The following is a 57046-nucleotide window of genomic DNA, read 5'->3' on the forward strand; positions in this document are numbered from 1 at the left end:
GTGTTCGCAAAACGTGCTGCTTCTCCTATAGACTGGAAAATGGGGAGCAGTATCGTTGTAAAACGTGTCCGCAAACCTGTCGAGTGAAAAGGACATAGTTCAATATTCACAAGGAGGTTTAAGATAATGAAAGAATTTCCCGAACAATTTGATGCATTGATCGAAAAGTACACTGAACTATTAGTAGGTGAGACCGATTCGGACAAGAAAGAAATGGTCACCCGATACGCTCTTTACTCATTCATTGCGAAAAATATGCCTGCACTCGTGAAGCATTGGAATTCGTTATATCCTGAAGGCAAGGATGAGATGAAACGGATCGTTGGCGAGATCAAAGAAATGAATGAAGCTCATCGCGCAGAAATGAATGAGAAAAAGAAGGAAGAATAAGAGGTTTTTATGAGTAAAGTGCCCTTTTAGAGAGGGTGCTTTTTTTATTGGATTTTGTCTGAAGTCGGGATTCAGAGGACGCATCACAAAACAAAAAAAGGCAGACCAGCGTCTGCCTTCTGACATTATTGAACCTGACCGCCATATCCATAAGGAAATTGGGAAGAATACTGCTGGTGCTGCTGATAGGATTGTTGAATCTTTTGACTGTCGGCAGCCTCAAGCTTATACCAGCCTTTGCGGAACATTTCATTGTATAGCTCGCGTTGAGCATTTTGTGTTTCATTAAAAATCGTGAGTAGATCCTGGTATAGCGCTTGATGGCTCGCTTCGTTCAGAGCTGTACAGTAAGAAGCAGTCATGTATTTCTCGTGAGACAGCACATCCGTGATAAAGTCTCGATCATTCATCTGTGGTGTTTCGGGTACTTGTGATTGAGGGTTCTGGATTTTTTGCTGATTCTGATGATTCATGTAAGATGACTCCTTTCTACATCATGTTTTGGTTTTGGTTAGTCGTATTCAAATGTGCTAAAAGTTGTTGGTAGTGACGTTGGTGCATCTGTCCGCATTTATCCAACTCAGCTTTAATCTCGGTATCCTGACAGTGAGCTGCTGCAAAATGGCACTTCTTCATGGCATTAAGGTTCCAAGCAAGCATGTCATTTAAATATAAAGAATCCTTTGTTGTAAGCATCTGCGGTGGTTCCGTATAGGCTTGGGGCTGGCTTCCTTGTTGAGGTTGTTGTTGCATTTTCTTTTCCTCCTTTTCAATCTTTGAATACCCTTTCTTTGTATGATCGATAGGTAATTCTACCCTGTATACGACCCGTTAAGAAAGTTTTATCATCATAGGGCAAAGGTTATTTTTCCTACTATTCAACAGTCTTATTCACGTATTTACAAATTCCGATAATATTCTACTAAGAAAGTATTGAAAGTATATTCAAAACGTTTAAAAGGTGATAAAATATTGGTAGATATACTACGTATGAATCTTCTCTTTTTTAGCAATAAAGAAAACGGTTTCATAGTATGGTATATATGTTTTTTCAGGGGGTAAGCAACATGGAGCAAGCAATGCGTAATTTCTTTTTATTCCTTTCAAAAAATAAGCCGATGACAAAACTTGCTAAGAAATATGGCCTGCGCTTTGGAGCCGGTCGATTCGTTGCAGGGTCTTCCATCCTGCAGGCAGTTGAGGTTATTCGCGAGCTGAATAGTCAGAATCTTGTTGTAACGATCGACTATTTGGGTGAGTTTGTGGACAATGAGCGTGAAGCAAACGAAATGGCCCTTGAATGCGTAGAGGCTATTCGTGCCATCGGGAGAGAGAACCTTAAATCTCAACTATCCCTTAAAATGACTTCAATGGGACTGGATATTTCTGAAGAGGTTGTCATAAAGAATATGAGATTGATTCTTGATGAAGCAACTAAACAGAACGTATTTGTGACCATTGATATGGAAGACTACTCCCGTTGTGGAAAGACGATTGATATCTTTACGCGGCTGAAGTCCGAATATGATAATATCGGCACGGTCATTCAAGCCTATTTATATAGAACAGAAAAGGATATCGATGATTTGAATGCGTATTCCCCTAATCTGCGTCTTGTGAAAGGGGCTTACAAAGAGTCACCTGAAGTTGCGTTTCCCGATAAGAAGGATGTTGACGATAATTTCAAAAAAATTATTAAAACTCATCTGTTAAATGGGAATTATACGGCTATCGCCACCCATGATGATGAGATGATCGAATATACGAAGAGGCTCGTGGAAGAATATAAGATCCCGCGTGATCAATTCGAGTTTCAAATGCTTTTCGGTATCCGTGTGGAACGCCAGCATGAGCTGGTAAAAGAAGGCTACAAAATGCGCGTTTACGTCCCATACGGTACGGACTGGTACGGTTACTTCATGAGAAGACTGGCTGAAAGACCGGCCAATGTCGCCTTTGTTCTAAAAGGTGTCATGAAGAAATAATGATAATAGATAGTATTAAGACTCTATGTATGTTCATGGAGTCTTATTTGTATATTCGTAATCATGGGAAGGAGGTTAGGGAACAATGAAAATTGTCCCGTTCTGCGTGGAAGGAAAGTATTTCAAGAAAATGATCAAACTTTATTCCCAGCTCTTTGCGGTGGATCCTGCCGGCATGGAACAACAGTTTAAACGTCATTCTACGTACCCGCATTTTGAAGGATACCTCGCTATTGTGGGTGAGGAAGTCGTTGGGTATGTATATGGATATTCCTCTGAAAAAGGGCAATATTACCACGAGCTCTTGTCCCGTCATTTACAGCGGGATCGTGAATGGATGGAGAATTGCATGGAGCTGGTCGAACTTGGCGTTCATCCCGATTACAGAGGAAAAGGTATGGCTAAACGACTGATGGGAATATTATTGCAGAATAGAAGAGAGGAAAGAGCACTTCTTACGACCCGCAAGGATAATCAGTCAGCCATTGAGTTTTATCATTCTCAAGACTGGAAAACCCTTCGTGATGGATTCTTTCCAAATGTCCCCCATGAATATATCATCATGGGTAAATCCTTAAGCAGGAAAAAGAGGAATGGTTGATTCTCGCTCCCTTTCCCAACAGAAGTTGAGGGAAAGGGAGTTCATCCGTTTATACTTTCAGATATAGGCGCAGCAAGGCTTTTTAATTGTTACGTTATTCACAATATTATATAATAAAAGAGAATAATCTTCATGAAATAAGAGGCGATAAAATGGAAATCACCATTGATAACTTGACTTTACTGCTTGGCCTCTTGCTTTTAGTCGGTGTTGTAACCGCTAAGTTCTCCACACGATTAGGCGTCCCCTCACTTATTTTATTTATCATCGTAGGAATGGTATTAAATACATATTTCTTCTTCGATAATGCTCCAATGACACAATTCATCGGAACGCTTGCTTTGATCATCATCCTGTTTGAAGGTGGACTTCAGACGAAATGGAGTAATGTGAAAAGTGTCTATAAACCTTCATTATCACTGGCAACCATTGGAGTCATTGTGACCACTCTGTCGATTGGGGTAGCAGCAAAGTTCATCCTCGATGTAAGCTGGCTGGAAGGGATGTTATTTGGGGCTATCGTTGGTTCAACGGACGCTGCAGCGGTTTTCTCCGTTTTAGGGAACAAAAACATCAAACCGAAAATTTCTTCTACACTGGAAGCAGAATCAGGCAGTAACGACCCGATGGCAATTTTTTTGACGGTAGCTTTTTTGCAATTGATCCAATTTCCCGGATTAAATCCTGCTACCTTGATTTTAAGCTTTTTTTGGCAAATGGGTATGGGGCTGGTACTTGGACTGGCGCTGGGATGGGCATCTGTATGGATCATCAATCGGATCAATCTTGATTCATCCGGATTATACCCGGTTCTGTCCATTTCACTGGCTATCTTTACATACGCCTTTACGAGCATACTGGATGCGAGCGGCCTATTAGCTGTCTATATCATGGCGATCGTAGTCGGTAATCAGGAATTGACCTATCGTCATTCGATTGTCCGCTTTAATGAAGGATTTGCCTGGATGATGCAAATCGTCATGTTTATCCTCCTGGGCTTGTTGGTATTTCCTCAGCATTTGCCAAGCATTGCGTGGCAAGGTATAGTTCTCTCGATTCTATTGATTGTAGTGGCGCGACCACTGGGAGTTTATTTAAGCCTTGCCCTGGCAAAGAATTTTACAGTTAAAGAAAAGTTCTTCATCTCCTGGGCTGGTTTGAAAGGCGCGGTACCCATCGTATTGGCAACGTATCCAATGGTAGCCAATATCGAAAACAATGAAGTCATCTTTAACGTCGTGTTTTTCGTTGTTCTTCTATCCGCCCTGATCCAAGGAACGACGATATCACCTTTAGCCAACTACCTTAAGCTTGCCGGAGAAGAAAGACCTCCTATCGCTCACAGCATAGAACTCGTTTCCATTGGTAAAACAAACAATGAAATGCTCGAAATCCTCATTAACGACGACGCCTATATTACAAACAAGGCGATCAAGGACATCAATCTCCCCGAGAAAACATTGATTTCTGCCGTTATCCGAAACAATGAACTCATCACTCCAATGGGAGACACCGTCATCAATGCGGGTGATACACTTTATGTGCTTGCAAATAAGAGTCAGAGAAAGCGTATCAATGAGCTCTTGAATTCTAAGGGGGGATTAAGTTCCACGTAAACAGAACAATGGGAGCCTGGCACGAGCCCCTCATTCAGATGACACAAAATAAAAAGCAATCTCCCACTTGGAAGATTGCTTTTTATTATTGATTAATCAGCAGAAACGGCTGCTTTACCCATTGATTTTCTTTCAAAGAGCTGTTCGAAGATCGGGAAGCTATATTGAACCACGAATCCTAATAGGAGCGTAACAATGATTGTGCCGATTCCAATATCACCCTTAAACAGGAATGCCAGTGACAGAGCAAATCCTTCACTGATGATACGGGAATTACGAAGATTTAATCCGAAACGCGTATGGATGGCCACCATAAGTGTATCCATCGGGCTTGCCGGGAATTTAGCCTGTAAGTAAATCGCAATCCCGATTCCCATTGTCAAAATCCCTGAAGCAAGGGTAAACACCTGATTCATCAGCATCTCAGGGGCATAATTAGTAAAGACAACTAGTAACCAAAAATCAATCAAAAGACCAATCACAAGAATACTTCCCGCAGCCAGTACATCTGGCTTCTTCTTCATAATAAGAGCATTAAGTCCGATCAGTACAATCCCATTTATGAAAACAGCGGTTCCAACCGTAATCCCAAACATATTCGATTCCCCAACGGCCAGGGCATCCCAGGCAGAGGCACCCAAACCGGATTTGATAATCAAGGCAACCCCCATCGTCAAAATAAAAAGTCCAATTGTAAAAAACATAAGTCTGCGCTTCATTATATATTCTCCTTCTCTGTAAACGTTCTCATTACAGTACTTTAAAAAACAGACGAGCTACCTTAGGTGATGTTGATAAAGTAGGAGGTCTGACAACTTCAAATTTATATTCTTAGTTTACTGTAAAAGTGGGGACAAGGCAAAGTTAATTTTTGTATGGGTGGGGAAAAGATTGGGGGAGAGTGGTTAAGGGGATTAGAGAGTGTGTGTAGGGCGAAATTTTTCGAACGGTCGATAAATCCAGATAACGGTTGATAAAACCAAATAACGGTTGATAAATTTCCCAAAGTCCTATGAAAACCTTTGAAACGTTAATCCACCCACCCCCAAACTACATCAACTCCATGAAAAAAAGCACCTGATCAAAAAATCAGGTACTATTCTTCCTAACGTACTATGGTTGCTTCTTAAATTGGTTGTTTTGACTGTTTCTTTTCCCTCCACCATCCATATCAACGGTAGGACCAGCGTCACCCTTCACACTTGCCGCACTTACTCCAGCCTTTGAAGGATTTTTCTTATGCTTTGCCATATCGAACACCTCCATTACTAAGATTCCCTTATCCATATAGAATTATGAAAAAGAAGGTCCGTCCCTCAAAAAAAGTGATGGCAAATGAACGGCTTGTTTCATATATAGTAGTAGAGAAGAATTTCTTCCAAAACCTTTTATAACGAATGCAGGTGTATTTGAATATGTTAATCAGGACGAACGCCTATATACTTACTCAGAAACAAAAGAGAATTTTTTGTAAATTTATGATTTTTTAACCGTTTAAATATTGCGATATTTTAGAAAATCAGATATATTAGATGTAACAGGAACTCATTCGAGTCTTTTTTTTGAGTAAAAAATGAATGAGTATTCATTCAAAGTGTGTAAAAGGGGGAAATACCATTGGTTCGTAGAATTCAGAAAGCCGCAGTGTTAGGATCAGGAGTCATGGGTTCAGGAATTGCCGCTCATCTTGCAAATATCGGCATCCCGACAATGTTATTAGATATCGTACCAAGAGAATTGACCGACGAACATAAAGCAAAGGGACTGACAGAAGAGAGCAAGGAGTTTCGTAATCAATTTAGTGAAAACGCTTTAAAAAAGCTCTTCAAACAAAAACCGGCACCATTGACATCAAAGCAAAACGCTTCACTTATTACAGCAGGTAACTTCGAGGATGACCTTCAGAATATCGGAGATTGTGACTGGGTGATTGAAGTGGTCGTCGAGAATTTAGATATCAAGAAGAAAGTGTTCGAGCAAGTGGAACGCTATCGTAAACCGGGTAGCATCATCAGTTCAAATACGTCCGGGATTTCAATCGAGGCCATGTCAGAAGGACGAAGCGAAGATTTCCAAGAGAATTTCTTAGGCACGCATTTCTTCAATCCGCCTCGTTACTTAAAGCTTCTTGAAGTGATTCCAACGAAGAAGACGGATCCGGAAGTAGTCAGTTTCATGAAGACATTTGGTGAAGACATGCTTGGTAAGGGTGTCGTGATGGCGAAGGATACGCCGAACTTCATTGCAAACCGCATCGGAACGTATGGATTACTCATCACTGTTCAAGAAATGCTGAAAGGCGGCTACTCTGTAGGAGAAGTTGATTCCATCACAGGACCAACGATCGGAAGACCGAAAAGTGCCACTTTCCGTACACTTGATGTGGTCGGACTTGATACTTTCGCACATGTAGCGAAGAATGTATACGATCAAGTGGAAGGTGAAGAGCAAAAGGTGTTTGAAGTACCGGCCTTCATGCAGAAGATGCTTGAAAATGGCTGGCTCGGAAGCAAGAGCGGACAGGGCTTCTTCCTGAAACAAGGAAAAGAGATCCTGGAGCTTAATCCTGAAACAATGGATTATCAGCCACGTCAAAAGCTGAAAACCGCTTCTCTTGAAATGGCGAAAAATGAAAAAGGCTTAAGAAATAAAATAAAATCACTTGTATATGCGAAAGATCAAGCAGGCACGCTCCTATGGAATATCATGTCCCCGGTCTTAAACTATTCAGCCCAGCTGCACGGTGAAATCGCTGATGATATCGTAGGCATCGACCAGGCCATGAAGTGGGGCTTCGGATGGGAAATGGGTCCATTTGAAACATGGGATGCAATCGGAGTTGAAAAGTCTGTAACCCGTATGAAGGAAGAAGGCTTCAAAGTACCTGAGTGGGTGGAAACCATGCTTGCGGAAGGTCATTCGACTTTCTATAAAGATGAAGATGGAGAGCGTTACTTCTATCACAATGGAGACTACCAACTTGTAGAGCGAAACCCGAAGGCACTCGACTTAAAGGCGCTTAAGAAACAAGGGAAGCTGATCAAAAAGAATTCCGGAGCAAGCTTAATTGATATCGGTGACGGAATCGCGCTTCTTGAATTCCATTCCCCAAATAACGCCATTGGAATGGATATTACGCAAATGATTAATTTTGCAGTGGATGAAGTGGAGAAGAATTACAAAGGTCTCGTCATCGGAAACCAGGGCAAGAACTTCTGTGTTGGAGCGAACCTTGCCATGATTCTCATGGAAGCTCAGGATGACAACGTCTTTGAAATCGATATGGTCGTAAGGCACTTCCAGCAGGCGATGATGAAGATCAAATATTCAACGAAACCTGTTGTAGCCGCACCATTCGGCATGACATTAGGCGGAGGGAGTGAAGTTTGCTTACCGGCTGCACACATCCAGGCTTCGATGGAAACGTACATGGGCTTAGTGGAAGTCGGTGTTGGATTGATCCCTGGAGGCGGCGGAAACAAAGAGCTTTATATGAAGCACTTAGCGAACCTACCAAATGGAGTGGAATTCGATCTTCAAAAAGTAGCCAATAAAGTATTCGAAACGATTGCTATGGCGAAGGTTTCGACTTCTGGTGACGAAGCAAGAGACAACAACTTCTTAAATAAAGCAGATGGAGTAAGTGTCAACAATGATCATCTGTTATACGATGCAAAGCAGGCTGCACTAAGACTGTACGAAGGTGGATACTCAGCTCCGATCCGCAAGAAAGTACCTGTTGTGGGTGAACCGGGATATGCAACCCTTCTTCTTGGAGCTCAATCCATGCTTCAATCAGGCTTTATTTCAGAACATGATCTGATGATCGCGAAGAAGCTTGCTTATGTGCTCGCAGGCGGAAAAGTTCCATACGGCACAGAAGTAGACGAACAATACCTATTGGATCTTGAAAGAGAAGCATTCCTGAGTCTTGTTGCTCAGCCGAAATCACAACAAAGAATGCAGCACATGCTTGTTAAAGGAAAACCACTACGCAATTAATCAGCGTTTATATCATATTAGAAAGCGGGGGAATTTCATGCGCGAAGCAGTCATTGTTGCTGGTGCAAGAACACCAGTCGGGAAATCAAGAAAAGGATCATTAGCACAGGTTCGACCAGATGATCTTGGGGCACTTGTAGTTAAAGAAACCCTCAAACGTGCAGGAAACTATGAAGGCAATATCGATGATTTGATCATCGGATGCGCGATGCCTGAAGCAGAACAAGGGTTAAACATGGCAAGAAATATCGGTGGTCTTGCGGGACTGCCTGATTCAGTACCGGCCATCACAATTAACCGTTATTGTTCATCGGGATTGCAATCCATTGCTTATGCTGCAGAAAAAATCATGCTTGGTCACTCTGATACGGCAATTGCAGGTGGGGCAGAATCCATGAGCCTTGTTCCCATGATGGGTCACGTAGTCCGTCCAAATGCCAAGCTCGCAGAAAATGCGCCTCAATACTACATGAGTATGGGGCACACAGCTGAGCAGGTGGCAAGAAAGTTCGGCGTATCCCGTGAAGATCAGGATGCATTTGCAGTAAGAAGTCACCAAAAAGCGGCAAAAGCGATCGCTGAAGGGAAATTCGACGATGAAATCGTACCGGTTGATGTGCTTCATCGTTCAGTAAGTAATGAAAATAAACTGGTCGAGAAATCATTCCAATTTTCAAAAGACGAAGGTGTACGTGCTGAAACAAGCTCTGAAGTTCTGGCTAAGTTACGCCCGGCCTTCAATGTAAAGGGGTCCGTAACAGCAGGGAACTCTTCGCAAACAAGTGACGGGGCGGCGGCGGTCATGGTAATGGATCGTGAAAAAGCCGGAAACCTTGGTCTTCAGCCTATGGCGAAATTCAGAAGTTTTGCCGTAGCAGGAGTGCCACCGGAAATCATGGGAATCGGTCCAGTCGAAGCGATTCCTCGGGCCTTGAAAATGGCAGGGTTGGAGCTTTCGGATATCGGACTTTTTGAACTGAACGAAGCATTCGCTTCTCAATCCATCCAAGTCATTCGTCAGCTGGGAATAGATGAAGAAAAAGTGAACGTAAACGGTGGAGCCATCGCTCTTGGTCATCCGCTGGGCTGTACAGGTGCGAAGCTGACCCTTTCCCTCGTACACGAAATGAAACGCAGAAACCAGCAATTCGGTATCGTCACCATGTGTATCGGCGGCGGAATGGGCGCAGCCGGCGTCTTTGAATTAATAGGTTAATAGGAGGGACGGACCTCGAATGTCGAGGCCCCCTACTCCTTCAAAATAATAATTTTTAGGGGGATTCGAAATGGCGAATCAAACAGAAAAGCTGATCAAGGGTGGAAGTTTTTTAATTGAAGATGTAAGCTGTGAGCAAGTTTTCACACCGGAGGAATACTCTGATGAACAAAAAATGATTGCCAAAACAACCGAGGATTACGTATTAAATGAAGTGGTACCTGTCATCGATAATCTGGAGAACCATGAATTTGACCACTCTGTTCGCCTGTTAAAAGAAGCGGGGGATCTTGGACTTCTGGGCGCAGATGTTCCTGAAGAGTACGGCGGGCTGGGATTGGATAAAGTAAGTTCGGCACTGATTGCTGAAAAAATGTCCCGGGCAGGTGGATTCTCCATTTCTCACGGGGCACACGTTGGAATCGGTTCACTGCCAATCGTTCTGTTCGGTAACGAAGAACAAAAGCAAAAATACCTTCCTCCACTGGCGACCGGTGAGAAACTGGCAGCCTACGCATTAACAGAGCCGGGTTCAGGTTCAGATGCCCTGGGAGCTAAAACGACAGCTAAATTGAATGCAGAAGGTACTCACTACATTTTAAATGGTGAGAAGCAGTGGATCACGAACTCTGCATTTGCTGATGTATTCGTTGTGTATGCAAAAATCGATGGGGAGCATTTCTCGGCATTCATCGTAGAAAAAGAATTCCCTGGTGTTTCAACTGGTCCGGAAGAAAAGAAAATGGGTATCAAAAGCTCATCCACCCGTACATTGATCTTGGAGGATGCTGAAATTCCAGTTGAAAACCTTCTTGGAGATAGCGGGAAAGGTCATATCATTGCCTTCAACATTTTAAACATCGGCCGTTACAAATTAGGGGTAGGTGCTGTCGGAGCGAGTAAACGTGCATTAGAGGTAACAGTACAATACACGAATCAACGTCAGCAATTCAAAACACCAATTTCTGCTTTCAACCTGACTAAAGAAAAACTGGCCACAATGGCTTCTAAATTATACGCAGCAGAAAGCTCCGTTTACCGTACAGTAGGATTGTTCGAGGATCGTATGAGCAAGCTTACAGATGAAGAAGTGAAGAACGGAACGGAAGTGGCAAAGTCGATTGCAGAATACGCGATTGAGTGTTCACTGAATAAATTTTTTGCAACAGAAGTACTGGATTATGTAGTCGATGAAGGTGTTCAACTTCACGGAGGATACGGTTTCATGCAGGAATACGAAATTGAAAGAATGTACCGTGACTCTCGTATCAATCGTATTTTCGAAGGAACGAATGAAATCAACCGCCTTCTGGTTCCAGGCACGTACCTGCGTAAAGCAATGAAAGGTGAACTTCCATTACTTCAAAAAGCACAGGCCCTTCAAGAGGAATTAATGATGCTTATGCCTGAAGAAGTTGGAGATGAGCCACTTGCTCAGGAAAAATACCTTGTGAAAAACGCGAAGAAAATCGGCTTGATGCTATCTGGTTTAGCGGCTCAAAAATTCGGTAAAGCTCTTGAAAAAGAGCAGGAAATCCTTGTGAACATTGCCGATATTGTGTCAAACGCATACGCGATGGAGTCCGTTGTTCTTAGAACAGAAAAAGCGATCCAAAAAGGTGGAGTAGAGAAAGCTCAGCAAAAACTTCTTTACACACAAATCTTCTGTCAAGAAGCATTCAACGAAATCGAACAGCATGCGAAAGAAACACTAGTAGCAACTGAAACGGGTGACACACTGCGTATGATGCTGTCCGCACTTCGTAAATTCACCCGCCACACGCCGATCAACGTGATCGCAGTCAAACGTGTTGCATCAGAAAAGCTGATCGACGCAGAAAAATATACAGTTTAATTGAAAAGTTTAAGGGACGGACCTCTGATTCAGAGGTCCGTCCCTTTATTATGTTTCGACTTGACATCCACTTCATTCTTAATTATTATATGTTTAAACACTTAAACGTTTAAGTGTTTAAACATTAAAGATAAGGTGGTTACTATAGATGAATAAAACGGTTCTAATTACAGGGGCTTCAAGTGGTATCGGTTTGCACTTTAGTCATAAATTTGCAGGTTCCGGCCATGATGTGATTCTCGTGGCAAGAAGTGAAGAGAAGCTTCGTACTCTATCAAATGAAATAGAGAGTAAGTACGGAGTAAACTCATATGTCATACCATCAGACCTTTCCAAACCAGGAGCATCTAAAACGTTATATGAGGAAGTGAAAGCAAAAGGGATTCAGGTTGATATCCTTATCAATAATGCAGGCTTTGGTTTATTTGGTGAATTCGAACAAACAGTGCTCTCAAAAGAGCTGGATATGATTCAAGTGAATATCACAGCCCTTACCGAGCTAAGCAAGTATTTTGGAAAAGAAATGGTGAACCAGAAACGTGGACAAATCCTGAATGTAGCATCAACAGCCGCATTCCAACCGGGTCCATTAATGGCCGTTTACTATGCGACAAAAGCGTATGTCCTTTCATTCTCAGAAGCTCTGGCAAATGAATGGGGACCACACGGAGTGAACGTGACCGCTTTGTGCCCCGGAGCTACCAAAACGGGATTCAGCGATGCAGCGGACCTGCAGTCTTCAAAACTATTTCAGTCTGGTGTGATGAGCGTGGAAGAAGTGGTAGAAGAGGGGTATAACCAAATGATGACGAAGAACAAAACCGTTATCATCCCAGGTCTTAAAAACAGAATGCTGACTCAATCCATCCGTTTTATGCCGAGGAAAATGGTCACAAATATTGTTCGTAAAGTACAAGAACGGGTATAATTGAATGTGAATGAGTTTGAAGGGAGAAGACTATGGGTCAAAAAGCAATCGATACATTTCGTGCTTGCATTCCATTATTTCAAGCACTGAGTGATCCTTATCGTCAGGACATAATATTACTTCTTGCCGAACAAGAACCTCTTACGGTCAATCAAATTACTGAAAACCTAACATTATCACGCCCTGCTGTTTCCCACCATTTAAAGATCCTGAGAGATCAGCAATTAGTGTCATTAGAGCAAAAGGGGACGCAACGCTTCTATTCTCTTGAATTGGGTAATGCGACCGTCCTTCTGAAGGAACTGGTTGAGACGGTTGAAAAACAATGTGAGTAATGTTTCACAAAAGAAGGATAATAATGAATATTGTCGAATGTAGAGATAGATTCGTGCAATACAGAATACTGGATGGAGCCATGCTTCATCCAGATCATAATGAAAGGTGGTGGAATGATGTTGTTGACTTTTTATTCTTATCCAACGTGTGGTACGTGCCGGAAAGCAAAAAAGTGGCTTGAAGATCAAGATATAGCATTGAATGAAATACATATTGCCGAAAACCCACCGTCAAAAGACGAGCTCAAAAGCCTATATGAAAAGAGCGGTTTACCTCTTAAAAAGTTCTTCAATACAAGTGGTAAAAAGTATCGTGAACTAGGCTTGAAAGATAAAGTGAACTCAGCTTCAGATGAGGAATTATTAGAAATCCTTTCCACAGACGGGATGCTGATCAAGCGTCCAATCACAACGGATGGGAACAAGGTGACAGTAGGTTTCAAGGAAGAAACCTTTGAAGAAACCTGGAAGTAAAAAGAGGTCTGTGATTACCAGTTCATGGACGATGAAAAAGTTTCATTATTCACACTTAGTTTTCTTGCTTTTTCAATGAAAAGTGTGTCAATATTAGGTTGTATAACTAGCATTTGGAGGGATAGAGAATGAGTACACCGAAAGAACTTCGTTATTCAGAAGAACATGAGTGGGTCAAAGTTGAAGGGGAAAATCTACGCGTTGGAATCACATCATTTGCGCAATCTGAACTGGGCGATATCGTTTTCGTTGAGTTACCAGAGGTTGGAGATGAAATCAAAGCGGACGAGCCATTCGGTAGCGTTGAATCGGTTAAAACCGTTTCTGAGCTATATGCACCTGTATCGGGTAAGGTGGTAGAAGTGAATGAAGAGCTATCTGATAGCCCTGAATTCGTGAACGAATCACCTTATGAAAAAGCATGGATGATCGTAGTTGAGCCAACAGAAGCTGGAGAAGTAGACAAGCTTATGACAGCTGAACAGTATGACGAAATGATTAATGCAGGATAATATCTTCAGAAGCACCTTGAGAATTTCTCAAGGTGTTTTGTTTTTAATTTTGGGTACCATATGAGTAGACGTTTTTTCCAAAAGAAAGGATGAACACAAATGGTACTAGAGCCTAAGAAATTAGATGTAACCAATAGAGTGACAGGAAAACTTAAAGATGGTGAAGTAGAACTATATTTGGATAATCAGCCGATCGGCAGAATGGCTCTGCCTCTTGACGGAATAACCATGGAGCCGAACTTTGAAGCAAAAGAAAATAAAATTTATCAAAGCTACACTTCCACAGAAGGCGATCAAGCAAGATACACCGATTGTGATGAGGGTGGCTGGTGTTAGAGAGGCTCATGGTGCCAGATTCATTTATGGATCTGGCACCATTTGTATAAATAGATGATTTAGGCAAACCACTTGCACTTTTTTTTATAAACATGAGAAAATATAAGTAGAAAGTGGACATCATCTCTTGTTATTTGAATATACTATCGTAATCTTATTTATGAAAGATAAGGTGATGATCATGATGGAACTTGACGAAAAAGTAATCATTGTCGAAGGAACAACGGACAAACGTAAAGTAAGGGGTATCATCAAAGAACCGATTGAAATTATTTGTACAAACGGGACCATTAGCATTACAAAAATGGACGAACTCATTGATGCTCTATTGGAAAGGGATGTCTATATATTAGTAGATGCTGATGATGCAGGTGAAAAACTACGCAAGCAATTTAAACGTGAGTTTCCAGAAGCTGAACATTTGTATATTGATCGTATGTACAAGGAAGTGGCCGCAGCACCGGAGTATCACCTGGCGTCAGTGCTTATAGGAGCCAATATAGACGTTCATAAAGAATTTCTAGGAAAAAGGATGATCTAGTTTTGATTGAGGTAAGTAGTACCGAAACTTTAAAAGAATTGATTGAAAAACATGCGTTCGAAGCTGTTTATCTTTATACACCGATGTGTGGTACCTGTCAGGTTGCAAGCAAGATGATTGACGTAGTGGAGAAGCTTCCACAATCCTTTCATTTTACGAAGTCCAACTTGAATTACTTGCCCCAATTTGCAGAAGAGCAATCCATCGAAAGTGTACCCTGCCTGCTTTTATTTAAGGATGGTGTCGAACAGGAAAGGATTTATGCCTTTCAATCCGTGCCATTTTTATATGAAACCCTAAACAAGACCGCGGATAGTTAGAGGGATAAGAGACCTTTAAGGAGAAGGTCTTTTTTATTTGTCTGATTTCACCTATTTCCTCATGAAATACAATTATAGAACCATTTTCTTTCTACAAACGAAGACATATTTCTCGGGAAATGTTACGAATGGCATCATATTTTGACTAGACATCATCCAAATTCTTACTGTTCGACAAATAAGATGGACCGGTTCAAAACATGTCGAGAAAGTATTGAAGGGTAAAATACCTAAAAGTGGAATTGTTATTATATAGAAGTTTCACTGGGAGGGTAATCATGCGAATATATTTAGAGGGATTAGTAGATCAGTGTCATTCAAGATATCACTTACGACTCTTATTTCCAGACAACCCATTTATTCTTCATTTTGATTGTGGAAGTGACATATACGGCATTATTATTTCGAGTAAGAGGTGCGCATTATTAGACGATTTAAGTGGTGACGCTCATTTCGTCATTGAAGGGGTTGAGGAAACACTGATTTCTCTACTTTCGGGGGAAGAACGGTTGTCTCAACTGATTGAGGACGGATCCCTGGCTATAAGGGGAGGGTATCGTCCACTCTTATTTGTGGAGTCGGTCCTTTGGCTAACGAGATCCAGAGAAAAAGAGCCGATTGAAGTTTAAACATCGAAGAGAAAAAATAATTGACACACACTATATCCGGTGATAGAATCTCTCTTGTAGCAAATTTTCAGAGTCTTTAACTATTCCAAATAATTAAATAATATACTTAACTCTTATTAAGAGAGGTGGAGGGACGTGCCCTATGAAGCCCGGCAACCGTCAATGAAAATTGAAATGGTGCCAATTCACTCAAAGCATTTGCTTTGAAAGATGAGAGAAAGGATAGTCCTATATGATTATGCCTTTCTGCTTATCGCAGGAAGGCATTTTTTATTGCTTCAGAAAAGGAGCAGGAAACATCAGATAAGTACAACTATAATTCTGATTAAACGGGTCGTTTTACTCCGAAAGAAGGTGGAATACAACATGATTACCATTTCAGATGTGAAGAAAATCTATCAATCCAAATCCGGTCCGATCTCAGCCGTTGATGGCGTCAATATCGAGATTGCCCAAGGAGAAATTTTTGGAGTGATTGGCTATAGTGGGGCAGGTAAGAGTACGCTGATCCGCATGCTTAATGGTCTTGAAGTTCCTACAGATGGAATAGTGGACGTGAACGGACAAATCGTTTCCCAAGTAAAGGGTAAAAAGCTTCGGGAAGCAAGACAGTCAATAGGGATGATATTTCAACACTTTAATCTCCTCTGGTCTCGTACTGTGTTGGAAAATATCCAGTTCCCGTTAGAAATTGCTGGAGTATCAAAGAAAGAGAGAGTACAAAGAGCCAATGAATTACTGAAGCTTGTTGGATTGGAAGGCAGAGGAGATGCCTATCCGTCTCAACTGAGCGGCGGACAGAAACAACGGGTGGGGATTGCCAGATCGCTTGCGAACAATCCCGATGTCCTTCTATGTGATGAAGCTACTTCCGCTCTAGATCCACAAACAACCGATTCCATCCTTGATCTATTGGTGGATATTAATAAACGCTTAGGGCTGACGATAGTCTTGATCACTCACGAAATGCACGTGATTCAAAAGATCTGTCATCGTGTCGCAGTCATGGAACAGGGAAAAGTCGTGGAACTCGGGGATGTATTGGAAGTGTTCAGAAATCCACAAGAGCAAGTGACAAAGCGTTTTGTAAGAGAAGTCTCGCAAGTAAAGGAAACGGATCCAACCATTGACCACCTATTGACGCAATATCCTAATGGAAAAGTGCTGAAATTCACTTTTGTAGGTGAATCAACTGAGCAGCCGCTCATCACCGCGCTGATAAGAAAGTTTGACTTAGACGTAAACATCCTGCAAGGTCAAATCTCCCAAACCCAAAAAGGTGCCTATGGAACGTTATTTGTTCACCTTGACGGGGAGGAACAAACCATTAATGATGCATTGGCGTTTGCTCAAATGCAACTGGTTCAAGTGGAGGTGTTGAGAGGATGATTGAAAACTTATTTCCAAATGTAGATTGGGAGAAGATGTGGGAAGCAACCCTCGAAACCCTGTATATGACCGGGATGTCTGTATTGATTACCTTTGTACTTGGAATGATCCTTGGGATTTTGCTCTTCCTTACTTCTAAGGAAAATCTATGGGATAACAAACTGACATATACGATTACAAGTGCAGTTGTAAATGTGTTCAGATCAATTCCATTCATTATTTTGATCGTGTTGTTAATTCCGTTCACCAAGTTTTTATTGGACACAATCCGTGGAGCGAATGCAGCTCTGCCGGCACTGATCATCGGGGCTGCTCCGTTTTACGCCCGCATGGTAGAAATTGCTTTAAGAGAAGTGAACAAAGGCGTCATCGAAGCCGCGAAAGCGATGGGGGCAAAGACCAGCACAATTATATGGAAAGTACTGATACCAGAATCCATGCCGGCTTTGATTTCAGGAATTACGGTGACAGCCATCGCCCTTGTTGGATACACGGCAATGGCCGGGGTCATCGGAGCAGGTGGACTTGGTAACTTAGCTTATTTGGATGGCTTCCAACGAAGCAGGGAAGACGTGACGATTGCCGCAACCATTATGATTTTACTCATTGTGTTTGCAATTCAGATACTGGGTGATTTCTTTACAAATAAATTAGATAAAAGATAAAAGGAGAGAAATGAAATGAAAAAATGGGTAGCAGGAGTTATAGCAGCAACTAGTATATTTGGCTTGGCAGCATGTGGGAGTGATTCGGGTTCCGGAAATGACGAAAAGGAATTGGTAGTAGGAGCTTCTAATATTCCACACGCTGAAATCCTTGAACAAGTGAAGCCTGTCTTAGAAGAAAAAGGGATCGACTTGCAAATTGAGACGTATCAAGACTATATCCTCCCTAATAAAGATTTGGACAATGGGGATATTGACGCAAACTATTTCCAAACCATTCCTTATATGGACTTGCAAATGAAGGAAAATGAATATGATTTTGTCAATGCAGGCGGAATTCATATTGAGCCGATCGGTGTTTATTCGAAAAAACACAAATCTCTCGAGGAGCTCCCTGAAGGCGCTACGATCTTAATGAGTAACTCTGTATCGGATCATGGACGTATCCTTACATTATTAGAGAAAAAAGGACTCATCACCTTAAAGGATGGGGTGGAAAATACGCAAGCCCAACTTGAAGACATCAAAGAAAACCCTAGAAACCTTCAATTTGATTATGAGTACGAAGCAGCTCTTCTCCCACAAATGTATGAAAACGAAGAAGGAGACGCGGTTGTCATCAACTCTAACTATGCCATTGATGCAGGGTTGAAACCCCTTGAAGATTCAATTGCCATTGAAGATAGTAACTCTCCTTATGTGAATGTGATTGCAGTGAACAAAGGTGATGAAAACAAAGAGGAAGTAAAAGCACTAGTGGAAGCACTGCGTTCGAAAGAAATCCAGGACTTCATCAATGAAGAATGGGATGGAGCCGTCGTTCCGGTAAGTGAATAATATCGAAACCCGATACTGATATTGATCAGAATCGGGTTTTTTCATTGTAAGGTCTTCCAAACTTTTTAACATAATCATTTCCTTATTGGTTCATACTATTTCCGATGAATCTATTTCAGAAATGGAGCTGAATGAAATGCAGATGGAACCAAGAAATACAACAGAAGCTGCCCTTCATGATTATAAAATGGGACTTGGGATCTTCACTGAAAAAATGCCTGAGCTGGCCGAGCAGTACAATGCGTTCACTGAGCACTGCTTTCGAGAAGGAGTTCTTACTAAAAAAGAAAAGCAGTTGATCGCGTTAGGAATCAGCCTATATTCCCAGGATGAATATTGCATAATCTACCACACAAAAGGATGCCTGGATCAAGGATGTTCAGAAGAAGAAATCCTTGAAGCAATCGGAGTAACCGCTGCATTCGGAGGCGGAGCGGTCATGAGTCAGGCTGTGACATTAGTACAGCAATCCATTCAGGATTTGAATCAATTGAAGCAATAACGACTAACGGGAGGTAATACACTTCCCGTTTTTTTGTGGAAGAGAAAGATGGTCGATTGTTTTATAGTGGCTATTTTTATTCTAGAAAAATGAATAGTGGATTAAAAACGTATTACTAAGTTGATTGGAGTGGAAGGTGCTCAACTCACGCCCCGCGGAAAGCGAGCACCTGTAGCGGAAATCAACCACTACTAGCTGAGTATCATGGATAATAAACACACCCATGGAAATAATCTAATAAATATTCACTCGAACTTATAATTTTCCACAGGTACGCTATTAATTGGCAGTATAATGGCGGAATTTTGTGAAAACTTAAAGGTAACCCCTTGAGGTTAGGGTGAAAAGGATGAATTTAAGAAAAAATGACCCTATACTGGTTTTGTCTTGTGAACGAGGGGGTAGTATAGTTGTAAAGTAATTAAAAACCTGAAAGGAATGATTCGTTATCGACTCTCTTGAGAGTATCTCGTACACAAGTGAAATGGAAAAGGCAATGCATGGAGCCCATGGGATTGGTTATGAGGTGTACAAACGAAAGCATGAAGTCAGAATGCAAGTAGAGAAAAGAAGAGAGCAGGACTATAAGGAAAGCAGACGAATGATTGCGGCATTTGATCGTAAGGTGCACGCTAATATATAATAAGGAAGAAAAAAGAAAACCAGTGTAGACGTTGCACTGGTTTTTTTATGCGTTAATAACCAAAGGAAAAAGCGGACGATCGGATTGATTTCAATTTCCATCAGTGTCGTTATGTTCTTCATGACGGTGACTGGAGATTGTATCCCTACATTTTTCCTTTATTTTAGGTCAACAATAGAAAAGGGTTATCTAGTCAAGTTTACACTATCGGTATAGTTGAAAAAGTTGATAATAGCTTTTATTTGTTATAAGATTGTAATGAGAATAAATTGAGAATGATTAAAGAATTTAATTCTTAAATTCATTATAAAGTCACGGAGGTAAATATACATGGCAGGTTCTACTTTAACAATTAAAGATCTTCATGTTGAGATTGAAGGGAAGGAAATCCTGAAAGGGGTTAACCTTGAAATTAAAGGTGGAGAAATCCACGCAGTAATGGGACCGAATGGTACAGGTAAATCTACTTTATCTTCTGCTATTATGGGTCATCCAAAGTATGAAGTGACAAAGGGAAGCATTCACTTCGACGGTGAAGATGTGCTTGAAATGGAAGTGGATGAGCGCGCTCGCGTAGGTCTATTCCTTGCAATGCAGTATCCAAGTGAAATCAATGGTGTAACGAATGCAGACTTCTTACGTTCAGCAATCAATAGCCGTCGCGAAGAAGGCGAAGAAATTTCTCTTATGAAATTCATCCGCAAAATGGATTCTGAAATGGAATACCTTGAAATGGATCCGGATATGGCACAGCGTTACTTAAACGAAGGATTCTCCGGTGGAGAGAAGAAACGTAATGAAATCCTTCAATTAATGATGTTACAACCTAAGATTGCCATCCTTGACGAGATTGACTCTGGTCTTGATATCGATGCCCTTAAGGTTGTATCAAAAGGAATCAATAAAATGCGCGGTGAGGATTTCGGTTGCTTGATCATCACTCACTATCAGCGTCTTCTTAACTACATCACTCCTGATCATGTTCACGTTATGATGCAAGGACGCATTGTGAAATCAGGCGGGAAAGAATTGGCACAACGCCTTGAAGCAGAAGGATATGACTGGATTAAAGAAGAGTTAGGAATCAAAGACGAAACTGTTGGCCAAGAAGCGTAAGTGTTAGGGGGATGAAAATGACTGTAGAAACGAAACTACCAGTAGATCAGGACTATGTCAGCTCCTACTCAAAACAACTTGGAGAGCCGGAATGGTTAACAACCCTTCGTACAGATGCCTTTGATAAAGTAAAGGATCTAAGCCTTCCAGTTGCTGATAAAACGAAAATCACGAATTGGAATTTTACTCAATTCCAGAAGCATACAGTGGAAAGTGATACGTTCTCATCATTGAGTGAGTTGCCGGATGAAGCAAAAGAATTAGTTGATTTAGAAAGCAGTGACCAAAGTCTTTATATTCAACGAAATAACACACCTGCTTTTCTTTCTCTTTCAAACGAATTAAAAGACAATGGTGTTATTTTTACGGATATTTTCACAGCTGTAAAAGATCACAGTGAACTTGTACAGAAGTACTTCATGACTGAAGGTGTGAAAACGGATGAGCATAAGCTTACAGCCCTTCATGCCGCGTTGATGAATGGAGGAGTTTTCCTTTACATTCCAAAAAATGTGGAATTGACTCAACCGATTCAAGCGGTATACCTTCATGACAATAGTGAAGTAGCGATGTTCAACCACGTATTAGTAGTGGCTGAAGACAACAGCTCTGTAACGTATGTTGAAAACTACATTTCTACAACAAATGTGGAAAACGGCGTATACAACATCGTTACGGAAGTTTTGGCAAACAATAATGCTAAAGTGGAATACGGTGCTGTGGATAATTTAACAAGCGGATTAACAACGTATGTCAACCGCCGTGGAATTGCCCAAAGAGATGCTCGAATCGAGTGGGCTCTTGGATTAATGAACGATGGAGACACCGTTTCAGAAAACGTGACAAATCTTATGGGTGATGGCTCATATGGTGACACAAAAACCGTTGTCGTTGGGCGCGGAAAACAGAAACAAAACTTCACGACGAAGGTTGTTCACTTTGGTAAAAACTCTGAAGGATACATCCTTAAGCATGGAGTGATGAAAGATGAAGCATCTTCCATCTTCAATGGTATCGGTAAGATTGAACACGGTGCGTCTAAGTCGAATGCAGAGCAGGAATCTCGCGTATTGATGCTTAGTGAAAAAGCACGTGGAGATGCGAATCCTATCCTTCTTATCGATGAAGATGACGTAACGGCAGGACATGCTGCTTCTGTAGGTCGAGTGGATCCGCTGCAACTTTATTACCTAATGAGTCGTGGAATCCCACAGCATGAAGCGGAACGTCTGGTTATTCATGGCTTCTTGGCTCCTGTGGTAAAACAATTACCGATTGAAGGAGTTAAGAAACAACTTGTTGAGGTCATCGAAAGGAAAGTAAACTAATGGATGTAAAAGAGATTCGTAAACAATTTCCGATTCTCAACCAGGAAGTAAATGGCCATCCACTTGTTTATCTTGACAGTGCCGCAACATCGCAAAAACCGGTTTCCGTTATCGAAGCGATGAATGACTATTATCGTGGATATAACTCAAATGTTCACCGGGGAGTGCATACTCTTGGGACGAGAGCGACAGATGGATATGAAGGTGCCCGTGAAAAGGTCCGCAATTTCATTAACGCTTCCTCTACTCAAGAAGTGATCTTTACCCGTGGAACGACAACAGCAATCAATACAGTTGCAGCAAGCTATGGTCGTGCCAATCTGTCCGAGGGTGACGAAATTGTGATCACTCACATGGAGCATCACAGTAATATCATACCTTGGCAACAGTTAGCCAAAGAGACCGGAGCGGCGTTGAAATATGTTCCCCTTCAAGAGGATGGAACGATTTCGATTGAAGATGTCCGAGCGACTGTCACATCACAAACGAAAATTGTTTCGATCATGATGGTCTCAAACGTGCTTGGTACAATGAATCCAATCAAGGAAATCACCAGGATTGCTCATGAAAATGGGGCAGTCATGGTCGTTGACGGGGCACAGGCTGCTCCACATATGAAAGTCGACGTACAAGATCTTGACTGTGATTTCTTTGCCTTCTCAGGTCATAAAATGGTAGGTCCTACAGGGATCGGAGTACTTTACGGTAAGAAAAAACACCTGAACAAAATGGAACCGGTAGAATTCGGTGGGGAAATGATCGACTTTGTCGGGCTTCAGGAATCCACTTGGAAAGAGCTACCGTGGAAGTTTGAAGGCGGTACACCTATCATTGCAGGTGCCATTGGACTTGGAGCTGCAATTGATTTCCTTGAAGAAGTAGGACTTCATAACATTGAAGAACATGAACATAAGCTTGCAGCTTATGCATTGGAGAAAATGAATGAAGTCGAAGGTATGAAAATTTTCGGACCAAGTGATCCCGGAATGCGCGCAGGTCTTGTTACGTTTAACATTGATGATGTTCATCCGCATGATGTGGCAACCGTCCTTGATGCTGAAGGGATTGCCGTTCGAGCGGGTCATCACTGTGCACAACCGCTGATGAAGTGGTTGAACGTATCCGCAACAGCACGTGCCAGCTTCTACCTCTATAATACGGAAGAAGATATTGATAAACTTGTTGCAGGCCTATTGAAGACAAAGGAGTTTTTCAGCGATGTCTTTTAATAATTTAGATCAGTTATATCGACAAGTCATCATGGATCATTATAAGAATCCACGAAACAAAGGTTCTTTAGAGGATGGAAGCTTTACCATCGATATGAATAACCCTACTTGTGGAGATCGCATACACCTTACTTTAAAGGTGGAAGATGGAATCGTTCAGGATGCGAAGTTTGACGGAGAAGGCTGTTCCATCTCCATGGCTTCTGCTTCGATGATGACCCAGGCGGTTAAAGGGAAAGAGATTGAGAAAGCATTGAAGCTTTCCAAGATCTTCTCTGATATGATGCAAGGCAATGACTATGACGACGATGTGGATTTAGGAGATATAGAAGCATTACAAGGAGTCGCTAAATTCCCGGCCCGTATCAAATGTGCGACGCTGGCTTGGAAAGCGATGGAAAAAGGAGTCCAAGAAGAAGAGCAGGAATAAGCTCTTCTCCTACTCTATTTAAGAATGGAGGAATCAACATGGCAAAGAAGATGCCTGAGATCGGAGACTATAAATACGGTTTTAGTGATAAAGACGTATCGATTTTCCGTTCTAAACGTGGTTTGACACGAGAGATCGTTGAAGAAATTTCTCGTATGAAAGATGAGCCTAAGTGGATGCTTGATTTCCGTTTGAAGTCACTGGAGCATTTTTATAATATGTCTATGCCTCAATGGGGCGGAGACATGCAAGAACTGAACTTTGATGAGATCACTTACTATGTGAAGCCTTCTGAAAAGTCAGAGCGCAGCTGGGATGAAGTACCTGAAGAAATCAAGCAGACGTTTGATAAATTAGGTATTCCGGAAGCAGAGCAAAAGTATCTTGCTGGGGTTTCTGCTCAATATGAGTCAGAAGTTGTATACCACAACATGCAATCAGACCTTGAAGATATGGGGATCGTATTCAAAGATACAGATTCTGCTTTAAAAGAAAATGAAGAACTTTTCCGCGAGCACTGGGCGAAGGTTATTCCTCCGACGGATAACAAGTTTGCTGCCCTTAACTCAGCGGTTTGGTCAGGTGGATCTTTCATCTATGTTCCTAAAGGAATCAAGGTGGATACACCACTTCAAGCATATTTCCGTATCAACTCAGAGAACATGGGTCAATTCGAGCGTACGTTGATCATCGTGGATGAAGGCGCAAGTGTTCACTATGTTGAGGGTTGTACAGCACCGGTTTACACAACGAATTCACTTCACTCTGCAGTGGTTGAAATCATTATCAAGAAAGATGCGTACTGCCGTTATACGACGATTCAAAACTGGGCGAACAACGTGTTCAACCTCGTTACGAAACGTGCTGTATGTGAAGCAAACGCAACCATGGAATGGGTAGATGGAAACATCGGTTCTAAATTAACGATGAAATACCCTGCGGTCATCCTTAAAGGGGAAGGCGCACGTGGTATGACACTATCCATTGCACTCGCAGGTAAAGGCCAGCACCAGGATGCCGGAGCGAAAATGATTCACCTGGCTCCAAACACATCTTCTACGATCGTTTCTAAATCCATCTCCAAGCATGGTGGTAAAGTAACTTATCGTGGGATTGTACACTTTGGCCGCAAAGCGGAAGGCGCACGTTCAAACATTGAGTGTGATACGCTGATCATGGATAACCAATCAACTTCCGATACGATCCCTTACAACGAAATTCTTAACGATAACATTTCGTTAGAACACGAAGCGAAGGTATCAAAAGTATCCGAAGAACAATTATTCTATCTTATGAGCCGTGGAATTTCAGAGGAAGAAGCAACAGAAATGATCGTAATGGGCTTCATCGAGCCATTCACGAAAGAACTTCCAATGGAATACGCAGTCGAAATGAACCGCCTGATCAAGTTCGAAATGGAAGGTTCAATCGGATAATTCAAACCTTTTTAACACAGGGGTTTATGGACGTATAAATAGTAAAGATAAGGAGTCGTGCCTATTACGTGCCGACTCCTTATCTTTTTGTGTATTCAGCAAACTTCTTTAATTCATCTACTTCAATCTTCTCTGTAATATCTAGATACTCGGTAAGGTGAGAGTGGTTTGCTAACATTGAGGATATTAACGGAGGCTTCTCATGAGTTCGCTGAACTTTTGGGAAGCTTCTTTTTTCATTTCTTGAGTTACGTGGAGATATACATTTTTCGTAATTTGATCATCAGTATGCCCGAGCCGATCCATGATTTGTTACCGTCACAGCAAGAAGCGGTGTATGTGTATGGCGTAAAAATTGCTGCGTTAACTCAGGGATCTAGCCAGCAATTTTAAGTACCCTTGCCATTCTGTTTTGTGCGGTCTTGATGACAATGAGATCGGTATCAACAAATTAGTATGCAGTATGACATGACTGAAAAGAAATCAACAGAAGAAGTGCTAAGTAAGACCGAGAAGTTATCAATGATTGGTGAATTGAGTGAGAGGATGTTCGTGAAAGGGAACATTATCGCAGGTGATTTTGATTCGACTAACAATGAATTTTCCTTACAGTAAGTTAAGAATTTCGAAACAGAGTCAGCCCTTAATGAAGACAGTTAAATAATATTTATCATTATTTAAAAAAACATCAGCTTGAAGAGGATGGACAAATTATTACTTTATACGATCAAATGCTTATACGCTTAGCACTCAATGAAGTTAACCAGTTAATGGTTAATTTAGAGAAAGTAATGTCCTTGTATCACTGATACATATAAGAGTTTTTTGTACGAACTAAAGAAGCAGACCCCACTGGATCTGCTTCGTTTTATGAAGGATTTGTTGACCATAATCCAGCTGTTTTAACGAATACTCTTGGATTAAATTTTAAACTAGCCACGACTAATTCTGCAAGGTCTTCTGGGTGCATCACGTTTTCTTCGTTGCCTTTAACAAGATTTGTATCAATGGCTAAATCTGTAACCACCGTACTTGGTGTTAAAGCAGTAACACGGACATTATGTTTTCTTACTTCTAGCATAAGTGATTCTGTTAGCCCTAAAACAGCGAATTTAGAAGCACTGTAAGCACTTGTAACTGGAGCACCTTTTTGGCCAGCAGATGAAGATATATTGATAATATCACCTGATTTTCTCTCAATCATACCTGGTAACACTGCTCTTGTTACATTATACACGCCCATTAAATTAACTTGGATGATTTTCTCCCATTCTTCAGGTGTTAGGTCAAGGAAGCCACCAAATTTTGCAACACCTGCATTGTTGATTAGGATATCGATTGGACCCAAGTTAGATGTGATATGTTCAACAGCCTGTGAAACGGATTCAAGATCGGTCACATCTGCTGTTGCAGCAGAAACCTTTACATCATATTGTGCAAGTTCAGAAGCAACGTTTTCAAGATTAGACATATTTAAGCCAATTAGTCCTAAATGAACGCCTTCTTTTGCTAAGGCGATAGCAGTAGCGCGTCCAATGCCTCTTCCTGCGCCAGTAACTATTGCAGTTTTTCCATTTAAAGAAATCATTTTATCACTCCTAAAATTATTACAAATTGAAGTAGTTCTTTCTAACAGAAAGACCGCAACTTTCCATGGAAACAGCTTGCGGTCTTTTCTATTTAGAACTCGAGGAATCATATATTTATTCTAAGTTGGCGTGTTTACCGTACATTTTATTGGTATCCAAGCCTTTTTTCTCCATGAACCGAAGAATCACAGCGTCGTAAAATAATAAAAGTGTTTGCTCAAATAATGAGCCCATTGGTTGAATCGTCTTAAAATCACTCTCCGACTGATCTTTAGGTGAGCCAGGCAACTTAATTGTGATATCCGCTAATTGTCCAATAGCGGACTCAGGGAAAATGGTTACAGCTGCAATCGTCCCACCGATGCTTTTTGCCTTCTCAGCCATGGAAACTAAACCTTTCGTTTCTCCTGAACCTGATCCAATGATTAAGATGTCATCTTTTTCAAAGGTAGGGGTTACTGTTTCTCCAATCACATAGGCATCTATCCCCATGTGCATCATTCGCATGGCGAATGATTTGGCCATAAATCCAGATCTACCTGCGCCTGCAACAAAGATTTTTTTTGATTCAAGAATCCCATTAACTAATTTTTCAGCTTCATCATTCGAAATTAAATCTACGGAGCGATTTAACTCTTTTATGATTTCAGCTAGATATTGGGTTGTATTCATGATCTGAATTACCCCTGATTAATCATTTGTTGCATCTTGGCAGCAGCAGCTTTTTTATCAGCTTGGCCAGTAATCCCGCCACCTACAATGACAAGGTCTGGTTGTACTTTGATGACTTCTGGAAGTGTGTCTAACTTAATACCACCTGCGATTGCAGTTTTAGCATTTTTTACAACACCTTTGATGGTTTGTAAATCTTCAAAAGAGTTCTTTCCAACTGCTTGAAGATCGTAGCCAGTATGAACACAAATATAATCCACGCCCAAAGCGTCCACTTCTTTTGCACGTTCAGCAAGATCTTTAACAGCAATCATATCAACAAGGATTTTTTTACCTTGTTTTTTCGCTTCTTCAACAGCACCTTTGATTGACATATCTTCAGCAGTTCCAAGAATTGTCACGATATCTGCACCTGCTTCAGAAGCTTTCATTACTTCATAACCAGCTGCATCCATGATTTTTAGGTCTGCTAATACCTTTAAGGTAGGGAATGCTTTTTTAACTGCTTTTACAGCATGTAGACCTTCATTGATTACAACCGGTGTACCGATTTCAACGATATCAATGTGCTCCTCCACTTCTTTAACTAACTCTATTGCTTCTGGGATATTAACTAAATCTAATGCTAATTGTAATTCCATCTATATTCACTCCTATAATGTTTTTATTGTTGTACAGTGATAATTTCTCCAAAGTGTAATAATACTTTTACAGTAATATATTCCTTATAGTGCTTTATCTGTACTGCGGGCAATAAGGAATATAATGGCCTCTCACTGAACAATTGCAAGTATACAACGTATAATCCGATAATAAAAGTACGCACTTTTATTTTACATAGTGTTAAAAAGTATACTATAAGACAAACCGCTTATTAGTCTTACTATTAACTTTAAAAGAAACAATGCGCTGCGCTATTTTGTATGGCTTATTTTCTGTATAAGTTGATCGATAATTGCCCAAATTGTCATTGTTGATGTTGTTTATATATTGTAAGTTGATCCTAATGCAATTATGGAGGCGTCTTATGTTTGTGAGACATCCCGTTTAGATAATCCGCTTATTACGCCAAAAGCTTCAACACATAAAGAATACTGTACTCAACAAATTAATATCACTTTTTATTTTTGGCCAGGGAGAGGATGCTCACCCTGGCTTTTTAATTTATTTAGCCCAAAATAGATGAGTTTATTTCCTATAGTATACATTTTGTCAGTATGTTATTTTTTTATTACTATTTAAATAAAAAGTGCGTACTTTCATTTTAAAAATGTAGGTATTATACTTACATCTTGTTGCAACATTGGATTCACGAATACTGTGGTTATTGATCAGTCATCTGATCTTCCGCATTCAATTTCCTACATTGAAAGGGTGAATAGTATGTTCGGGTGCAAAGCATCACAAAGCTTATTCAAGATGCCTAACTCTCACATCGAATAATGGTTATTGTCCAAAATGTGTTCATTCGCATTTTAGGAACATCATTATTACGATCCAAGCAGGTTCAAATAAAAATATGGCTAAGCCACGGATTGGCTATCAAGAGTTATAGTAGTTTTTTAGAAAGGTATAAGTGAAATTTTAATTTTGGAGGTATGTAAAATGGAGGCAATGACATTTGTCTTATTTGGGGCGACAGGGGACTTAGCAAAAAGAAAAATCTTCCCGGCACTATATAATTTATTTTTGGATAAAAAATTACCTTTGCCCATCTCAATTATTGGGGTGGGCAGAGGAGATTTATCAGATACTGATTTCCAAAACCTTGTGAAAGATTCTTTAAAAACATTTTCTACACGATCACTACATGACGATTCAAACCTTGAAGTGTTTATCCGTTCCTTTCGGTATAGCCATGTAGATGCTTTCAAGGCTGAAGGATATAAAGGATTGCTTGAACTCGTTAAACAACGTGAAGAAGAATTGAATATTCCAGAAAATCGTATGTTCTACCTATCTGTTGCTCCAGAGCTTTTTAATGTGATTGCTTTCAACATTAAAGAGAGTGGTCTAGCATCTACTAAAGGTTGGAAACGTCTAATTATCGAAAAACCGTTTGGACATGACTTGAAATCAGCTCAAGAATTAAACGATAAACTAAGTAAAGCTTTTAATGAAGAAGAAATTTTTCGCATCGACCATTATCTTGGAAAGCCGATGATACAAAACCTGGAAGCGTTAGGATTTGCAAATCCAGTTCTTCAAGCATTATGGAACAACCAATACATTGCAAATGTGCAAATTACTGCAAGCGAAACAGTTGGGGTTGAAGAAAGAGCTGATTATTATGATAAAGCTGGGGCTATTCGCGACATGTTTCAAAATCATATGCTGCAAATGTTGATGATGACAGCAATGCAGCTCCCAAAACAAATTAGTGCAGAAGAGATCCGAAATGAAAAGAGAAAAGTAATAGAATCACTTCGTCCATTAAAGAAAGAGGATGTGGTGAATCATGTGATTCGAGGTCAATATGGTCCTGGTAAAATCCAAGGTAAACCAGTTGTTGGGTATAAAGGAGAACCTGAAGTTGCTACTTCTTCATTAAATGACACATTTGTGGCTGCCCGTCTATATGTAGATGATGATTTTTGGAGAGGGGTTCCTTTCTATATCCGTACAGGAAAAAGAATGACAGAGAAATCCACCCGAATTGTGATTGAATTCAAAAATACTATAAAGGATTTGTATAGGACTCAAGAAGAAGAAACTGCTCCAAATCTTTTAGTGATTGAAATCAATCCAAAAGAAAGTGTTTCATTACAATTAAATAGTAAAAACCCATTAAACAATGGAAAAATCGAACCAGTCAATGTTGATTTTTCTGCTAAGCAAGCAGATGTTCCTGAAGCATATGAGCTTTTAATTTACGATGCAATGCGTGGCGACTCAACATTCTTTGCACACTGGAAAGAAGTGAAGTTGTCTTGGAAGTGGGTACAGCCTATCTTAGAGGCTTTTGAGGAAAATACAATTCCCCTTCAATTATATCCATCCGGGTCAATGGGACCAGAAGCTTCCCGCCAATTATTGGAAGAAGAAGGGTATAAATGGTGGTAGTAATAAAAGATGAGCAATATTTTTAGATTATTAAGGAGGAAATGAATATGAAAGTTGGATTAATTGGTTTAGGAAAAATGGGATTAAACTTAGGTCAAAATGTAATTGATAACAAGCACGAAGTAGTAGCTTACGATGTAAATAGAAGTGCCGTTGAAGAAATGAAGAAATACGGTGCTCAAGGTACATCTGATTTAAAAGAACTTGTTGAATCATTAGAAAAACCAAGAGTTGTATGGATTATGGTTCCGCATGCTGTGGTAGATTCAGTAATTAATGAAATGGCACCATTACTAGGCACTGGAGATATCATAATTGAAGCTGGAAATTCTCACTATAAGGAATCCATTCGCCGATATAACCAGCTAAAGGAAGTAGGAATTCACTTTATGGATGCCGGTACATCTGGTGGAATGGAAGGTGCTCGTAATGGAGCATGTTATATGATTGGCGGAGACCCTGAAGCCTGGAGCATCGTGGAACCTATTTTCAAGGATACAGCTGTCGAAAACGGATATATCTATGCTGGTAAAGCAGGGAGCGGTCATTTCTTAAAAATGGTTCACAATGGAATTGAATACGGTATGATGGCAGCGATTGGTGAAGGATTCGAGGTATTAGAAAAAAGCAAGTTCGATTTTGACTACGAAAAAGTAGCTAGAGTGTGGAATAACGGCTCAGTTATTCGTTCATGGCTCATGGAGTTGACTGAACGTTCATTTTCAAAAGATGCAAAGCTAGATGAAATTAAAGGGATTATGCACTCTTCTGGTGAAGGGAAATGGACAGTTGAAACAGCTTTAGATTTACAAGCAGCCACTCCTGTTATCGCAATGTCGCTTTTGATGCGTTACCGTTCATTAGACAGCGATACTTTTACAGGTAAAGTGGTAGCTGCATTAAGAAACGAATTTGGTGGACATGTTGTTGAAAAAAACTAACAGAATTACATCTGTCATATTTAATAGAAAAAAGTCAATAAAAATAGGTGAAGAAAAATAGCTCATTATATGTGAAATGGTGATGAAAACAATGAATATGATGGTAGAAAAGGATGTGAAGTTCATGAATGTATTGGATGCAAAAATGATAAATACTCAGTATGGTATAGAAACTTATCTAGATCTATTGAAAAATGTTGAAGTAAAAGACATTCAATATGTTACAGAGACACCTTCTTTTTACGAAATCACTATTGGTGTAGAGTATTTTCGGTTAAGGAATGAAAATTATTATAATAGTGAAAAGAGATATTTTAAGATGCGTATGAATTCTAATTTAAATGCTATTACTATAATAGAAACAAAAAGAGAAAGTTTATTTGCTGTGAAAAATGAATTTGAAAGATCTGCAACAAAGGAACTGATTGGAGAGTGGCTAATAAAAAGCAATGCTTTCAGAAAAGTTCTTAATGATTTGATAGATATTAAAAAATTGGAAAACGTTAAAACGGAGAAAAATATAAAAGGAACAATAAGGTTCCTGGAGAAATTACTTGAAATCACAACAGAAGACATTTTAAGTGCTCGTGTTGAGAGATCTCACTAGCTTCCAAAATAACCATTAAAATGATAGAAAATTTATTTGGGGTATGTTTTTTAAAAAAGTTAAATAGGGAATCTCAAACGGTATGAATTACCTATTTAACTTCTGCTTCTATTTCTGTAATGCATCTTCCGTTGAATAGCAGAATAGAGAATTATATGTTCACTGCTAATACATTATGTATGGAAGGATATTACAAGTACAGACTTTTATTTTATATAGTGAAAAAAGTATACTATGGGCTATAATAAATATGGAGGTGATGATAAATGTCACGAATGCAGGAAAAGATGTTTAATTGTGAAAAAGAATTAACTCTTTCCGTTATCGGTGGTAAATGGAAGATGCTTATACTATGGCATCTAGGGAAAGAGGGAACGAAGCGATTTGGTGAATTGAAAGCTCTTATGCCAGGGATCACGCAGAGAATGCTAGTTAATCAATTGCGAGAACTGGAAGAAGACTTGATTGTAAAACGCGAAGTCTATCCCGTGGTTCCTCCAAAAGTAGAATACTCCCTTACTGAACAAGGGAGAAGTTTAATGCCGATTCTCGATGCTATGTATAATTGGGGAAAAGATTATATGGAAACTGCTGGGTTGAATCCTTTAGTAAAATAAGAGTCGATTAGGTGAATTTTAACTGGTAATTTAAGGTTGACTCCAGCCAAGGGGGTCAACCTCTTTTCATGATAATTTAATAATTATTTTTTGTTCTTTTTTTGATAATGATACTCAATGGGGTTGAGTCTGGCGGAAATTGGCGAAGAATTTGAGGCATTAAAAAAGTAAATTCAATTTCTATTACTAAAAATCGGCATAAAAGTAACTTACCATTTCATTGACTTTCGAACTGTATTAATTAGTAGTACAGTACAGGTGCCAAGAAGAAGTGAAATTTAATGAATAGTGAATTTACGATAGCCGTTCATAAATTCTTGTTTAACATTTCTATTAATGGATAAATTAGTTTAGGATTAATAGTGATGAACCGTATCATAGTAGATGAAGATTTTATTCTATACAAAGAAATAAAGGGACACCTAGACCGCACTATGTCTAGGTGTCCCTTTATTGTGTCCTAAAGATATATCCGAGGTCTATAAAATTGCTGTTAAGAAATTTTTTCCTTTAAAAGGGCTTCATTCAAGTTAGTTTCATTGTTAGGGTCACTTGATTCGGATTTATAAAAATCTTGTTTATCCAAGAATACAGTGGCTAATGTACCCCCAACCAGACCCCAGAATGGCGCTCCGATATGGAGGATAGAGATTCCGGAGATTGTGATAATAAAGGAAAATAGGGCGCCTGATTAGGAGTATTATCCTGTCTATTAGCTCTATTTTCTCCAATGGCTTCGCAAATTCCACATGTCATTCCTGCCTCATTAATTCAATTACTAGGTGGAGTCGCCATGATTAGTGTACTGGTTGACTCTTTGAAAATGAGTTTAATTTCCAAAGCTTTTGTCGGTTGGAAATTTGTCAAATGGATTTGTGCCCAAGGGATTGCTATGTTAGAGACCCATGGCTATCGTCCACCGATCAATGCCATGACCAATTGGAGCGGAATCGGTACCATTATAAATGCTTTTTTTGGGGGACACCCAGTCCTAATACAATGGCAGCGACATACCTATGTTCAATCTTTATTGTGCATCTTTAATTCTTTCTAAGGTGGTAGATATTCGTGAGAAAAATCCTGGTCTTACTTTCAAAGTATGGGAAGGGGAAACGATCCATCTCATAAAAATGTTATCAAAACGCCAGATTGAGATTGCAATAACAAATAGTCCAATAACAGAAAAAAGTATCTCTCAAATGCCCTTGGAAAGGGATCCATATGTGCTTGTTTTACCTGAAAAATGGACATAGACTGGATCAGAACAATGCAGGTTAGAGGAAATTATCGATTTACCATTGATTCTTCTGCGGCCAAACTATGGTTTAGGTGCTTATGGACAAATTGTCAATGAATTTCAACGGTTAGATTTAGAACCTAATATACTGTGCGAATGTCAGGATTTAATAATGTTACTTGGTCTCGTTTCATCGGGGTTTGGTGCGACGATCTTACCGCTCTCGTTATTATCCCTCCATTCATTGGGAGGATTGAGAGTCATTCAGCTAAAGGAACAGACCTTAATATCTGAACCCAAAGTAATTTGGAGGAAGAATAGTTACTTATCAAAAGCAGCAAAAGAATTTTTAAAACTTTTTTAGACACCAAAATTATTTACTTAAAAGTAAAAGAGTTCAACGATGAAAAACGGAAAATAAAACAAGTAAATCTTTGTGTTTATGAAATATAATTCTGGTTTCCGAATTCCAATTAAACCTTTTTGATAATAATATTCTTCTCTATGGACACGATAAGAGAAACGAAACTTTATAGATTGGTGGCCGTGAGAATGAAGGTATTATCTATGATTCAGCCTTGGGCAAGTCTTTTTGTCCTACGAGAGAATGAATTTGAAACAAGGTCATGGAAAACAACCTATCGCGGACCGCTTGCCATTCATACAAGTAAAAAAATAGATAAGGATGTCTGCAGGCATGTGGCCATCCGTTCGCTGCTCGGTAAGCATGGATATACAGAAGAGACACTTCCGACCGGAATGATCATTGCTGTAGGCAGGCTTGAAAATTGTCTGGAAATAACTGAAAAAAACCAGACCTCAGCAGTCCTGGAAAATGGACAAATCGTATCAGGAAATGATTATTTTTTAGGAGACTTTAATGTGGGAGGATATGCGTGGGAGGTTCAAGACATAAAGATCTTGAATGAACGTATCTCAGCAAAAGGCCAGCTTGGACTATGGGAAACTGATTTATTATGAAAGGCGATGGAGGTAAGCAGGATTTCACTTGTACATAGGAATTACAGATTAATTTTTATACTGAGGTGACTTTATTTCATCCTTTTGTATTTATCATATGTTCCCAAACCATGAACATCTTAAAACACCACTTCTCTTTTTAATACAATAAAAAACCTCATTTAGATTCGTTACGGTAAACCATATCATAAGTAAAAGAAAGTTTCTTTGTTTAATTAAAGCCGGCTGCGATCAGCAGCCGGCTTTATATTTATATCAAATTGCAATTATCGGATCACCAATTTATCGCTCTCTGTAAACAGGTCTTTAAACAAAACCTTCCAGGACAATTTTACCAATCGCCCTGTTACTCTCCAAAAATTTGTGGGCTTGACGGAGATTTTCTGCTGAGATCGGTCCAAGGACTTCGGCCAGTGTTGTCTTTAATTTTTGATGGTCCACAGCATCAGCAATATGATTAAGCAATAGATGCTGCTCAATCATATCATCTGTTTCGTAAACAGGGCGAGTAAACATAAACTCCCACACGAAGGTGACGCTTTTTTGCTTAAGCAATTTGAGGTCCAGCGGAGAGGCTGGATCATCAATTGCGCACACAACTCCTTGCGGAGAAATAGCTTCGCTAATACCGGCCCAGTGTTTTTCCAAAGCATTCAGGCAAAAAATATACGGAACGTTTGTAAATCCAATTGCTTGAAGTTGTGGAAGGAGCGGGTCATGGTGATTAATGGTGTAGTCCGCGCCCATTGATTTAACCCAGCTAACAGTTTCCGATCGGGAAGCAGTCCCGATTACAGTAAGCCCCGCTTGTTTTGCAAGCTGAGTGGCAATGGAACCTACACCCCCGGCTGCACCAATGATCAGCAGAGCCTTTCCTTGGTTAGGGCCCTGATCTTGGGAAATAGCCATTCGGGTAAATAACGCTTCCCAAGCTGTAATGGAGGTTAGGGGAAGAGCTGCGGCTTCCACAAAACTTAAGGAAACAGGTTTGCGCCCAACGATTCGTTCATCGACCAGATGGTATTCACTGTTTCCGCCTTGTCGTGCAATACTGCCAGCATAAAAAACTTCATCTCCCGGACGAAACAATGAACAGTCCGGTCCTGTCTCTTCGACGACTCCTGCTACATCCCAACCTAGAATCTTAGGAACTTCCTCAACTTTTTCCTTAGGAGCTCGTACCTTTGTATCAACAGGATTGACCGATATGGCCGCAACTTTGACCAAAATGTCACGACCCGTTGCTTTTGGTTTTTCTACAACTACGTCCACCAAGCTTTGGGGATTTTCAATTGGAAGGTAACGAGTTAATCCTACCGCCTTCATAGTATTCATGATGAACCACATCCTTTCCTTATCAGTATACCCGTTATTAGTAATAGCTTAAAATAATTACTATTAGCCCTATAGTTTCTAAGCGTCAGTGATATTTACCAAAAATGATTAATAAAATGGATTGAAAATACCTTTGTTTAGTCGTGTTGGACCCTTCGAACATTTTAATTTTTTCATGATTGGTAGAAAAAAAGCACCTTCCATACAGTTAAGTGAAGGTGCTTCTTTTCTAATAGGTTTTGTAAAGCAACATTGTAAATGTAAGCTTATGCTTAATTGTTTAATTCCGAAATATCCATTTCTTTTATGATTTCTGCTATCCGATTTTTCCCCCATTCATACATCATTTCAACGATACGAAGTAAAGTCATCCCCAATTCAGTCATGGAATATTCCACTTTCGGTGGAACTTCTGGATAAACCTCGCGATGAACTATTCCATCTTCCATCAGTTCTCTTAATTGATTCGTTAATATTTTATGAGATATTTTTGGAAAAAGCCTTTGGAGATCACTGAATCGATGTGGTCCTTCTACCCCTAAATGCCATAAAATAACAATTTTCCATTTACCACTTATAATTGATAAGGTAAGTTCTTTTTCACAATTATAATCACCATTTATGATCTTTTCTTTAACTTCATCTCTAAATGTATCTGGCATACATTCTTACCTCCTTATTTGTATCAATTGTAACCTGTCGGTAACCTACTTACAAAAAAGTGCATTCTTCACAGTGAAGAAAACAAGCAGTAGAATGAAATGGTCGTCTTACCGGCAACTTTTTTTCAATAATGAGGAGGATCACAAGTGAGTAAAAAAGCACTTTTAATTATACCCCCAGAACGTTTCAATGAAGACGAATTATTCCATCCAAAAGCGGAATTGGAAAGCAACGGAATTGAAGTGACAATTGCAAGTACAAAAACAGGTGAAATCATAGGGGATTATGAAGGTAAAGCAACTGCTGAGGTCATTTTCACAGACGTTTTTGCTTCTGACTATGATGTTGTATCTGTTATTGGTGGATCTGGTACGAACGATCATCTATGGGAAAATAAAGAATTACAAGACTACTTGAAACAAGCATATACTAATAAAGTTCTTGTAACAGGAATTTGTGCAGGTGCGGTTACTGTAGCTAAAACGGGTTTACTTACTGGAAGAGAAGCAACTTGCTATCCAGTAGATGTACAAAAAGACCAATTAAAAGCGAATAAAGTAACATATGTTGAAAAACATGTTGTTGCTCATGATGATATTATCACTGGTGATGGTCCAGATGGCGCTAAAGAATTTGGAGAAGCTTTAGTAAAAGCATTAAACTAATTCCACATTTCCTCCCTGAATTTTCATATAATCGAAAGCCTACGGAATTAATTCTGTAGGCTTTCGGCTATCCAAATGTAAGATCTTGCAGACCTTGCATCAAATAGAGAAGTGTATAAGCTGAAAATAATGGAATAAGTTTAAAGATGGAGTGGCGGAACCGTCGAAAAAACCTGTTATTTGCAGGCTTTTTAGTGGTCTATTTTAAGATGGGAGCTTTTCACAGTATCTCCTTCAAAACAAATCATTTGATTTGGAAGGACCAGATGGCTAATATATTAATATCGGGAATTACCGATTTGGTATGATGCTTTCAGATCATCTATCCAGCTTCCATTGGGATAGTGATAATCGATACAGAAAGAGGCAAATGATATTGAAGCAGGAATTGGAACGCTTAAATGATGAACAAGCCGTTGAAATTTTTAAGGCATTGTCGAACCAGACGAGGGTGGGCATTCTTCAAATGTTAAAAGATCCCGGCAGTCATTTTTCACCGCAAGCCCATATTATTGCGGATGAAGGATTTGAAGGCGGGGTTTGCGTAGGGGATATCCGAAGCAAGGCGGGGATTTCGCAATCCACTACTTCACAGTATTTATCGATTCTGCTGCAAAGCGGGCTTGTTGAAATAAAGCGAATCGGACAATGGACGTATTATCGCCGTAATGAGGAGACGATTAAAAAGTTCGAAAAATATATTGGTACAAAAATTTAAGGAGAATTGAAGTGAGTTTATTACAACTTCGAGCATATAACAGGTTGTACCAAAAGAATAATATGAGTAGGCGTCATCGATGGAACGGATATGAGAATGATCCCCAATCCTTTTTCTTCGATTCAGACCATGGTGACAGGATTTAGCAATCAATCGATCGAATGGATTGCTCAGAATGGGGACGGCTGGATCCATTACCTGAGGGTTATCTCACAACAAATTCAATTGACTAACGACTATCGCGAGTTATCGGAACTTCACGTCCCAAGAGTGTTTAAGCCTTTCACTCAGACTTTATATATCGATTTATCGGAAAATACCGATGCACTTCCTATTCCGATTCCTTTAGGATTTCGTGTAGGGCACAAACAGTTATTAGAAATTTTATATCAATTTCAATCCATAGGTGTCAATCACCTGGCATTTGTATTGTATTTTTCAAAGCGCCCTCCCGAGGAAGTCATACAGGAGCTTGGAGAGTTTGTGCGGCCTTACTTTCAGACTCATGAAATTCCAGTATGAGATTAGTTTTTAATAAAATTAGATAAGGGAAGAAGATGAACTTATGTCTAAACATGCAATTCAACTAAACGAAATTCCATTCTCGGTGCTGGATCTTTCACCGATAACAGCCGGAAGTACTCCTGCTGATTCTTTCCGCCATACATTGGAACTCGCACAGCATGCTGAAAAACTTGGCTACAACCGTATTTGGCTCGCTGAACACCACAATATGCCGTTTATCGCCAGTTCCGCGACTTCTGTGGTGATGTCCCATGTGGCAGCCGGTACATCACAAATCCGGATTGGTTCAGGAGGAATCATGCTGCCGAATCACGCTCCGCTCGTCATCGCTGAGCAGTTTGGCACTCTTGAATCCTTATATCCTGGGCGAATTGACCTTGGTCTGGGGCGGGCACCCGGTACAGATCAAGGGACCGCTCGTGCATTGAGACGCGACTTGAGAAGTACTGGAGATGACTTTCCTGAGCAATTAGCGGAACTCCGCGGTTACTTTGATCCATCCTTGGCCCAAGGGAACCCAATAAAAGCGATTCCAGGTGAAGGTTTGAATATTCCAATCTGGCTGCTGGGTTCAAGCGGCTTCAGTGCGCAGCTGGCCGGAGAACTGGGTTTGCCATTCGCGTTTGCCTCCCATTTCTCGCCACTTAACACTCTGGGTGCTCTACAGATCTATCGCAAGGCGTTTAAGCCTTCGAATGTTCTCGATAAGCCGTATGCGATGGTGGCATTGAATATCATTGCAGCAGAAACGGATAAAGAGGCAAAACACCTTTTCACAACCCTGCAGCAGCAATTTTTGAATCTGATGGGCGGCAACCTTACAAAGCTTCAACCACCGGTAGATAACATATCCGAAGTGGCCAGCGGCTACCAATTAAAGGCTCTCGAGCAGCAATTAGGCACCTCGATTGTTGGCAGCCAGCAGACGGTAAAGGACAAGCTGCATACATTTTTGAAGGAGAGCCAGGCTGATGAAATCATGGCCATTGCCCAAGTTTACGACCACAAAGCTCGCCTGGATTCATACGAGCTTCTAGCAGAAATTATAAAAAGCGAAAGGTAAAAAGGAGGACATCAGCAAGGAGACCTTCTTTAATGATTTTTCTAAGGCATTGAATATGGATAAAACCGTGAGATCAGGTTATGAGGTTGTTTACAGGATTCCTTAATTAAAAAGATAAAAGTTGTCAGAATAGGAGAAAATGATATGAACTGCAAAATTAACCGAAATGCTGCTAAAGTGCTGAAACAAATGTTAGAAGGTGAAGAGGCTGAAGGGAAAATGGTTCGTGTATACGTTACACTAGAGCATGGGGACCATGCCCATTATGATATAAAGCTTGATACTCATACAGAACACGATGAAATTGTGAAAACAGACAAAGATATTGATGTTTTACTTGATAAAAGGGAACCGTTTTTAGATGGGGTCTGGATCAAGTATTTCTATGTGCCGCAAGCAGGATTTGAAATCACGAATTCTTCCAAAGGGCATCACCATCATTAAACACGTGACAGAGCGATACTGAATGTTTTTATACCCTCATATATCTAGCAGTAACAAATACTAATCACGGTAGATTACTTGTATTTATTGTGTTAAATGAGAATAATACCAACGATGTTTTTACAAATTTAAGGGGGCTTATCATGATGAGCAAAAAAATCGCTACACTAATTACAGACTTATTTGAAGATGTAGAATTCACAGAACCAGCACAGGCATTTAAAGATGCTGGTCATCAAGTGATCACAATCGACATACAGGCTGGAAAAGATATTACTGGTAAAAAAGGTGAAACAGTAAAAATAGCTAAGGGAATCGGGGAAGTTAATCCTCAAGACTTTGATGCTTTGTTAATCCCTGGCGGCTTCTCTCCTGATTTATTACGTGAAGATGACCGATTTGGTGAATTCGCAAAAGCATTTATACAAGAAGGCAAACCTGTTTTTGCCATTTGCCATGGTCCACAAGTATTAATTGATACGGACCTATTAAAAGGGATCGACATAACAGGTTTCAAATCAATAAGGAACGATCTCAAAAATGCAGGTGCTAACTACAAAGATGAAGAAGTTGTGGTAAGCAATAATATTGTTACAAGCCGTGTTCCGGATGACATTCCTGCCTTTAATCGTGAATCCTTAAAATTATTAGCCGAATAATAGGTACTGAATAGTATCGTTTTAGAAATAAATTTCACAATGAATGATCAATACAAAAAAAGGTTTTAAGAAAGAAGGGTTTTACTATGTCATTAAATGGTAAACGAGTAGTTATTTTAGGAGGTACTTCTGGTATTGGTTTAGCAACTGCCAAAGCGTTTCTAAATCAATCTGCTCAAGTAATCATTGCCAGCCGTTCTGTTTCCAAATTAAATGAAGCAAAACAAGTACTTGGTGAAAGTGTAGAAGCAATTGAAATCGATTTTCGAAGCGAAGAAAAAGTAGCAGAATTTTTCAGTAATGTTGGAAAATTTGACCACCTTGTGGTTACAGCAGGAGAAGGTGCAATGGGGCACTTTAGCGAACTGCCTGTGGCAAGTGCTAAAGAGGCATTTGATAGTAAGTTCTGGGGGCAATATATTACTGTCCGTTCAGCACTTCCATATTTAAGCAATGAGAGCTCAATCACCTTAACCTCTGGTGTATATGGCGTTCGTCCTCCTCAAGGCGCTACTACATTAGCGGCAATCAATTCAGCCATTGAAGGATTGGTTCGAGGACTTTCCGTAGACCTAGCCCCTATTAGGGTAAACGTGGTTTCACCTGGAATTGTAGACACTCCAATCTATGCTGGAATGTCAGATGATCAGAGGCAAGCACTGTTCAACGGCATTGCACAACAGCTCCCCGTTGGACGGATTGCAAAGCCGGAAGGCATAGCTGAAACCTATGTATACCTTGTTGAAAATGGTTTTACTACTGGGACGGCTGTTCTTATTGATGGTGGAGCTCACTTAGTATAATGGCCTAAATGGATATTGAACCGAAGCTTACCACCCTACCAAGCAGCAGTTCTAACTAAAATAGAAATAAGGTAAGAATAGAGTGATTTACTGGTGGCAATACTGCAAAAGAGTATTGCCGCCTTTTTTGTTCATTAGGTACATAAAAAAAATACAAAAGGAAGTGTTGATTTTTTATGAGTGTACAGGACGAAAATAATTTAACAAAAATAAAAAATTCCATTGAAAGTCGTGTAGTTACATTGCCTGATGGAACTTCTCTACCAAGAATAGGACAAGGAACTTGGTACATGGGAGAAAATCCTCAAATGAGAGAAAGAGAAATCAAAGCTTTACAACTCGGAATAGAATTAGGCATGAAACTAATAGATACGGCGGAAATGTACGGTGATGGCGATTCTGAACGCTTAGTAGGTGAAGCAATTAAAGGACGTAGAGATGACGTCTTTTTAGTATCAAAGGTATATCCTCATCATGCAGGATTAGATATGATTGCCAAAGCGTGTGAAAACAGTCTAAAAAGGCTGGGAACCGATCATCTTGATTTGTACCTTTTACATTGGCGAGGACGTGTGCCATTAGCAGAAACCAATGAAGGAATGGAAAAGCTACGCAAGGAAGGGAAAATAGCAAGGTGGGGAGTTTCCAATTTTGATACCGATGATATGAAAGAGTTATGGAACACCACTAACGGAAAAAATTGTATGACTAATCAAGTGTTATATCATCTTGGTTCAAGGGGTATAGATTATGATCTCTTACCATGGCAGCGAGATCATCACATTCCTATTATGGCATATAGCCCGCTGGCTCAAGGAGGCTCATTAAGAAGACAATTGTTAACGGATCCAACCATTAATGAGATTGCAGAAAAATACGCTGTCCAACCCTTACAAATCGCTCTCGCTTGGACAATCCGTTCTAACGATTGTCTAGCTATTCCAAAAGCTGTTCAAGAAGAACATGTACTAGCAAATGCGGAAGCTACTATCATTGAATTAACAAAAGAGGATTTAAATAGACTTGATGAGGTATTTCCGCAACCGACTAGAAAAATGCCTTTGGACATTATATAGATATTATAGAGGATAGACAAAGAGAGAGGGGATTCAATGTGTATGTCAACAGAGGTATTGGAAGATTTACTCCAGATGCAGCTAAAACCTCTTTTATGAAAATTACAATTTGGATCTCTATAATATTAATACAGCATTAAAGTCACCTAATCTATTGAAAATTTTTAGGAACAGTTTAACATTGACCAATAAAACTGTTCCTACAACCATTTTTTTGTGAAATGATCGGAAATATATGAGTTTTTAGATTGAAGGTAGAATCGTCAGCTAATTTCTGTATAAAAACCGATTAAACCTCACCTGACGTAATGTAAAAATTGCTCAACTATTTTTTATTACGAAAAGGTAGAAGCTGGGAATTCATCAATTTTCATACGAAGTAAACTATAAGGTTTCTGTCGCAGATCTTTTCCATAATGAAACCTTGCCTGCCGATGTAATTGGTTCACAATGACATATAAGTATTGATCCGGCCCAATTGAAAAAGTATCTGGCCATAAAATTCTCGGATCATGAGCAATTGTTTCCATTATGCCATTCGGCAATATTTTTCGAATACTGTTGTTTTCATAGTCTCCAGCATAAATGGTTCCTTTTGCCCCAGTGATCATTCCATCAGACGCACCTTTTTCTCCCCAGTACTCGACTCGATAAGGTAAATCGGTGTCCGGTATCGTTCGGTCTCTTAGAGCTTCTGTTGAGATTGAATACAAATGCCGGCTGGAAAGTGGACAATAAAATAAAACCTTTCCATCTGGAGAGATCGCTATACCGTCAGACGCCAATCTGAATGGAGATGTTGAACCATCTTTGTTTCGGTTCATCAAAATTTCTCCTTCTACTTTCGGTAAAAAATATGGGTCGGGTGAAGTTGAATTTGCTCCATTTAACCGTCTGAACGCATTTCCATTTTCTAGATCTACAACGATAATAGCCCCTGGTCCTTTGGAAGATGAATCTGTTATATATGCATAACCTGCTTTTCCAACTCGAAAATCAAATCGGACATCATTCAGATAAGTTGTTGGCAGGACAACATCTTCGGTAAAGGTATATACTTTTCTTATTGTATTGGTTTTTAAGTCAACAGCGACTAATTTTGCCCCTCCTATAATTGGTACAGAAAAATTCGGTGCCGCTGTATCTAATACCCAAAGTGTTCCCCTTCCATCCGCAACTACACTTTGGACACTAATGAAAGACATTGTGATATTACCTTGACTACCCAAATTGGCTTCTAAACTGGGATAAGGCTGCAAAGTATCCCCAACAATTTCCCCCACTGTGAATTTAACGTCGTCTCCCCATTTCGGAAAGCAAATGAAAATACGACCGGTTTCTGATACACTAACGCCTGTGGGCATAGCCCCATAAAATGCATAGACTAGTTCTAACTTACCAAAATATTTTTCCATAGGTAACATAGGTTTCATGATCTCCTCCTTAAAAATTTCGCACGGGGATATCACCTATATATGATATAAATTTTTTTTAGTTCCTGGTTCTTAATTGGCGAAAAAATTCCACATCATCCAATCGGACGTATGTACGTCGTTATTGGCTACGAGCGGATAGCAAAAATGGACTCAAGGCATTCGCGAATGATGGACGTGAGCCCTTTTATGACTTATCAAGATATTTCGTCATCATTTTATGTTTCACTTGAATAACCAGGAAGAGAAAAGGGATATAAACATATAAAAGAGAGAAACCAATCTTTGAACAAATATCCTGTATTCGTTCTATTTGTACAACGTCCTCTAAAAGATTGGAAAAAAGTAAAAACAAAAGCAGAAAAATAAACAAGATTGTCCGTTGTCTGATATTTATCAACTTTTTAACCCCGCGGCAGGCTGCCCATAATTTAACACTGATATTGGGCAAAACCAAAAGAAACCAAAAAGAAACCGTTATATATTCGAACCTTTCAATTATGGGAATCTCTGCTATTTTCATCAGTGTGAGGGAAGGCCATATGGTATGTTTAAGATGTGCCTCACTAAAGTACAAAAATGTTAGGATTGTAACATAAAGATAGAGTATTATTGTAAACAGAAGTCCAAAATGAGCCCATTTTTGTGATTTTTCAGGATTCTTTAGAAAAGGATAAAACATGAATAAGGTTTCAACACCAAGAAATTGAAAAACCATCATTTTGGACGACCCTACTATTTCCGCTAAAGAATGATTAAAAATCGGTAGTAAATGATTAATTTCCGCAAATTCCAAGGCAAATGAACTAATAGGGGTCAAAATCATAAAAGGGATAATTGTTCCCCAGAAACATATTCCGGTAATGACACGAAATCCACCTGAAACAATATAGTATAGCAAGATTAGAAATATGAAGCTGATCTGCCATGTCTTCATTAGTGGAAACATCCAAACTTGTACCACTTCAATATAGACACGGAAAACAATCAGAGCTAATACAAAAAAGTAAAGGATGAAACAAATATTAAATAATCCTCCAATCCACCTCCCAAAGCAATATCGGTTGATATACATGACATCATCATTTGCAATTTTAAGTATCCGGTACATCATCCAAAGTAATAAATGAATGCTTAATCCGGTAAGGATTACCGATACCCACGCATCGTAACCAGCATCCTTGGCTATTTCTCTTTGAAAGTTCATAATCCCAATACCTACAATATTAGAATAGATCAGAAAGAAAGCGAAATAAGGAGACACTAAAAAACGTTCATCGATGACAGTTTTCACTTTTGCCCTCCTTAGGAATTGAATATCTTATTCTTCTACACCTGTTTGGATGATTTTTACATTTGTATTGACAGTGGTCTTAAGACCAGGATATGTACTCAAATAACGTTCATAATTCCATCTTCTCGACGAAGCCCTCATCATATCTCCAATTCCGATGGGATCTGTTTCGTACTCTTTAAACAGCGAAATTAACTGTTGGATCTCTTTATTAAAATGTTTCTCCAACATCTTCTCCGTTTTTTCGATGTCTTTATTTTTGGTCAAATGAATCCACTCAGGAACCCTTTTGATCTGAGCTTTCATTGTTAAATCAATTGATATGTTAGGGTTATTATCTATTTGATTTATAGTATAGTTCACATTCGATTCCAATTTTCTCAAATTAATATAACCTTCACTATCTTCTTCTTTAATTTTGGCTTCATATTGCCCATCTTTTGTTCCATCCTTCAACATTTTTAAAAGAAAGGACTGCTTTAAATTAATATGATTGATATACTTACTTTTTTTGAATATAGCTAGTCCATCAATCTTGATTTTGCCATCCTCAATAATGAAATAAGGTAAAACTGGATCCTTCCCTTCACTATAAAAATCTGTTAAAAATACATGCAGATTCATTTTTGGCAAACTTCCATGCATAATATTTTGATTAATCTTATCGTATAAGTGAGAGGGAACTTTTTCGTTTACACTTAATTGAAGGACGTTTTCTACCGTTGCTTCGGTGATTCCAAGCTGCATTCTGTTCCCCACTATCGGATCCCTGACCATAAACTGAATAACAGGATCAATTCCTTGTTCAGCGAAATCCTTGCTGAATAATACTGTACGCAATTGTCCTGCATCGATGGGATGCGCTGATTTGGTACTCAAATTTTCTAGAATATAATCAAAAGTATCAGCTTCTGTTTCCAGAGTATGCAATACTGTTTTGCCCTGTTCTTCATAAGTAGGATAAATGACAGTTCCTTTCACCCGATCATCATGAATATCGTATCCAAGCACTTGAATAATTTGAACACGATCAATAATTCTTTGATTGGAACAGCTTGTTAGGAAAACAGTTATACTAACCAAAAAAAGAAAAAATCGTTGCATTTACTTCACCTCGACTACTATTCATCAAAATCGTTTTTCTTTTTTTTCTCGGTATGCGGTTGATATCTCAGAAGTGATTTTGGACGTAAATAGCTTGGTCTTTTATTTGTTTTACTGAAAGGTAAACGGACAAAGGAATCCCCATAATCTTTAGGCCTGAATGGATATAGGGGAACTGTATAAGGTACGCCTAATGATTCTAACCGGGTAAGGTGTACGAGTATAAAACCGATTCCTACAACAATACCCAGCATGCCCCATCCAAAAGCCAATAAAATTAAAGGAAAACGCAAAAATCGAATCGTATTCGACATTTTATAAATAGGAGTCGTAAAGGAAGCTAATGCTGCTAATGCAACTATAATAAGAAGTACATTGCTGGTAAGAGCTGCCTCAACGGATGCTTGACCGATAACAATACCGCCAACAATACCCAGTGTTTGCCCTACCTTGGTTGGCAGGCGGGCTCCCGCCTCCCGCAGAAGTTCAATTGTAAGTTCCAAAAATAGCACTTCCAATACTGGAGGAAATGGTATGTTATGACGGGAAAAGCCAAGGGTACTTAGCAAAACTCTGGGTATCATTTCATAATGAAAGGTTAATATGGCTACGTAAGTAGGAGTAGCAAAAATGGAGAAAAAAACACTCAAAACACGTATTAAGCGAAAAAAAGAACCAACAAGCCAAGGCAAATAATAATCCTCAGGAGATGCAAAAAAATCAAGCAATGTTGAGGGTCCTGTAATTGCATAAGATGAACCATGATTAAATACCACCACTTGCCCTTTTATCAAAGCGAATGCAGCCCTGTCTATGCGTTCCGTGGATAAGAATAGCGGAAATGGCGTTAAAGAATCATCTTCTATTATTTGGTGAAGTTGAGATGAATCAAACACCACATCAAAATTAATATCTTGTAAACGTTGAGTCATTGTTTGAATATATTGATCATTGGTCACTCCATCAATATAGGCGATGACTACTTTGGTGTGTGAGAAAGAACCAATATGAATTTCTTTAAAAATTAAATTAGGAGTGTTTATATTCTGTCTTAGCAAGTTAATATTGGTTACAATATTTTCAACAAACCCAATTCTTGGCCCGATCACACTGTATTCATTTTCAACGTTGTTATCCTCGCGCATCCCAGCCTTTGTATCAGCTATATTAATTAAGGCACATTTTTGATCTTTTTCTCTAATCTGCAGAAGAACATATCCTTTAAGGATTTTAGTTTCAATCTCGTTCATGTCTTCTGTAATAACTATATCTTCAATTGGAATGAATTTTTTTATATCATCAATATCCTTTAGTTTTTCAGGATGAAAATGAGGATCCCTGAAGACACACAGAACTTTCTCTTCCATTCGGAGATGATCGACAAGAGTACCGTAATAGGAAAGGATTAAATATCCCTTGATGTCGGTTATCGGCAGTTGATGAAAATCATGAGACTCCTTCGTTTTAGCAAACAAATCTTCAATACTTGAATAGCTGCTGGTTTGAGAATTTTTTGCTTGTGCTTTCTTTTTATTTCTGGCGGACCGTTTTTTGAAAAACATGCAATTCACCTCAAACCCTGAAGTTTTATAACTATGTATAGTATGATGAACTTTACCTGCGATTATTCTATTGTCAAGCTAATAATCAATAAGAGTTTAATCAATCGGTAACAATACTGACGTTCAAAGAAAAAAGGATAAACTAGTTGTTTATCCTCATTAAATTCCCACACACCTATCATTTTTTTGCCGAGCCTTCGTGGTCCGTAGCAGTCGGAGGCTGTTCCATCCATCCTTTTTCTATTAAAAGATTTATTCCATCTTCGGCAATTAAGGTTATTTCTGTACTCATTCGTACGTAATCTGCAGATAAATCTCTTCTTTGGCTCATTGATAAAGCTTCACTATAGTATCCCAGGGCAGCAGAAAGCAGCGTTACTATATGGAAGAGCATAAGCTTATCAGAAAATGGTGGGACGGTTGAATCTGTTACTTCTGATTCAAAACTCTTAGAAACGTGTAAATTCTCCTCTTTTAACATAGAACTAAGAATATCAAAGTGTTTTATACAAATCTTCCGAGCACGTTCCATATAGTCTCGTAACTCTTTGGACTGACAAACTTGACTGAAACCTAACTCCAGCACCATTTTCACCATTGTCTTCTGCATATTAAGATGTACACCAGTGATTTCGATTGCATTTATTGGTCTGCGTTTCCCGAACCAGCCAGTTAAATAGGTATGCTTCTTTTCAAAATCTATTTTTTGTTGATTGTTTAAAGTAGGAGGTTTGTTAATAATACCCATTTGCAATGAAACATTCGTTACCCTATCATACAGATCCAATGTTTGTGAGGTACATTCAATGAAGTATTTTCTGATGTCCTCTCGAAAACTGACACTAGTCGCCCCAGAATATCTTATTAATCCGTGAATCGACATAATATGCAAATAAACAACCTTAAATGTATCAGTAAATAAACTTGGAGCATCTATTGTAACGTCTTGATCAGTAAACCCTATTGGAATAGGGAGGTTTTCTTGATTTAAAAATTGCTTAGCTTTTTCTAGATGGGTTTCTGATAATTCTAGGGAGAATTGAAGTAAATTACGAATATTTTCGTCCTTAACATCATTTAACAAATAGCGCAGCACACAATGTGATAAACTGTCATTGATATATTGTGACCAAATAGCTGCATATTCTGCCGCATTAATCTTAGTTTGGTGATTAATCGGTTCCATTTCAAGTACCCCTCCTAATCTTTATATATAAAGGTTTACCCTTAACAATATTTTTATTCGTGAACTTACTCGTAAGCCCGTATTCAAACAACACATATAAAAGAGCAGTACCCCCTGGGATGATCAACGTTTCAATTTAGAGAGGTGCTTTTCATATGCCACAACAAAAATTAAATATTTAAAATCCCATAGAAGTTTCTGTAGAGGATATGAAAAATGTCTATATTGCGTCTTACAATGGAGATGAATCAAATTCTAACGAAGATGTTCAGCGAATAATGGTATTCAGTAAATTTTTTTTCGTATGCTAATGCAAACAGACATTTGAGGAAATACCAGCATACAACCTTGAATCACATGTAGCTTTCAATGATGTTAACCCCGAGCAGTATGACGGATTGATCATGCCGGGAGGATGTGAGCCAGAATACATTCGCATGTTTAATGAAGCCCTAAATATTGTCATCCGTTTTTTAAGCCAATAAGCGATTTGGGGTTATTTTCCACTTAGCACAGTTGTTGGCTGTCATTTCAGACTTAATGAAAGGCCGGGAGTACACAGCTTATCCTTCTGTTGAGCCTGTTGTAAGAGCCTGCGGAGCTACGTATATAAATAAAAAAGTCCGCACTCACCAAAATCTTGTGGCAGGTCAGGTTTGGTGTATTTTTCCTACACAAGGGAATTTATTGCATGCTGAAGTAATTGAAAAGCCATTCGCGTACTACCCCATAAGTTAGAGTAAAAACTGCTTTTGGGGTACTTTTATTGCTAAATTTAATGAAGAATTTAATTCAAGGAGAATCAGCGGTATATTTCTAAGAATAATGGTACGAAAGACTGTACCCTGATTATAACGTGAGTAAATACTTTCGAGAAATCTGAGTGGAAGGGAAACCCAGCATAAAATCATCTCCTGCCATCAATAGAGCCGTGTAATATGTGTAGTTACAATAAATAATTTTGGTTACCAAAAACAGAATGTAACATTTTGCTAACGCAATATCGTGAAAAATGATATTTTCCCGTTAAAGATGTTACACCGTAGATTCTCGAAATTCTTGATCTTCCATTCTTTTTATATCCAGCGTTAAAGATATTACACACTCTCACCTTATGGTCGGCATGATGTAATATCTAAATACCGTTGAAAAAATAAGGTGTGCTTTATCTCATCACTTATCCTTTTTTTGATAGCGTGCCGATAATATGCCGGACTAGTTTGATAAATTAGAGTAAACTATGAATAGAGAAATTTAGAAACGTATTTACGGCGGTCTCTTTGAAACCATTTCAATTGTTATGATAAATAATATTAATCAAGTTCGAAATGGAAGGTTCAATCGGTTAATATGTCATTCAAACTCCCTTGATGTTTCATCAGGGGAGTTTTTTCATTGCTTCTTTTGTAAAGCTTTTTGATGAGTAGTAGTATTAAAACATGGTCCGTTCCTTTCCGCTCCAGGCACAAGATTCCCCGGGGAGGAAGTCAAGCCTCCTCGGGCTTTGCCCTGCGGGGTCTCGACCTTTCCTCTATTACCCGCAGGAGTCAAGTGCCTTCCGCTACAATCCACTCTGTGCTTCTATATTCTGACTTCCTATTAACTTATAGACAAACAGAAAGGAGCACAAAACCTCATTAGGATAATTCGAAAATCAGATATTAGTGAATGGCTACCGATATTACCCACCAAGGATTTAGCTTGTCCTCATATAAATTAGTAATGACAAAAAATAAGAGACCAATCAATACCTCTTGTAAATGAAAAAAAGTATTTTTTTGAATGTTTTTTGTCACCTTTTGGCTCTGCCACGAAATACTTCTATAGATGGTGAGGGGAACTGCGTAGACTCCTGCGGAAGAACGGGCGTGCCGAGACCCCGTTCGGCTAAGCTGAGGAGGCTCGGCCGAACGCTAGCTGCAAGCGGAGCGGTTCCCCTCACCATCATGCACACACTATTTGGCAGTGCCCGTAGATTAAATGTATGTAACAAACTCTGAGAAAAGAGCCTTCATAATTAACTAAATCCCGCTATTCTTCCCCAATCAATCCAAACATAAGAATTTCCATTTTCCTTATGATAAAATGGACATGTTCATAATAAAGCAGGTGAATGAAGATGATATACATAGGAGTAACAGGTTGGGGAGATCATGAGACCCTTTATGAAAATGTTTCCCCGAGGGACAAACTAAAAGAATACGGTGCACATTTTCCGATTGTCGAGGTGGACACAACTTTCTATGCGGTCCAGCCTCTTCGAAATGCTGAAAAATGGGTAAAGGAAACACCGGAAGACTTTAAGTTTATTGTAAAGGCTTATCAGGGAATCACGGGACATCAACGGGGAGAGATTCCTTTTGAGACAAAGGAAGAGATGTTCAATGCCTTTAAGGAATCCCTTGCTCCGTACGTAGATGCAGGTAAATTAGCGATGGTTCTGCTTCAATTTCCTCCTTGGTACGATTGTAAAAAGGAGCATGTTGACTATATCCGGTACTGCCGGGAGCAGCTAAAGGGATTCCCACTATCGTTGGAGTTTCGGAACCAAAGCTGGTTCAAACCGGAGTTCCGGGATAAGACGTTAACGTTTATGAAAAAGGAAGGATGGATCCATAGCATTTGCGATGAACCGCAAGCGGGGGAAGGATCTGTACCACGGGTGTTGGAAACCACTCATAAAGATGCCACGCTCATTCGCTTTCACGGCAGAAATCTGTACGGCTGGAATAAACCGAATGGGGAAGACTGGCGGGAGGTTCGTTATTTATATCGCTATAATCGAGCAGAGCTTGAGGAGTGGATTCCGCATATTCATCAGTTGCACGAAACCTCTGAAGATCTCTATATACTATTCAATAATAATTCTGGTGGAGATGCCGCTGACAATGCGAAAGAGCTCATTGAATTATTAGGCCTTGAATATGGTGGACTTGCACCAAAGCAACTGGATTTATTTTAGCTGACAGGAGATGAAAGACAGATGGAATGGATCGTTCTTCTATCAATCGGACTACTAGCAGGAGCGATAGGATCCCTCGTAGGACTGGGCGGAGGAGTCATCATTGTTCCTGCCCTTATCTATTTCGGTACATATACAAGCTTGATAGAGGGAATGAATCCTCAGACAGCTGTAGGAACATCATTGGTCATTATGATTTTCACAGGGTTATCATCCACCTTGGCTTATTTAAAGCATAAGACCGTTGATTATAAAAGCGGCTTGATCTTCTTTGCCGGCAGTGGGCCGGGTTCAATACTTGGAGCATGGGTAAACAAGGGATTGAACATGGAAAGCTTTAATTTATATTTTGGTATTTTTATGATTCTGATTGCCATTGTACTCATGGTAAGAAACAAGTTGAAGCCTATTGAGAAATTCAAGGATGCCTCTTTTCAACGGGAATTTACCGATCCGGGCGGAAACACCTTCCGATATGGATATCCTCCTGTATTAGGAGCGGCTATTGCCTTTGTAGTTGGATTTACATCTGGTTTATTTGGCATCGGCGGTGGATCATTAATGGTACCTGCAATGATCTTGATTTTTCTTTTTCCACCTCATGTAGCCGTCGCCACATCCATGTTCATGATTTTTCTATCGGCCTTGGTCAGCTCAGGAACGCATGTCATGTTTGGCAATGTCAAGTGGTTGTATGCACTGGCACTCATTCCAGGCGCCTGGATAGGGGCGAAGTTTGGGGCCTATTTGAATACGAAGCTTGAATCAAAAGTCTTAGTGAGTGTTTTACGGATTATATTGATTTTAATTGGAATTCGATTGATTTACCAGGGTATTACAGGATAACATACCTCCAATAGGAGTGAGCAAATAGTGAGAGAAACCATTCATATTTATCATACAAACGACCTTCACAGTCATTTTGAACATTGGTCAAGGATTCGGGATTTTTTGAAGATGAGAAAACAATGGCATCTGGACGAAGGGGAGCCTGTTTATCTATTTGATATCGGAGATCATGTAGACCGCTGGCATCCATTAAGTGAAGCGACTTTAGGAAAAGGAAATGTCGATTTTCTAAATGAAGTCGGCTTTGATGCAGTAACGATTGGGAACAATGAAGGAATTACACTGGACTATGAAGATTTAAACAGCCTCTATGAAAATGCAGATTTTCACGTGATTGTAGGCAATCTATTAGACCGGTCGTCGCAGCTGCCAAGCTGGGTCAAAACCCATCATATTTATCAAACGACTTGTGGCATGAAGATTGGTGTCATCGGATTGACAGCTTATTTCAAACCTTTTTATAAAGCCCTGGGCTGGAATATTACATCTCCGGTGGAGGAGCTTGAGAAATTGGTTCAAGAGCTTCACCCACAGGTGGATATGGTGATTCTTCTTTCCCATCTGGGGATTCGGGATGATGAGCTGATTGCAGAGCGATTTCCCGAAGTTGACGTTATCCTTGGAGCTCATACCCATCATGTTTTGCATCAAGGAAAACAAATTAAGGGAACCATGCTGGGCGCAGCAGGAAAATATGGTCATTATGTCGGTCATATGATGATTGAGGTTGACACTGCCAATAAAAAGATTGTCGGCAAAAAAGCGCAACTTTATGAACAGCAGGAGCTTCCCTTTGTCGAAAAGGAAGAGCAGGAAAATCTCGAGTGGTATCAAGAAGGAGAGGATTTGTTAGGGGAGGAAGTAACCGAGCTTGCCAAACCGCTGCCAGTGGATTGGTTTAATCCTTCAACACTTCCGAATGTGTTATGTGATGCTCTTGCTGAATGGTGCGAGGCTGATTGTGCCTTCCTCAATTCAGGCTTACTCATTGATGGACTGAAGGAGGGGGCAGTGACGAAACAGGATCTGCACCGGATTTTGCCTCATCCCATCAATCCATGTCTCATCGAGATGAAGGGGGCAGAGCTGAAGGAAATCATTAAACAAACATTTAATGAGGAATGGCCGCATCTTCAAGTAAAGGGATTAGGGTTCAGAGGCAAGGTGATGGGCCGGTTTGTATATACGAATATTCAATTCAAAGGCCATGAAATCTTAATCGATCACAACCCGATTGATCCACAGAAGATATACAGGCTTGCCTTACCTGATATGTTCACGTTTGGCCACTTCTTTCCAGACCTTCAAAGGCTCGGGAAAAAATACTTTATGCCTGAGTTTTTACGGGATATCCTCCAGTGGAAATTAAAGCAGTAAATGTATCACCGTTTCCATCCTCACGTCATACATATGAGGGAAAGGAGCGATGACACATGATGAATGTATCTCCGATTACCATTCAGGGACATACCTTTTTAGCGATTTCTGTTGAACTGCCCAAGACCAATCTCCTCGTTGTGACGAGTGATATAGGATATATAATGTGTGGAGCACTGGACGTAGCGTTACTAAATGAGAAATTGAAAGACAGAGGAATCGTTGCAGGAAGAGCCGTCGGTGTAAAAACAATCGACCAGCTCCTGGATGCCCCTCTGGAATCCATCACCTATGAGGCAGAAAATCGCGGCATCACACCGGGCATGACCGGCCGGGATGCATTGTTGAAAATGATATAAGTGTTAAAAAAACCAGCTGCTTTTTTGAAAGCGCTGGTTTTTTTATTGGGTGAATATCAACACCTGCTTTATATTCTTTCATGAATAATTAACAATATATCTGGAAATACACCTTGCAAGAACGTTTTTATCCTTTATAATGGAGATACTAGGAAATTTTGTCGAAAAATGAAAGAATTACATAGGAGAATTCTATGAGGCTTATATCAACTAGGGCTTTGAAACCGGGCATGGTTCTAGCTACAACCGTATATAATATGAGAGGTCAAGCTTTAATTCATGATAACGTTCCGATTACAGAACGCATGATTTTCAGATTGCAGGAGCTTAGTATTCAGTATGTCTATATTGAAGACTCCCTTTCGAAGGGAATCCAAGTAAAGGGAACCGTTTCGAGTAAGGTAAGACAGCAAGCTGTAAACAATATTGAGATGGCCTTTCATCAACTAAGCGCATCGAAAGCGCCACCTGGTGTGCTCATGATTGAAGATAGTGCCAAGCAATTGAAGCAGGTGATTGATGTAGTCTTGTCTGAAGTAAAGGCGAATCATGATCTCCTAACCATTTTGACGGATGTTTTCACATATGACTCCTATATTTTTCACCATTCATTTAATGTGACTTTGTATACGTTATCCATAGGTCTGGAACTTAAACTGTCTACTAAACAGCTCGAGCAGTTAGGCGTGGGGGCAATTTTACATGATATCGGTAAGATGCTTGTGCCGGAGGAAATTCTGCTGAAACCAGGGAAGCTGACAGAAGACGAATTTGGTGAAATCAAGAAGCATTCAGAACACGGTTTTGAGATTTTGCGACAGCTTCATTCTGTGTCCCTGATCATTGCTCACTGTGCGTACCAGCACCATGAGAGGCTTGATGGATCTGGTTATCCACGAGGGATCAAAGGTGAGGATATCCACCCCTTTGCAAAAATCATAGCGGTGGCCGATGTATTCGATGCTATGACGTCAAATCGTGTATATCGGAAAGCCATGCTTCCACATCAAGCGCTGGAGGTATTATATGCAGGAAGCGGTACTCTGTTTGATGCAAATGTGATTGAAGCCTTCAGGTCTTCTGTGGCCATGTATCCGAATGGGATGGTTGTCGAGCTGAATGATGGCCGAAAAGGAATTGTGACCGATCAAAATAAAGGTGTAACGGATCGACCGGTGATTCGGATCATCGAAGAAGATGGACAGGAAATACAAACGCCTTATGCCATGGATTTAAGTACGGAATTAGATAAGGTGATTACCGGATTTGATCCGGATTATGAACCCCAATCTCTTAAAATTAAATAATTTTTTTGCGTTAAACCCCTCTTACTTTGCATACAAATAGCTTGTAAGGGGGGATTTTTTTGTCAAAGTTTAAAACATACAAACCCCGAAGAGGAGGGCCGCTGCCTTTTCGTTATGTGATGATCATCACGATTCTATTCTTTATGATTTCGACTGGATTCGGATTGTGGATCATTAACAAAGGTTTGAAACCGACACTGCTTGCGTATGCTGAAACTCAAACCAGTAGGATCGGTACGTTGGTTATCAATAAAGCGATAAACAAAAAAATTGCCGATGTTCTTGATATTTCGGATATAACCGAAGAAGTAAAGAATACAGAAGGCGACATTGTTTCATTTAAATATAATACTCAAACCATCAACCGGGTTCAGGCAGAAATCACCAACTTAGTTCAACAAAACCTGCAAGAAGCAGAAGAGGGAAATTTAGAAAACCTTGAATTTATTACCGAAGTGGAAATTGATGAAGGAAAGTCTAAAGCAGCGAAAGGGATCACTTACTCGGTGCCTCTAGGTCAAGCGACCAACAACGTGTTACTCGGTAACCTTGGTCCAAAAGTGCCGATTCGCTTCCATTCGATCGGAGATGTCCGTTCTGATATTAAAACTACGGTAGAGCAATTCGGAATTAATAATGC

General features: G+C 39.8%; 63 protein-coding genes, 1 pseudogene and 1 riboswitch (2 of these 65 cut by a window edge). Of the genes and pseudogenes, 50 read left to right on the forward strand and 14 right to left on the reverse strand.

Features of this window, described 5'->3' with window-relative positions:
* A protein-coding gene (gene fhuF / locus ACOSV2_RS16925; protein WP_428976160.1) for a siderophore-iron reductase FhuF crosses the window boundary here: on the forward strand, positions 1–98 show its end. 661 nt of this gene lie to the left of the window's left edge; 98 of the gene's 759 nt are visible here — the last part of the coding sequence; the start codon falls outside the window, past its left edge; the stop codon is at positions 96–98.
* A 25-nt stretch (positions 99–123) separates the two neighbouring features.
* A complete protein-coding gene (locus ACOSV2_RS16930) occupies positions 124–390 on the forward strand; it encodes a DUF2573 family protein (protein WP_428976293.1) in 267 nt (88 codons plus the stop codon).
* A 125-nt stretch (positions 391–515) separates the two neighbouring features.
* On the opposite strand, the gene ACOSV2_RS16935 is transcribed toward ACOSV2_RS16930, so the two are convergent.
* Complete coding sequence (locus ACOSV2_RS16935; RefSeq protein WP_428976161.1) at positions 516–863, reverse strand: spore coat protein; 348 nt, start codon at positions 861–863, stop codon at positions 516–518.
* 16 nt (positions 864–879) lie between these two features.
* Entirely contained in the window at positions 880–1143 is a 264-nt protein-coding gene (locus ACOSV2_RS16940) for a hypothetical protein (protein WP_113969038.1), read from the reverse strand.
* 314 nt (positions 1144–1457) lie between these two features.
* On the opposite strand from ACOSV2_RS16940, the gene ACOSV2_RS16945 reads away from it, so the two are divergent.
* The 3 genes from ACOSV2_RS16945 to ACOSV2_RS16955 all read left to right on the forward strand — a co-directional run bounded on the left by ACOSV2_RS16945 (position 1458) and on the right by ACOSV2_RS16955 (position 4592).
* On the forward strand, positions 1458–2375 hold the full coding sequence (locus tag ACOSV2_RS16945) for a proline dehydrogenase family protein (protein ID WP_428976162.1): 918 nt from the start codon (positions 1458–1460) through the stop codon (positions 2373–2375).
* An 85-nt stretch (positions 2376–2460) separates the two neighbouring features.
* Positions 2461–2976 (forward strand): GNAT family N-acetyltransferase, encoded by a 516-nt coding sequence (locus ACOSV2_RS16950; protein ID WP_428976163.1) that lies wholly within the window; start codon positions 2461–2463, stop codon positions 2974–2976.
* Positions 2977–3128: 152 nt separating this feature from the next.
* Positions 3129–4592 (forward strand): potassium/proton antiporter, encoded by a 1464-nt coding sequence (locus tag ACOSV2_RS16955; RefSeq protein ID WP_428976164.1) that lies wholly within the window; start codon positions 3129–3131, stop codon positions 4590–4592.
* A 92-nt stretch (positions 4593–4684) separates the two neighbouring features.
* Here ACOSV2_RS16955 and ACOSV2_RS16960 read toward each other — a convergent pair whose 3' ends face one another.
* Positions 4685–5311 (reverse strand): YczE/YyaS/YitT family protein, encoded by a 627-nt coding sequence (locus ACOSV2_RS16960; protein WP_428976165.1) that lies wholly within the window; start codon positions 5309–5311, stop codon positions 4685–4687.
* A gap of 394 nt (positions 5312–5705) precedes the next feature.
* On the reverse strand, positions 5706–5843 hold the full coding sequence (locus ACOSV2_RS16965; protein WP_113969033.1) for a YuzL family protein: 138 nt from the start codon (positions 5841–5843) through the stop codon (positions 5706–5708).
* 366 nt (positions 5844–6209) lie between these two features.
* Between ACOSV2_RS16965 and ACOSV2_RS16970 the strand changes: the two genes are divergently transcribed.
* The 23 genes from ACOSV2_RS16970 to ACOSV2_RS17080 all read left to right on the forward strand — a co-directional run bounded on the left by ACOSV2_RS16970 (position 6210) and on the right by ACOSV2_RS17080 (position 25930).
* Positions 6210–8594, forward strand: a complete 2385-nt coding sequence (locus tag ACOSV2_RS16970; protein WP_428976166.1) for a 3-hydroxyacyl-CoA dehydrogenase/enoyl-CoA hydratase family protein — start codon at positions 6210–6212, stop codon at positions 8592–8594.
* Positions 8595–8631: 37 nt separating this feature from the next.
* Positions 8632–9810, forward strand: a complete 1179-nt coding sequence (locus tag ACOSV2_RS16975) for an acetyl-CoA C-acetyltransferase (RefSeq protein WP_113969031.1) — start codon at positions 8632–8634, stop codon at positions 9808–9810.
* A gap of 70 nt (positions 9811–9880) precedes the next feature.
* Complete coding sequence (locus ACOSV2_RS16980) at positions 9881–11665, forward strand: acyl-CoA dehydrogenase family protein (RefSeq protein WP_428976167.1); 1785 nt, start codon at positions 9881–9883, stop codon at positions 11663–11665.
* A 148-nt stretch (positions 11666–11813) separates the two neighbouring features.
* A complete protein-coding gene (locus ACOSV2_RS16985; RefSeq protein ID WP_428976168.1) occupies positions 11814–12593 on the forward strand; it encodes an SDR family NAD(P)-dependent oxidoreductase in 780 nt (259 codons plus the stop codon).
* Positions 12594–12625: 32 nt separating this feature from the next.
* On the forward strand, positions 12626–12928 hold the full coding sequence (locus ACOSV2_RS16990) for an ArsR/SmtB family transcription factor (RefSeq protein ID WP_428976169.1): 303 nt from the start codon (positions 12626–12628) through the stop codon (positions 12926–12928).
* A gap of 117 nt (positions 12929–13045) precedes the next feature.
* A complete protein-coding gene (locus tag ACOSV2_RS16995; protein ID WP_428976294.1) occupies positions 13046–13402 on the forward strand; it encodes an arsenate reductase family protein in 357 nt (118 codons plus the stop codon).
* A gap of 128 nt (positions 13403–13530) precedes the next feature.
* Positions 13531–13914 (forward strand): glycine cleavage system protein GcvH, encoded by a 384-nt coding sequence (gcvH, locus tag ACOSV2_RS17000; protein ID WP_428976170.1) that lies wholly within the window; start codon positions 13531–13533, stop codon positions 13912–13914.
* 99 nt (positions 13915–14013) lie between these two features.
* On the forward strand, positions 14014–14250 hold the full coding sequence (locus tag ACOSV2_RS17005) for a YusG family protein (protein ID WP_113969025.1): 237 nt from the start codon (positions 14014–14016) through the stop codon (positions 14248–14250).
* A 181-nt stretch (positions 14251–14431) separates the two neighbouring features.
* Positions 14432–14791 carry a toprim domain-containing protein gene (locus ACOSV2_RS17010; protein ID WP_113969161.1) on the forward strand — a complete coding sequence of 120 codons (360 nt, stop codon included), beginning with the start codon at positions 14432–14434 and terminating at the stop codon, positions 14789–14791.
* Positions 14792–14796: 5 nt separating this feature from the next.
* Entirely contained in the window at positions 14797–15111 is a 315-nt protein-coding gene (locus ACOSV2_RS17015) for a thioredoxin family protein (protein ID WP_428976295.1), read from the forward strand.
* Between the two features lie 278 nt (positions 15112–15389).
* Positions 15390–15740 carry a hypothetical protein gene (locus ACOSV2_RS17020; RefSeq protein WP_428976171.1) on the forward strand — a complete coding sequence of 117 codons (351 nt, stop codon included), beginning with the start codon at positions 15390–15392 and terminating at the stop codon, positions 15738–15740.
* A 110-nt stretch (positions 15741–15850) separates the two neighbouring features.
* Positions 15851–15957, forward strand: a riboswitch (SAM riboswitch).
* 149 nt (positions 15958–16106) lie between these two features.
* Positions 16107–17129 carry a methionine ABC transporter ATP-binding protein gene (locus ACOSV2_RS17025; RefSeq protein WP_428976172.1) on the forward strand — a complete coding sequence of 341 codons (1023 nt, stop codon included), beginning with the start codon at positions 16107–16109 and terminating at the stop codon, positions 17127–17129.
* Positions 17126–17794 (forward strand): methionine ABC transporter permease, encoded by a 669-nt coding sequence (locus ACOSV2_RS17030; protein WP_148970063.1) that lies wholly within the window; start codon positions 17126–17128, stop codon positions 17792–17794. The genes ACOSV2_RS17025 and ACOSV2_RS17030 overlap by 4 nt, the downstream gene beginning before the upstream one ends.
* Positions 17795–17809: 15 nt before the next feature.
* On the forward strand, positions 17810–18631 hold the full coding sequence (locus ACOSV2_RS17035) for a MetQ/NlpA family ABC transporter substrate-binding protein (RefSeq protein ID WP_428976173.1): 822 nt from the start codon (positions 17810–17812) through the stop codon (positions 18629–18631).
* Positions 18632–18767: 136 nt separating this feature from the next.
* Positions 18768–19133: a carboxymuconolactone decarboxylase family protein gene (locus ACOSV2_RS17040; RefSeq protein WP_113969020.1), complete on the forward strand. Its 366-nt coding sequence runs from the start codon at positions 18768–18770 to the stop codon at positions 19131–19133.
* Positions 19134–19617: 484 nt separating this feature from the next.
* Positions 19618–19776 carry a hypothetical protein gene (locus ACOSV2_RS17045; protein ID WP_181778084.1) on the forward strand — a complete coding sequence of 53 codons (159 nt, stop codon included), beginning with the start codon at positions 19618–19620 and terminating at the stop codon, positions 19774–19776.
* Positions 19777–20106: 330 nt separating this feature from the next.
* Positions 20107–20892 carry a Fe-S cluster assembly ATPase SufC gene (gene sufC, locus ACOSV2_RS17050; protein WP_064092886.1) on the forward strand — a complete coding sequence of 262 codons (786 nt, stop codon included), beginning with the start codon at positions 20107–20109 and terminating at the stop codon, positions 20890–20892.
* A gap of 17 nt (positions 20893–20909) precedes the next feature.
* Positions 20910–22220, forward strand: a complete 1311-nt coding sequence (sufD, locus tag ACOSV2_RS17055) for a Fe-S cluster assembly protein SufD (protein WP_428976174.1) — start codon at positions 20910–20912, stop codon at positions 22218–22220.
* Positions 22220–23449, forward strand: coding sequence for a cysteine desulfurase (locus ACOSV2_RS17060; RefSeq protein ID WP_428976175.1), 1230 nt, complete (start codon positions 22220–22222; stop codon positions 23447–23449). Before sufD ends, ACOSV2_RS17060 begins: the two co-directional genes overlap by 1 nt.
* A complete protein-coding gene (gene sufU, locus ACOSV2_RS17065; RefSeq protein WP_149156675.1) occupies positions 23439–23879 on the forward strand; it encodes a Fe-S cluster assembly sulfur transfer protein SufU in 441 nt (146 codons plus the stop codon). Before ACOSV2_RS17060 ends, sufU begins: the two co-directional genes overlap by 11 nt.
* A 38-nt stretch (positions 23880–23917) precedes the next feature.
* Positions 23918–25315, forward strand: a complete 1398-nt coding sequence (sufB, locus tag ACOSV2_RS17070; protein ID WP_113969016.1) for a Fe-S cluster assembly protein SufB — start codon at positions 23918–23920, stop codon at positions 25313–25315.
* 168 nt (positions 25316–25483) lie between these two features.
* On the forward strand, positions 25484–25708 hold the full coding sequence (locus ACOSV2_RS17075; RefSeq protein ID WP_428976176.1) for a hypothetical protein: 225 nt from the start codon (positions 25484–25486) through the stop codon (positions 25706–25708).
* A gap of 75 nt (positions 25709–25783) precedes the next feature.
* A complete protein-coding gene (locus ACOSV2_RS17080) occupies positions 25784–25930 on the forward strand; it encodes a hypothetical protein (protein ID WP_428976177.1) in 147 nt (48 codons plus the stop codon).
* 253 nt (positions 25931–26183) lie between these two features.
* Here the strand turns inward: ACOSV2_RS17080 and ACOSV2_RS17085 are convergent, their stop codons facing one another.
* The 3 genes from ACOSV2_RS17085 to hxlA form a co-directional block, all read right to left on the reverse strand.
* Entirely contained in the window at positions 26184–26903 is a 720-nt protein-coding gene (locus ACOSV2_RS17085) for a 3-ketoacyl-ACP reductase (RefSeq protein WP_148970814.1), read from the reverse strand.
* A gap of 115 nt (positions 26904–27018) precedes the next feature.
* The gene (gene hxlB, locus ACOSV2_RS17090; RefSeq protein ID WP_428976178.1) at positions 27019–27576 is read right to left on the reverse strand and encodes a 6-phospho-3-hexuloisomerase; all 558 of its coding nucleotides are present in this window, start codon (positions 27574–27576) and stop codon (positions 27019–27021) included.
* An 8-nt stretch (positions 27577–27584) separates the two neighbouring features.
* On the reverse strand, positions 27585–28217 hold the full coding sequence (gene hxlA, locus ACOSV2_RS17095) for a 3-hexulose-6-phosphate synthase (RefSeq protein WP_224522020.1): 633 nt from the start codon (positions 28215–28217) through the stop codon (positions 27585–27587).
* A gap of 964 nt (positions 28218–29181) precedes the next feature.
* On the opposite strand from hxlA, the gene zwf reads away from it, so the two are divergent.
* The 7 genes and pseudogenes from zwf (at position 29182) to ACOSV2_RS17130 (ending at position 35022) form a co-directional block, all read left to right on the forward strand.
* Positions 29182–30639: a glucose-6-phosphate dehydrogenase gene (gene zwf / locus ACOSV2_RS17100; protein WP_428976179.1), complete on the forward strand. Its 1458-nt coding sequence runs from the start codon at positions 29182–29184 to the stop codon at positions 30637–30639.
* A gap of 47 nt (positions 30640–30686) precedes the next feature.
* Entirely contained in the window at positions 30687–31580 is an 894-nt protein-coding gene (gnd, locus tag ACOSV2_RS17105; protein ID WP_428976180.1) for a phosphogluconate dehydrogenase (NAD(+)-dependent, decarboxylating), read from the forward strand.
* Positions 31581–31704: 124 nt separating this feature from the next.
* A complete protein-coding gene (locus ACOSV2_RS17110) occupies positions 31705–32187 on the forward strand; it encodes a hypothetical protein (protein WP_428976181.1) in 483 nt (160 codons plus the stop codon).
* Between the two features lie 266 nt (positions 32188–32453).
* Positions 32454–32804 (forward strand): winged helix-turn-helix transcriptional regulator, encoded by a 351-nt coding sequence (locus ACOSV2_RS17115; protein WP_148970808.1) that lies wholly within the window; start codon positions 32454–32456, stop codon positions 32802–32804.
* A gap of 793 nt (positions 32805–33597) precedes the next feature.
* Positions 33598–33858: a hypothetical protein gene (locus tag ACOSV2_RS17120; RefSeq protein WP_428976182.1), complete on the forward strand. Its 261-nt coding sequence runs from the start codon at positions 33598–33600 to the stop codon at positions 33856–33858.
* Positions 33821–34405, forward strand: a pseudogene (locus ACOSV2_RS17125) (LysR family transcriptional regulator substrate-binding protein). Before ACOSV2_RS17120 ends, ACOSV2_RS17125 begins: the two are co-directional and overlap by 38 nt.
* 188 nt (positions 34406–34593) lie before the next feature.
* Positions 34594–35022: a 2-oxoglutarate dehydrogenase E1 gene (locus tag ACOSV2_RS17130; RefSeq protein WP_428976183.1), complete on the forward strand. Its 429-nt coding sequence runs from the start codon at positions 34594–34596 to the stop codon at positions 35020–35022.
* Between the two features lie 306 nt (positions 35023–35328).
* Here the strand turns inward: ACOSV2_RS17130 and ACOSV2_RS17135 are convergent, their stop codons facing one another.
* A complete protein-coding gene (locus ACOSV2_RS17135) occupies positions 35329–36357 on the reverse strand; it encodes a zinc-binding alcohol dehydrogenase family protein (RefSeq protein WP_428976184.1) in 1029 nt (342 codons plus the stop codon).
* A gap of 272 nt (positions 36358–36629) precedes the next feature.
* Positions 36630–37019: a winged helix-turn-helix transcriptional regulator gene (locus ACOSV2_RS17140; protein ID WP_428976185.1), complete on the reverse strand. Its 390-nt coding sequence runs from the start codon at positions 37017–37019 to the stop codon at positions 36630–36632.
* A 147-nt stretch (positions 37020–37166) separates the two neighbouring features.
* On the opposite strand from ACOSV2_RS17140, the gene ACOSV2_RS17145 reads away from it, so the two are divergent.
* The 8 genes from ACOSV2_RS17145 to ACOSV2_RS17180 all read left to right on the forward strand — a co-directional run bounded on the left by ACOSV2_RS17145 (position 37167) and on the right by ACOSV2_RS17180 (position 42973).
* On the forward strand, positions 37167–37685 hold the full coding sequence (locus tag ACOSV2_RS17145) for a DJ-1/PfpI family protein (RefSeq protein WP_428976186.1): 519 nt from the start codon (positions 37167–37169) through the stop codon (positions 37683–37685).
* Between the two features lie 370 nt (positions 37686–38055).
* A complete protein-coding gene (locus ACOSV2_RS17150) occupies positions 38056–38403 on the forward strand; it encodes an ArsR/SmtB family transcription factor (RefSeq protein ID WP_428976296.1) in 348 nt (115 codons plus the stop codon).
* A gap of 90 nt (positions 38404–38493) precedes the next feature.
* Positions 38494–38925 carry a hypothetical protein gene (locus ACOSV2_RS17155; RefSeq protein WP_428976187.1) on the forward strand — a complete coding sequence of 144 codons (432 nt, stop codon included), beginning with the start codon at positions 38494–38496 and terminating at the stop codon, positions 38923–38925.
* Positions 38926–38968: 43 nt separating this feature from the next.
* Positions 38969–39991 (forward strand): LLM class flavin-dependent oxidoreductase, encoded by a 1023-nt coding sequence (locus ACOSV2_RS17160; RefSeq protein WP_428976188.1) that lies wholly within the window; start codon positions 38969–38971, stop codon positions 39989–39991.
* 144 nt (positions 39992–40135) lie between these two features.
* Positions 40136–40435 (forward strand): iron-sulfur cluster assembly accessory protein, encoded by a 300-nt coding sequence (locus ACOSV2_RS17165; protein WP_428976189.1) that lies wholly within the window; start codon positions 40136–40138, stop codon positions 40433–40435.
* A 146-nt stretch (positions 40436–40581) separates the two neighbouring features.
* Positions 40582–41094: a type 1 glutamine amidotransferase domain-containing protein gene (locus tag ACOSV2_RS17170; protein WP_428976297.1), complete on the forward strand. Its 513-nt coding sequence runs from the start codon at positions 40582–40584 to the stop codon at positions 41092–41094.
* An 86-nt stretch (positions 41095–41180) separates the two neighbouring features.
* Positions 41181–41897: an SDR family oxidoreductase gene (locus tag ACOSV2_RS17175; protein WP_428976190.1), complete on the forward strand. Its 717-nt coding sequence runs from the start codon at positions 41181–41183 to the stop codon at positions 41895–41897.
* A gap of 176 nt (positions 41898–42073) precedes the next feature.
* Positions 42074–42973 (forward strand): aldo/keto reductase, encoded by a 900-nt coding sequence (locus ACOSV2_RS17180; RefSeq protein WP_428976191.1) that lies wholly within the window; start codon positions 42074–42076, stop codon positions 42971–42973.
* 335 nt (positions 42974–43308) lie between these two features.
* Here the strand turns inward: ACOSV2_RS17180 and ACOSV2_RS17185 are convergent, their stop codons facing one another.
* From ACOSV2_RS17185 to ACOSV2_RS17205, 5 genes are all read right to left on the reverse strand, one after another.
* Positions 43309–44406: an L-dopachrome tautomerase-related protein gene (locus ACOSV2_RS17185; protein WP_428976192.1), complete on the reverse strand. Its 1098-nt coding sequence runs from the start codon at positions 44404–44406 to the stop codon at positions 43309–43311.
* Between the two features lie 187 nt (positions 44407–44593).
* Positions 44594–45700: a GerAB/ArcD/ProY family transporter gene (locus tag ACOSV2_RS17190; RefSeq protein WP_428976193.1), complete on the reverse strand. Its 1107-nt coding sequence runs from the start codon at positions 45698–45700 to the stop codon at positions 44594–44596.
* Positions 45701–45727: 27 nt separating this feature from the next.
* Positions 45728–46804 (reverse strand): Ger(x)C family spore germination protein, encoded by a 1077-nt coding sequence (locus ACOSV2_RS17195; protein WP_428976194.1) that lies wholly within the window; start codon positions 46802–46804, stop codon positions 45728–45730.
* Between the two features lie 17 nt (positions 46805–46821).
* Positions 46822–48366: a spore germination protein gene (locus ACOSV2_RS17200; RefSeq protein ID WP_428976195.1), complete on the reverse strand. Its 1545-nt coding sequence runs from the start codon at positions 48364–48366 to the stop codon at positions 46822–46824.
* 178 nt (positions 48367–48544) lie between these two features.
* Positions 48545–49552 carry a DUF3231 family protein gene (locus ACOSV2_RS17205; protein ID WP_428976196.1) on the reverse strand — a complete coding sequence of 336 codons (1008 nt, stop codon included), beginning with the start codon at positions 49550–49552 and terminating at the stop codon, positions 48545–48547.
* Positions 49553–49884: 332 nt separating this feature from the next.
* Between ACOSV2_RS17205 and ACOSV2_RS17210 the strand changes: the two genes are divergently transcribed.
* From ACOSV2_RS17210 to yunB, 7 genes are all read left to right on the forward strand, one after another.
* Positions 49885–50037, forward strand: a complete 153-nt coding sequence (locus ACOSV2_RS17210) for a DJ-1/PfpI family protein (RefSeq protein ID WP_428976298.1) — start codon at positions 49885–49887, stop codon at positions 50035–50037.
* Positions 50038–51671: 1634 nt separating this feature from the next.
* Positions 51672–52514 (forward strand): DUF72 domain-containing protein, encoded by an 843-nt coding sequence (locus ACOSV2_RS17215; protein WP_428976197.1) that lies wholly within the window; start codon positions 51672–51674, stop codon positions 52512–52514.
* Positions 52515–52535: 21 nt separating this feature from the next.
* A complete protein-coding gene (locus ACOSV2_RS17220; protein ID WP_428976198.1) occupies positions 52536–53360 on the forward strand; it encodes a sulfite exporter TauE/SafE family protein in 825 nt (274 codons plus the stop codon).
* 27 nt (positions 53361–53387) lie between these two features.
* Positions 53388–54740 carry a bifunctional metallophosphatase/5'-nucleotidase gene (locus ACOSV2_RS17225; protein WP_428976199.1) on the forward strand — a complete coding sequence of 451 codons (1353 nt, stop codon included), beginning with the start codon at positions 53388–53390 and terminating at the stop codon, positions 54738–54740.
* Between the two features lie 56 nt (positions 54741–54796).
* Positions 54797–55099 carry a YunC family protein gene (locus ACOSV2_RS17230; protein WP_428976200.1) on the forward strand — a complete coding sequence of 101 codons (303 nt, stop codon included), beginning with the start codon at positions 54797–54799 and terminating at the stop codon, positions 55097–55099.
* A gap of 194 nt (positions 55100–55293) precedes the next feature.
* Positions 55294–56406, forward strand: coding sequence for an HD-GYP domain-containing protein (locus ACOSV2_RS17235; protein ID WP_428976201.1), 1113 nt, complete (start codon positions 55294–55296; stop codon positions 56404–56406).
* A gap of 59 nt (positions 56407–56465) precedes the next feature.
* Positions 56466–57046 carry the 5' portion of a sporulation protein YunB gene (gene yunB, locus ACOSV2_RS17240; protein ID WP_148970790.1) on the forward strand. It continues 184 nt past the right edge of the window, so the window shows 581 of its 765 coding nt (coding positions 1–581); it begins with the start codon at positions 56466–56468; its stop codon lies beyond the right edge, outside the window.

The sequence above is a fragment of the Rossellomorea sp. DUT-2 genome, assembly GCF_052665285.1.

Bases quoted from the DNA above. Each gene is read 5' to 3' on its own strand.
- ACOSV2_RS16955 (WP_428976164.1), top strand. From the start codon at position 3,129: ATGGAAATCACCATTGATAACTTGACTTTACTGCTTGGCCTCTTGCTT.
- ACOSV2_RS17025 (WP_428976172.1), top strand. From the start codon at position 16,107: ATGATTACCATTTCAGATGTGAAGAAAATCTATCAATCCAAATCCGGT.
- ACOSV2_RS16950 (WP_428976163.1), top strand. From the start codon at position 2,461: ATGAAAATTGTCCCGTTCTGCGTGGAAGGAAAGTATTTCAAGAAAATG.
- ACOSV2_RS17195 (WP_428976194.1), bottom strand. From the start codon at position 46,804: ATGCAACGATTTTTTCTTTTTTTGGTTAGTATAACTGTTTTCCTAACA.
- ACOSV2_RS16960 (WP_428976165.1), bottom strand. From the start codon at position 5,311: ATGAAGCGCAGACTTATGTTTTTTACAATTGGACTTTTTATTTTGACG.
- hxlB (WP_428976178.1), bottom strand. From the start codon at position 27,576: ATGAATACAACCCAATATCTAGCTGAAATCATAAAAGAGTTAAATCGC.
- ACOSV2_RS17165 (WP_428976189.1), top strand. From the start codon at position 40,136: ATGAACTGCAAAATTAACCGAAATGCTGCTAAAGTGCTGAAACAAATG.
- zwf (WP_428976179.1), top strand. From the start codon at position 29,182: ATGGAGGCAATGACATTTGTCTTATTTGGGGCGACAGGGGACTTAGCA.
- ACOSV2_RS17130 (WP_428976183.1), top strand. From the start codon at position 34,594: ATGAAGGTATTATCTATGATTCAGCCTTGGGCAAGTCTTTTTGTCCTA.
- ACOSV2_RS17150 (WP_428976296.1), top strand. From the start codon at position 38,056: ATGATATTGAAGCAGGAATTGGAACGCTTAAATGATGAACAAGCCGTT.
- sufB (WP_113969016.1), top strand. From the start codon at position 23,918: ATGGCAAAGAAGATGCCTGAGATCGGAGACTATAAATACGGTTTTAGT.
- ACOSV2_RS17010 (WP_113969161.1), top strand. From the start codon at position 14,432: ATGATGGAACTTGACGAAAAAGTAATCATTGTCGAAGGAACAACGGAC.
- sufC (WP_064092886.1), top strand. From the start codon at position 20,107: ATGGCAGGTTCTACTTTAACAATTAAAGATCTTCATGTTGAGATTGAA.
- sufD (WP_428976174.1), top strand. From the start codon at position 20,910: ATGACTGTAGAAACGAAACTACCAGTAGATCAGGACTATGTCAGCTCC.
- ACOSV2_RS17215 (WP_428976197.1), top strand. From the start codon at position 51,672: ATGATATACATAGGAGTAACAGGTTGGGGAGATCATGAGACCCTTTAT.
- ACOSV2_RS17085 (WP_148970814.1), bottom strand. From the start codon at position 26,903: ATGATTTCTTTAAATGGAAAAACTGCAATAGTTACTGGCGCAGGAAGA.
- ACOSV2_RS16975 (WP_113969031.1), top strand. From the start codon at position 8,632: ATGCGCGAAGCAGTCATTGTTGCTGGTGCAAGAACACCAGTCGGGAAA.
- ACOSV2_RS17135 (WP_428976184.1), bottom strand. From the start codon at position 36,357: ATGAATACTATGAAGGCGGTAGGATTAACTCGTTACCTTCCAATTGAA.
- ACOSV2_RS17220 (WP_428976198.1), top strand. From the start codon at position 52,536: ATGGAATGGATCGTTCTTCTATCAATCGGACTACTAGCAGGAGCGATA.
- ACOSV2_RS16965 (WP_113969033.1), bottom strand. From the start codon at position 5,843: ATGGCAAAGCATAAGAAAAATCCTTCAAAGGCTGGAGTAAGTGCGGCA.
- ACOSV2_RS17180 (WP_428976191.1), top strand. From the start codon at position 42,074: ATGAGTGTACAGGACGAAAATAATTTAACAAAAATAAAAAATTCCATT.
- ACOSV2_RS16985 (WP_428976168.1), top strand. From the start codon at position 11,814: ATGAATAAAACGGTTCTAATTACAGGGGCTTCAAGTGGTATCGGTTTG.
- ACOSV2_RS16995 (WP_428976294.1), top strand. From the start codon at position 13,046: ATGTTGTTGACTTTTTATTCTTATCCAACGTGTGGTACGTGCCGGAAA.
- ACOSV2_RS16990 (WP_428976169.1), top strand. From the start codon at position 12,626: ATGGGTCAAAAAGCAATCGATACATTTCGTGCTTGCATTCCATTATTT.
- ACOSV2_RS17235 (WP_428976201.1), top strand. From the start codon at position 55,294: ATGAGGCTTATATCAACTAGGGCTTTGAAACCGGGCATGGTTCTAGCT.
- ACOSV2_RS17160 (WP_428976188.1), top strand. From the start codon at position 38,969: ATGTCTAAACATGCAATTCAACTAAACGAAATTCCATTCTCGGTGCTG.
- ACOSV2_RS17175 (WP_428976190.1), top strand. From the start codon at position 41,181: ATGTCATTAAATGGTAAACGAGTAGTTATTTTAGGAGGTACTTCTGGT.
- ACOSV2_RS17230 (WP_428976200.1), top strand. From the start codon at position 54,797: ATGATGAATGTATCTCCGATTACCATTCAGGGACATACCTTTTTAGCG.
- gnd (WP_428976180.1), top strand. From the start codon at position 30,687: ATGAAAGTTGGATTAATTGGTTTAGGAAAAATGGGATTAAACTTAGGT.
- ACOSV2_RS16935 (WP_428976161.1), bottom strand. From the start codon at position 863: ATGAATCATCAGAATCAGCAAAAAATCCAGAACCCTCAATCACAAGTA.
- ACOSV2_RS16940 (WP_113969038.1), bottom strand. From the start codon at position 1,143: ATGCAACAACAACCTCAACAAGGAAGCCAGCCCCAAGCCTATACGGAA.
- ACOSV2_RS17205 (WP_428976196.1), bottom strand. From the start codon at position 49,552: ATGGAACCGATTAATCACCAAACTAAGATTAATGCGGCAGAATATGCA.
- ACOSV2_RS17060 (WP_428976175.1), top strand. From the start codon at position 22,220: ATGGATGTAAAAGAGATTCGTAAACAATTTCCGATTCTCAACCAGGAA.
- ACOSV2_RS17005 (WP_113969025.1), top strand. From the start codon at position 14,014: ATGGTACTAGAGCCTAAGAAATTAGATGTAACCAATAGAGTGACAGGA.
- ACOSV2_RS17185 (WP_428976192.1), bottom strand. From the start codon at position 44,406: ATGAAACCTATGTTACCTATGGAAAAATATTTTGGTAAGTTAGAACTA.
- sufU (WP_149156675.1), top strand. From the start codon at position 23,439: ATGTCTTTTAATAATTTAGATCAGTTATATCGACAAGTCATCATGGAT.
- ACOSV2_RS17140 (WP_428976185.1), bottom strand. From the start codon at position 37,019: ATGCCAGATACATTTAGAGATGAAGTTAAAGAAAAGATCATAAATGGT.
- ACOSV2_RS17030 (WP_148970063.1), top strand. From the start codon at position 17,126: ATGATTGAAAACTTATTTCCAAATGTAGATTGGGAGAAGATGTGGGAA.
- ACOSV2_RS17115 (WP_148970808.1), top strand. From the start codon at position 32,454: ATGTCACGAATGCAGGAAAAGATGTTTAATTGTGAAAAAGAATTAACT.
- ACOSV2_RS17170 (WP_428976297.1), top strand. From the start codon at position 40,582: ATGAGCAAAAAAATCGCTACACTAATTACAGACTTATTTGAAGATGTA.
- ACOSV2_RS17020 (WP_428976171.1), top strand. From the start codon at position 15,390: ATGCGAATATATTTAGAGGGATTAGTAGATCAGTGTCATTCAAGATAT.
- ACOSV2_RS17040 (WP_113969020.1), top strand. From the start codon at position 18,768: ATGCAGATGGAACCAAGAAATACAACAGAAGCTGCCCTTCATGATTAT.
- ACOSV2_RS17080 (WP_428976177.1), top strand. From the start codon at position 25,784: ATGACTGAAAAGAAATCAACAGAAGAAGTGCTAAGTAAGACCGAGAAG.
- ACOSV2_RS17155 (WP_428976187.1), top strand. From the start codon at position 38,494: ATGAGAATGATCCCCAATCCTTTTTCTTCGATTCAGACCATGGTGACA.
- ACOSV2_RS16945 (WP_428976162.1), top strand. From the start codon at position 1,458: ATGGAGCAAGCAATGCGTAATTTCTTTTTATTCCTTTCAAAAAATAAG.
- ACOSV2_RS17120 (WP_428976182.1), top strand. From the start codon at position 33,598: ATGATTAGTGTACTGGTTGACTCTTTGAAAATGAGTTTAATTTCCAAA.
- hxlA (WP_224522020.1), bottom strand. From the start codon at position 28,217: ATGGAATTACAATTAGCATTAGATTTAGTTAATATCCCAGAAGCAATA.
- ACOSV2_RS17110 (WP_428976181.1), top strand. From the start codon at position 31,705: ATGAATGTATTGGATGCAAAAATGATAAATACTCAGTATGGTATAGAA.
- ACOSV2_RS16980 (WP_428976167.1), top strand. From the start codon at position 9,881: ATGGCGAATCAAACAGAAAAGCTGATCAAGGGTGGAAGTTTTTTAATT.
- ACOSV2_RS17035 (WP_428976173.1), top strand. From the start codon at position 17,810: ATGAAAAAATGGGTAGCAGGAGTTATAGCAGCAACTAGTATATTTGGC.
- ACOSV2_RS17200 (WP_428976195.1), bottom strand. From the start codon at position 48,366: ATGTTTTTCAAAAAACGGTCCGCCAGAAATAAAAAGAAAGCACAAGCA.
- gcvH (WP_428976170.1), top strand. From the start codon at position 13,531: ATGAGTACACCGAAAGAACTTCGTTATTCAGAAGAACATGAGTGGGTC.
- ACOSV2_RS17045 (WP_181778084.1), top strand. From the start codon at position 19,618: ATGGAAAAGGCAATGCATGGAGCCCATGGGATTGGTTATGAGGTGTAC.